Below are 57,671 nucleotides of genomic sequence, written 5' to 3' on the forward strand. Positions count from 1 at the left end.
GGCGCAGGTGGCGGAGTGGGCAGGGAACAGCGTGCCGATCCTGCTGGCCATCTACGCCCGGTGTGTGTCCGGTCAGCTCTCCGAGCTCAAGAAGCGGATGGAAGCGGGGGAGGACATCCCCGAGCTGCCCTGACACGGGCTGACGGGGCGCGGAAAACTTCTCCGTGCATTTTCCGTGGCCACCCGCAGAAACCCGGTGACAGCCGGACAGCGCCGGACCGTCCTCAGAGCCTCCAGAGGCCGGTCCGGCGCTTACGCGGCCTCTACGAGCCACCCTCTAGGGTGCGTCTGACCAGCGAAAAGGCCCTCCGGGGTGGAGGGCCTCATAGTGGTGCGCGATGTGCGCCCCCGGCAGGACTCGAACCTGCGGCCAAGCGCTTAGAAGGCGCCTGCTCTATCCACTGAGCTACGGGGGCCGGGTGTGGGCCTCGGTGGCCTGGAGCCCTGGACCCCGGGCGGTCCGCGACCTTGCCGGGACAAGGATAGGGCTCCGATTGACTCGGTCCGGTTGCTTCACCTGCGTGGCACCATGTGGAGGTTCCGTGAAGCGAGACGATAATCGCAGGTGGGTGCGATTCACGCATCGCTTTTGACGCCTCCCGCCCCGGGTGTTGTGCACTCGTTATGCCTGCGCCCCACTCGTCCCCTCTGTCCGGACGAAGGAACCGCCGCGCAGACGTGGCTATACGCTTCAAAAAGGCGCCAAAATTGGGCATTCTTCGCATGTGGTGACCTTGGACGTACGGCCTCAGCTCATCGACGCACTTTCCGCCCTGCGCGACCGTGTCGCTGCCGTGCGTCTTCCACTCCCGATTCCAGGAGCTCCACGCGCCCGGCAGACCAGGATCGAACTGCTCGCCCAGCTCGACGACTACCTGCTGCCCCGGCTCAAGGACCCCGAGGCCCCCCTGCTCGCGGTTATCGGCGGATCCACCGGCGCGGGCAAGTCGACCCTCGTCAACTCCCTCGTCGGACGCCGCGTCAGCGAGGCCGGCGTGCTGCGCCCGACCACGCGTACGCCGGTGCTCGTCTGCCACCCGGACGATCACCACTGGTTCGCAGACATCCGCGTGCTGCCGCAGCTCACCCGCGTATGGCTGCCACCCGAGGAGTCCGCCGACCCCGGCCAGTGCGACGACCTCGACGGACTCGACGGGAACGCGGCCGAGGAAGGGACGGCCCTGCGCGTCGAGACCGCCGCCGGGCTGCCGCGCGGCCTCGCCCTGCTGGACGCTCCCGACATCGACTCGCTCGTCGTACGCAACCGCGTCCTGGCCGCCGAACTCATCTGCGCGGCGGACGTCTGGGTCATGGTGACCACCGCCTCCCGCTACGCCGACGCCGTGCCCTGGCACCTGCTGCGTACGGCGAAGGAGTACGACGCCTCCCTCGTTACCGTCCTAGACCGGGTCCCGCACCAGGTCATCGCCGAGGTGTCACGGCAGTACGGCGCGCTCCTCACCAAGGCCGGGCTCGGCGAGGTGCCGCGCTTCACCATCCCCGAACTGCCCGAGTCCGCCGGCGGCGGCAGCGGGCTGCTCCCCACCACCGCCGTCGCCCCGCTGCGCGCCTGGCTCACCCACCGTGCGCAGGACCCGGCGGCCCGTCAGCAGGCGGTCGGGCGGACGGCGGCAGGGGTCATCGACTCCCTCGACGTCCGGATGCCCGCCCTGGCCGCGGCCGTCGCGGCGCAGTACGCGGCCGCCGTACGGCTGACCGGCGTGGTGGAGGACGCGTACGCCAAAGAGGGCGCCCGCGTCCGGCGGCGGATCCAGAACGGCGGGGCGCTCGCCGGCGACGCCCGGACCCGGTGGCGCGGCTACCCCCTCTACAGCACTTCCGAGGAGGTGCTCGACGCACTCGTGGAGTCCCTCGCCGCACTCCTGGAGTGCGCGGTGGCCGCCGCCGACGAAGCGATCCGCGCGACCTGGCGACGGGAGCCGGCGGCCGGGGCTTTCGCCTTCGAGACGGCCGGCCGGGAAGCCGGAGGATGGGGGCCGGCCGCGGACATCCGCGGCCGGATCGACATGACCGTACGGAGGTGGCGCCGGGTCCTGGAGGAACTGGCCGAGGAGGAAGTGCGCCTCATGGAACGCAACGCCGCACCCGACCCCGAGACCGTCGCCGCCCTCCTCGCCGCCGCCCTCCTCGGCGGTCGCCGGGCCCGTATCGCCGGAGAGCAACTGGCCGAACGCATCAGCGCACAGGGCGCCGTGCGGCTGCGCGACAAGGGCGGCGCGCTGCTCACCACCTACCTCGACCAGGTGCTCGGCGGTGAACGCGACCGCAGGCTCGCCCCGTTGGACGCGCTCGATGTCGCCCCCGAACCGCAGGCCGAACTGATCGCCGCGCTGTCCGTACTGCAGAAGGAGAGGTGGCAGCGATGACTGCCGTCACTGACGAAGGTCCGGGACAGAGCCGGGGCCGGGGCAGGTCCCCGGAGCCGGCTCCGGACGGCGAACCCCGCACCGCGCAGGACCCGGACGCGCAGCACGGCGGCTGGGACGACGGACTCATCGCCCGCCGGGCCGCCGCCGCCACCGAGGAGAGCGCGCCCGCCGAGACCCCCGCGGCGCTGCCGGAGGACGACGCACGGCCCCAGGTCGAGGCGTACGTGCCCTCCGGCAGCCCGCTCAGCCCCCGCCTGGACGCTCTGCGCGAACTCGTCGGCCTCTCCAGGGCCCGGCTGGGCAGGACCGCCCTCGCCGAGGCGGGCCGGGTCCTCGACGAGGCGGCGGCCCGGCAGCGGCTCTCCTCCCGCCACACCGTCGTCGCCATCGCCGGAGCGAGCGGCAGCGGCAAATCGACCCTCTTCAACTCCCTGGCCGGCGCCCAGATCTCCGAAACGGGACTGCGCAGGCCCACCACCTCCTCACCCATCGCCTGCTCCTGGACGGACGGCGCCGCGGGGCTGCTTGACCGGCTCGCGATCCCCGGGCGGCTCAGGCGCCGTCCGCAGTCCGGAGGCACGGCGGCCGACGAGGCGCTCCAGGGCCTCGTCCTGGTCGATCTGCCCGACCACGACTCGGCGGCGCGGGGACACCGGGACCAGGTTGACCGGGTGCTGGCGCTCGTCGACGCCGTGATCTGGGTGGTGGACCCGGAGAAGTACGCGGACGCGGCCCTGCACGAGCGCTATCTGCGGCCGCTCGCCGGGCACGCGGAGGTCACCTTCGTGGTCCTCAACCAGATCGACCGGCTGCCCGGCGAGGCCGCCGACCAGGTCCTGGACGACCTGCGCCGGCTCCTCGACGAGGACGGCATGGCGCTCGGCGAACACGGCGAACCCGGCGCCACCGTCCTGCCCCTGTCCGCCCTCACCGGCGAAGGGGTGGGTGAACTGCGGGAACTGCTCGGCCGGTTCGTCCAGGACCGCTCGGCGGCGACCCGCCGGCTCTCCGCGGACGTGGACGCGGCGGCGGCCAGGCTCCGCCCGGTGTACGTCGCCGAGGGGCGGCCGGGACTGGGGGAGCGGGCCCGGGAGGAGTTCGCCGACCGGCTCGCGGAGGCCGTCGGCGCCGCCGCCGCCGGGCAGGCCGCCGAACGCGAATGGCGCCGCAACGCCGGACGGGCGTGCGGGACCCCGTGGCTGCGGCTGTGGCGCTGGTACGAGTCCACCCGGCAGCCCGGCCGCCTGGACCACGGCGCACTCACCCCGCCGCCCGAGGAACAGCTCACCGCACGCCAGCGCGTCGAACAGGCGGTGCGCACGGTGGCCGACGACGCCGCCGACGGGCTGCCCGGGCCGTGGGCCCAGGCGGTGCGCGAGGCCGCGGTGCACGGGGCGCAGGGGCTGTCCGAGGCGCTCGACGAACTGGCCGGGCGGGCTACGGGGACGGAGGACCGGAGCACGGACACCGACCCGGCGGGCGTGACGGGCGCGGCAGCCGGGACCGGCGCTCAAAGCCGTACGGAACCGGAGCGGGGCGGACGCACAAGCGCGAGGCCGCCACGGCCGGCCTGGTGGCCCGCGGCCGTACTGGCGCAAGTGGCGATGACCCTGCTGCAGATCTTCGGCGGGCTGTGGCTGGCCGGCCAGATCATCGGCGTACTGCAGCCCGGGCTGCTGACGCCCGCTCTGGTGATGCTGGCGGGCATCATCGGCGGCCCGCTCGTGGAGTGGTCGTGCGCGGCGGCTGCCCGGGGGCCGGCGCGACGGTACGGCCAGGAGGCCGAACGAAGGCTGCGCGAGGCCGCTGCGGCCTGCGGGCGGGCCCGGGTGCTCGATCCGGTGTCGGCGGAGCTGGTGCGCTACCGGGAGGTGCGCGAGCGCTTCGTGGCGGTGACGGAGTTTTCCACAACGGGCCGTTAGTCCACAGGCCTCAGCAGGAATTCCGCCTCTCCTTCAGCATGGGATCAGCGACCGCACGCAGGAACGCGGTCACCGATATCCGGACCGAAGGGGAGGCGGAGTCATGAACGAGACCTTGGTGACGCTGGTGGGGAACGCGGCGACCGGCGTGGAGTTCCGGGAGACCGCGAGCGGGGGGATGGCGCGCTTCCGGTTCGCAGTGACGCCACGGCGGTGGGACCGGGAGAAACAGCTCTGGACGGATGGGCACACCAGCTTCTACACGGTGTGGGCCTGGCGCACCCTGGCGTCGAACCTGACGGGTTCGGTGGCCGTGGGGGAGCCCCTGGTGGTGCACGGCAGGCTGAAGGTGCGCGAGGAGGAACGGGAGGGACAGCGCCGGACGTTCGTGGACATCGAGGCTGTGGCGGTCGGACACGATCTGACCCGGGGGACGTCGGCCTTCCGGCGCGTGGTCAGGGGCGATTCAGGGCTGACGGCGCGGCCCGTCACCCGGGAGAACGACGAGCCGGACCAGTGGGCCGTACGGGACCGCCCGGCGGACCGCGAACAGCCCGCGGACCAGGCGGAACCACGGGACGCGGAGCGTCGGACGGCCGCGTCCGACCGGGTGGACCGCCCCGTGAGCCGGCAGCGGACGGCACGTCAGAAGGGCGAGGCAGAACTGGTGTCGGCGCCCTGACGGATTCGCCGGGGGAGGGGTGCGGGGGCCGCGTTCGCGCGCGCGTCCTCACCCTCCGCCGGGACCTTGGCCGGGATAACGATTCCGATTCGGAATGGTTGTCGGACCGTATGACGGGGGACTGTGCTTCGCTCGTTCCTTAGGATTCCTCAGTACTCATAAGGCACTTGAGTCGGCTGGCGGGACATGCCCCACACGCGTAACGGACGCGAGCGTCTCGCCCGGAGGGGAATTCTGTGTTTTCTGCTTCTTCAGCGACCGCCTCGTCATCCACGACGACGACCCACCCCCGACGGACCCGGGGCATGGCCCGGCTGGCCGCTTCCGTGGTGGCATCAGGCCTGGTCGTGGCCGGAGTCCTCACCGGCGCCGGCGGCGCGGTCGCTGACGAGGTGCCTCCGCACCAGGGCGGCGCGACCGCGACCCTGGACGGGTTGAAGACGTACGACGGTGCGGTCATCCACACCGACGGCAAGAACCAGAAGGTGCCCGCAGGGCTCTTCGAGATGACCGTCGACGGTGGCGGCAAGTTCAAGACGTACTGCATCGACATCCACAACCCCACCCAGGACCAGGCGAAGTACCTGGAGACCCCCTGGAACCAGACCTCGCTCGGCACGAACGAGAACGCCGGAAAGATCCGCTGGATCCTGGAGCACTCCTACCCGAAGATCGACGACCTCCAGGCGCTCGCCAAGGCGGCCGGCACGGGCGCGCTCACCGAGCAGACGGCAGCGGCGGGCACGCAGGTCGCCATCTGGCGCTACTCGGACGACGCCGACGTCACCGCGTCCGACGCCCAGGCGGAGAAGCTCGCCGACTGGCTGGAGGACAAGGCCACCGACACCGCGGAGCCCCAGGCGTCCCTCGCCCTGGACCCGGTCGCGGTGTCCGGCCGCTCCGGTCAGCGCGTCGGCCCCGTCACCGTCCGCACCAACGCCGGGCAGGTCTCCGTGACCCCGCCCGCAGACTCCGCCAGCGGCGTGAGGGTTACGGACGATAAGGGCAAAGCCGTCACCACGGCCGCCAACGGCTCCCAGCTCTGGTTCGACATCCCGGCAGACGCCGCCGACGGCTCGGCCTCGCTGACCGTCCAGGCCACCACCTCGGTCCCCGTCGGCCGCGCCTTCGCCGGTGCCGGCAAGAGCCAGACCCAGATCCTGGCCGGCTCCAGCGAGTCCACGGTCTCCGCGAGCGCCACCGCGACCTGGGCCGGCAAGGGCGCGATCCCGGCGGTCACCGCGAAGAAGAACTGCGCCAAGGGCGGCGTGGACGTCACCACGAGCAACAAGGGCGACGAGCCCTTCACGTACGAACTGGCAGGGGTGCAGCACACCGTCGCACCCGGCAAGTCCGAGACGGTGACCGTGCCGGTCGCCGAGGACCAGGCGTACGACGTCACGGTCACCGGACCCGCCGGGTTCACCCGGACGTTCAAGGGCGTCCTGGACTGCCTGACCACGGGCAGCAGCACCGACGGCGGCGTCACCACCCAGACGGCTGAGCAGCCCACCACGACCACCGCCACGGCCGGCGGCAGCACGGCCGGCGCCGAGGGCAACCTGGCCGAGACCGGCAGCTCCAACGCCACCCCGGTCATCGGGGGCATCGCGATCGCCCTGGTCGTCATCGGCGGCGGCGCGGTCTTCCTCCTCCGCCGCCGCAAGGGCCAGGCCACCGCGGAGTAACGCGCGCACGGGCCCTCAAGCCCCGGTACGGCTTCGGCCGGCCGGGGCTGCGGCGTACCGGATCCTCCTCGTCCGTCGGCGGGGCGGGGAGGGCTGGACGAGGTCGCTGGGAGCCGGCCGGAGAGACGACCGAACCGGGCGGTTCTCCAGACCGCTGATGGGCCGGCTCACCCATGGACACTTCGTCCGCCCTCACCGGCGTTGGCCGAGCACCGTCCGCGAGTGGGAGCTCATGGACGCTCGAAATACTGGAGCACTCCGCCGGCGGAGAAGCACAGGGCTCCCGTGAGGGTGCCCCAGTTGGCGATGTCGACGTTCACGACGCTTGCCGTGGCGGGGCGGGTGAAGTCCGCCAGCGCCGCGACCATGAAGAGCACGGACCCGAGTTGGTTGACCGCGACGATCCACCAGCCGAGATCGGCGGGGCGGATTCCCGGCCGGCCATGGCAGACCTCCACCAGAGCCAGATGCCCCGAGATGAGGAACAGGGTGCACCCGACCATGTCGGGGGCCCAGATCAGCCGGTTCACCTGCTGCACCGAAAGTCCCTGCAACAAGGAACTCAGCAAGTTGATGCCGAACACAAGCGTGCCCACGAACAGCAGGAAGGTACTCAGCCAGTCGATCCGGCCGGGCTCGTAGCTCCACCAGCTCCAGCGCCGAGCGGCAAGGGCACCGATTCCGTCGTCCTGGCGAGGAGCGTTGATCGATTGGAGAAGCGACACGTAGCCGCCCGTGTTGAAGCACAGGCCGCCGACGAAGTAGATCCAGGCCCCGGTCGCGTCACCCGCGCCGAACTGTGCCATCGCGGCTCCGGAGGCGAACAGGCACCCACCCACCGCGAACGCACTCGCCGCGATGGCATTCAGCCTGCGGAGACGACCGACCGACGCGTTGTCCGCCCTACGGAAGCGGGGTTCGGGATCGCCGGCCGCCCGCACGGTGAGCAGTCCGCGTTTGCGCGCCCGCCGCGACTCCCAGATCGCAGTGCCCCCATCGCCGAGGCGCCAGGTCAGCCGCGTCGTGAATGGCCCCGAACCCTCGGCGATCCTCTCGATTCGGTTCACCGCTCGACCCTAGTCCTGTCGTGGGCAAATGCCCGCATATGGCTCGATCCTCGTTGGTGTGAGTAGGCGGCCGGCGCCGGTCACCGAGCGGGTTCCTGCGGGTGATGCGGGGCAGCCAGGCGGGTGACAGCGACCGCTTCGGGTGACTGCCGGGTCGGGCGGTGATCCAGGATCGGTGCCGCCGCCGGATCCGGCGGATGTGCATCGACCGGGTCCGTGCCGCGCGAGCGGGGCGGTCACGGCTGTTCGAGGAGTCCGATTCCATGCGTTCACGCGTCATCGCTGTCATGGCCGCCGCGGCCGCGGCCACCGCGGTACTCGCCCAGCCGGCCCACGCCGCCCCGCTCGTCGACGGGGTCTACCGGTTCGCGGCTCTCCAGGACGGCAAGTGCCTGATCTATCCGAAACCGGGCGGGTACCGGGGCGCGGTGTCGCTGGGTGACTGCACGGACAACGCGAACACCTCGGCGAGCTGGCAGGTCCAGCAGCGCGCCGACGGAACGATGGAGGTCTCCACGGTCGGCTCAAATCCCCGCACGTGTCTGAGCCTGAATGACGACTACAGGGTGGCGGCCAACACCTGTGCCGGCAGGTACGCCGAGTGGACCGTCTCCATCGGCTCCGCCGGACCGGGCAGTGTGGTGTGGGCCGACATCGAGCACACCCCCAGCGACGGATCCGGCTCGTGGGGGAAGCTGGTGGACGATGCCGGCGTCACCGGTCGCATCGTGGTGAGGCGGGCCCCCATCGAGCCGCACTTCTGGACACCGCAGCAGGTCGGCTGAGGACGCGGCGGATCTCAGCATCGGGCGCCCCGCCCGCGTCCTGTGGTCCATCGGCGGGGTGATCCCGGTATGCGTGGCGGCGGACTGCGTGAGTGCCTCCGGGGATCGGCGCGGGGGACAGTCAGTGACCGAACGCATACAGCCGCAGCCAGGCGTAGTCCCAGGTCAGGCCCACCCACCGATACGGGTTTCCGTCAAGGGGTAGCAGTCAGGCAAGATGGGGTGTATCTGCCCACTCATCGATTGCCGGACGGTTTCTCTTGGCTGAGTACATCTACACGATGCGCAAGACACGCAAGGCGCACGGCGACAAGGTCATCCTTGACGACGTGACGCTGAGCTTCCTGCCCGGCGCGAAGATCGGTGTGGTGGGTCCCAACGGTGCCGGTAAGTCCACGGTGCTGAAGATCATGGCGGGCCTGGAGCAGCCGTCCAACGGTGATGCCTTCCTGTCGCCCGGGTTCAGTGTCGGCATCCTCATGCAGGAGCCGCACCTCGACGAGTCCAAGACCGTTCTGGAGAACGTGCAGGACGGCGCCGCCGAGATCATGGGCAAGCTCAAGCGCTTCAACGAGGTCGCCGAGCTCATGGCGACCGACTACTCCGACGCGCTCATGGACGAGATGGGTAAGCTGCAGGAGGACCTGGACCACGCCAACGCGTGGGACCTGGACGCGCAGCTGGAGCAGGCCATGGACGCGCTGGGCTGCCCGCCCGGCGACTGGCCCGTGACCAACCTGTCCGGTGGCGAGAAGCGCCGCGTCGCGCTCTGCAAGCTCCTCATCGAGGCGCCCGACCTGCTGCTGCTCGACGAGCCCACCAACCACCTCGACGCCGAGTCGGTGAACTGGCTGGAGCAGCACCTCTCGAAGTACGCGGGCGCCGTGGTCGCCGTCACCCACGACCGGTACTTCCTGAACAACGTCGCCGAGTGGATCCTCGAGCTCGACCGCGGCCGCGCCATTCCGTACGAGGGCAACTACTCCACGTACCTGGAGAAGAAGGCCACCCGCCTCAAGGTCGAGGGCCGCAAGGACGAGAAGCGGCAGAAGCGGCTCAAGGAAGAGCTGGAGTGGGTGCGGTCCAACGCCAAGGGGCGGCAGACCAAGTCCAAGGCGCGTCTGGCCCGGTACGAGGAGATGGCGGCCGAGGCGGACAAGATGCGGAAGCTGGACTTCGAGGAGATCCAGATCCCGCCGGGCCCGCGGCTCGGTTCCATCGTCGTCGAGGTCGAGAACCTCTCGAAGGCCTTCGGCGACAAGGTCCTCATCGACGACCTGTCGTTCACGCTTCCGCGCAACGGCATCGTCGGCATCATCGGTCCGAACGGCGCCGGCAAGACCACGCTGTTCAAGATGATCCAGGGCCTGGAGACGCCGGACTCCGGCGCCATCAAGGTCGGCGACACGGTCAAGATCAGTTACGTCGACCAGTCCCGCGCCAACATCGACCCGAAGAAGACGCTGTGGGCCGTCGTCTCCGACGAGCTGGACTACATCAACGTCGGCCAGGTCGAGATGCCCTCGCGGGCGTACGTCTCCGCGTTCGGCTTCAAGGGCCCGGACCAGCAGAAGCCGGCCGGGGTGCTCTCCGGTGGTGAGCGCAACCGCCTCAACCTGGCGCTGACGCTGAAGGAGGGCGGCAACCTGCTGCTCCTCGACGAGCCCACCAACGACCTCGACGTCGAGACCCTGTCCTCGCTCGAGAACGCGCTGCTGGAGTTCCCCGGTGCGGCCGTGGTCATCTCCCACGACCGCTGGTTCCTGGACCGCGTCGCCACGCACATCCTGGCGTACGAGGGCGACTCCAAGTGGTACTGGTTCGAGGGCAACTTCGAGTCGTACGAGAAGAACAAGGTCGAGCGTCTCGGCGCGGACGCGGCACGCCCGCACCGTGCCACGTACAAGAAGCTCACGCGAGGCTGATCGTCTTGGCTCGTCACATCTACAGCTGCCCGCTGCGCTGGTCGGACATGGATGCCTTCGGGCACGTCAACAACGTGGTCTTCCTCCGCTACCTGGAGGAGGCGCGCATCGACTTCATGTTCCGGCTGGCGCCGGGGGACGGCTCGCCGTCCTTCGCGGGCGGCTCCGTCGTGGCCCGGCACGAGATCGACTACGTGCGGCCGCTGGTCCACCGGCACGCGCCGGTGACCGTCGAGTCCTGGGTCACGAAGATAGGTGCCGCCTCGCTCACGATCGCGTACGAGATCAAGGACCCGGAGCAGGTGTACGTACGGGCGTCGACCATCGTCGTCCCGTACAACCTGGCCGAGGAGCGGCCCCGGCGGATCTCCGCCGAGGAGAAGCTCTTCCTCCAGGAGTACCTGGCCGAGGAGCCGGCGGCGGTATGACCGCGCCCGTGCAGACGCTTCGGTTCGCCGACGCGAGGGAGGCCGCGGATCTCGCGGCCTTCCTCGGCCGGCTGCTCCACTACGACCGTGCCGCGGCCGTACGGCTGCAGGCGGGCGGCGGCGCGCTGGCCGTGTTCGGCCGGCCGCCGTCGTTCGACGTCCTGGCGATCCGGGCGGTGCGGCTGGCGGATCCGTACGACTTCGATGTCACGGTGTCCGCCGGTGAGCTGCTCGAATCACTGGAGGAGTCGACCGGCTCCGGGGCCGTTCCCACGCCCGTCACCGGGCCTCCCTGGACCGGTGTGCTGCCGCCGCGCGGCGGCTGGCAGGAGCGGCCGGGGCTGCCCGGGCCCGTTGACCTGCGCACGGCGCTGACCGCTGCCGTCGAGGAGTTCCGCACGCGCGACGCGGCACTGCCCGAGGAGCGGCGTACCCGCGCGGAGCGGGACCGGATCGGGCGGGACGTCTGGTCGCGGACCGCCGGCGCCACGGAGCTACCGCTGCGGGCCGTGCACGCGGCGCAGGCCCTCGGCTTCCTGCGGGCCGACCCCGACTTCCCCGTGGCCCTGCTGGCGACGGGGGCCTGGCTGCGGCTGCGTACCCCTTACGGATCCATCGCATTGCGGCGGGCCGGCGCTGCCGGGGGCCTGGGGGCGCTCGCGGTCTCCGTGGGCGGGTAGGCGCGTCGTCCCCGGGGCCGCGCCCCTCGTCTATTCGGGCTTGGGCCCGGGGCCGTCCGGCCATACGCCGATGTGGTCCTGCTCCAGTTCCAGCATCACGCGGTGCTCCATGCCCAGCACCTGCGTGTAGTCCGCGGGCAGTTGCAGCCGGCCCGCGCGGTCGAGCATCGCGTACTCGCGCGCCACCTGGGACTCCTGGCCCGTCGCCGCGTCGACCTCCGTGCGGCGCAGCACCTCGAAGGACGTGCGGCCGTCCCGGATGGCCACCGTGCGGCGGACCTCGTTCGCGACCGCCTGATCGTGGGTGACGATCACGATGGTCGTGCCGAGCTCCTCGTTCGCGCGGCGGAAGGCGGCGAAGATCTGCTCGCCGGTGGCCGAGTCCAGCTCTCCGGTCGGCTCGTCGGCGAGGAGTACGGAAGGGGAGTTGGCCAGCGAGACGGCGATCGCCACACGCTGCTGCTGCCCACCGGACATCTGCTGCGGGCGCCGGTCGCGGCAGTCGGCCACTTCCAGCATCTTCAGCAACGACTCGGCGCGCGCGGCCCGTTCGCGACCGCGGCCGCGGCCGCGCAGCTGCATCGGCAGCGTGACGTTCTGGATGGCCGTCAGATAGGGCAGGAGGTTGCGGGAGGTCTGCTGCCAGACGAATCCGACGACGTCCCGGCGGTAGCGGAGCCGTTCCTTCTGCCCCATGGCCAGCAGATCGCAGCCCGCCACCTTCGCCGCCCCCGCCGTGGGTTCGTCGAGGCCGGCCAGGATGTTCATCAGGGTTGACTTGCCGCTGCCCGACGCGCCGACCAGGGCCAGCAACTCGCCCTCGGCGACCAGCAGATCCAGGCCCTGCAGGGCCTGCACCTCCACGCCGTCCGTGGCGAAGATGCGGACCAGCCGGTCGCAGGCGATCAGCGCGTCGTGGCCGTAGGAGGGCCGGTCGCGGTGGGCGGCTGCCCGCTGTTCGAGCTCCGCCAGTGTGGAATCGGTCGACGGCGTCATCGGGAGTCTCCTGCCCTGAGTTCGGTGATCGGTCCGCGGCGGCCGGTCCACCATGCCTGCGCGCCGGCCACCGCCGCGGCGAGGACGATCACGCCCAGGGCCGGGAGGACCAGCGACCACGGATCGGTCCGCAGAGGCGCGGTGTCCAGCAGGCCGGAGCCGGGACCGGCCGCGAGTGCGAGGCGCACCAGATCGATGCCCGGTGACAGCAGCGCGATGGTCGCCCAGCCGACGAGGAGTCCGCCCCCGGCGGCCAGCAGCGCCTGGGGCATGGCCTCGAAGCCGAGGAGACGGCCGCCCTGCCGGGTGGTGAGGCCCATGGTCCGCAGCCGCGCCAGCAGCGCCGTGCGTTCCGGGGCGGTCTGCAGCAGCGAGAGGAGGACGGCGAGCAGGGCGTAGCCCGCGCCGGCCGCGATCGCGGCCAGGTAGATCCCCTCGGCCCCCGTCTGCATCGGGGTGTCGACGTACGTAGCACGTTCCTCGGCGCGCATCTGCACGGCGAGGCCCTTGCCCGCGTGCCGGGCAGTCGTGCGGAGAGCCCCGGCGTCGATCCGGTCGCCGGTGAGGAGCAGCGCGGTGGCCTGCCGGTGGGTGAGCGAGGCGGCGTTCACGATGAGGAACGAGGTGTCGTTGACGGCGGGCGTGCGCGCCACCATGCCCGCGACCCGCACCTTGAAGTCCCCGGCCAGCGACTGGAGATCGCGCGGCCGGTCACCGAGCCGCCCGGCGACGGACGGGGAGGCGAGGACCGGCAGCACCCGGTCCTTCGAGGGCATCGTGCCCTTGGGCACCGCCGGTCCGGTCGCCTTCAGCCGGTCGGCGGGGAAGGCGCCGAGGCCGGTGGCGCGGGCCAGCCGGGCGTACGTGACCGGGTCCACGCCGATCAGGGTGGTCCCCTTGGCGTCCTCGAAGCCGCTCTCGGGCGGCGGCAGCGCCACCCCGTACTCGATCTGGACCGGAGCCACGTCCCGTACGCCGTCCGTCTTCCGTACCGCACGGATCAGACCGTCCGGCACGGGTACGGAGTCGGCCTGGCCGCTGACCCGGGCGTCGGCGCCGACCGAGCGCACCGCCGCGCCGTCCCGCGCGTCCCCGACCCCGGCGAGGACCGAGCCGCCGAATGCCGCTGTCGACAGCGCGACCAGCAGCGCGAGCAGCGGCAGCGTCCCGGCGGCCGAGGTGCGCCCGGCGCGGGCCAGGGACAGGAAGCCGACCGCCCCACGGAGCCGGGACACGGAGCGCAGGGCGAGCCGCAGCGGCAGCGGGTAGAGCCGGACGAGTACCACGGCCGCGATCAGACCGACCAGCACCGGGGCCGCGCTGATCAGCAGGTCCGTGCCGCCGGCGCCGTCCGTACCGCGCCGGCGCAGCGCGGTGACGGCGCCGGCGGCCAGCACCAGCAGGGTCAGTTCGGCGACGGTACGCCGCCGGGACGGACGGGCGGCGACGAGGTCGTCGCGGGCGCCGTGCAGTTGTGGCGTGCGGTGGCGCAGTGCCGTGCGCAGGGGGAGGGCGGCGCAGACCAGGACGACGACCGAGGCGGCGCCGGCCACCGCGGGCCACAGCCTTCCCTCGCCGACAGCCAGGACCGCGAGCAGCAGGCCCAGCGCTCCGGCGGGCACGGCCGTCACCGCGGTCTCGGCCAGCAGCCGGCCGCCGATGCCGGGCAGCGAACCGCCGCGGGCCCGGAGCAGGGCCAGTTCGGCGTGGCGGCGGCCGGCCGTCAGAGCGCCCGTCATCAGCAGGACGACGGCGGCGACGGCACCGATGCCGACGGCGGCGACCGTGACGACCGGCTTGATCGAGGCACGCATCCCGTCGTACGCCGTGAGGAGTTCGTCCAGGCCGGTCGTCACCGTGACCGTGTCACCGGCCACCCCGCGCACCTTCAGCAGCCCCGGACCGCGCTCCAGGGAAGCCACCGCCGTCCGCAGCCGCGGCACGTCGCGCGCGGTCAGCCGCGAACCGTCCGGCGCGATCCGCCAGTACAGCTCGGGCTGCCCCGTGGTGGAGAGCAGGGCCGGCCCGGCGTCCGGCGGGAGGAACAGCGCGGCGATCCAGTAGTAGCGCGGCGACTCCCTGCCGGGCTGGGGGACCAGGGACGGTGTACGGAGCAGTGGTTCGGCCGACCAGTAGGAGGCCTCGGGATTCCGCGGGGCGACGATGCCGGTGATCCGTACGGTCAGCGCCTCACCGCCGCGCGTCGGGACGGCGACCGTCGCGCCGACGCTGATGCGGAGCGCCTTCGCGGTCTGCTCGGTGACGGCGGCCTCCGCCTCCGTGGTGGTGAGCGACACCTTGCCGCGGGTGGCCGGCCACTTCCCCGCTCGCAGCGTGGCGTGCTCGGGCAGCGCGGACTGGGTGACGTACGTCAGGGCGGGGTCGAGGCCGTAGGGGCGGGGGAACCACGGCTCTTTCGCCAGGATCGGATCCGAGGTGCGCACGCCGTACGCGGACTGGGAGGCGTCGGCCCGCACGGGGTCGGGCAGTCCGGCCAGGACCCTGCGCTGCACGGACGCCAGCGCGGCCTCGCGCACGACGGCCTCGCGCGCCGCGTCGGGCAGTTCCAGGCCGGGCTGGGGCCCGCTCAGTTCCAGGACGCTGCGCGTGGGGTCGACCTCGGCGAGGTCGTGACGCAGCCCCCTGTCCTCGTAGCTGTCGACGGCCCGCGGGAAGGCCGCGGCGAGGAAGGCCGTCACCATGACCAGCAGGGCGAAGGCGCAGGCGGCACCAGGAGCAGTCCGCAGCCGGGTGCGCACCCAGGGGGCGCAGGCGGCCGCGGTCCGCGGGGTTCTCGGTCGCGCGCTCATGTCAGTGATCCCCCTGGGTGCGCAACGATGTCGCCGGGTCGGCGCTGCGCAGCGTGAGAACGGCGACGACGATCAGCGGCAGCGCAGCCACTCCCGCCATCAGCACGGCCACCTGGCCGGCCGGCAGCTGCACCAGCATGGGGGGCACCGGCGCGGAGGCCTGCCCGGTCAGCACGATCAGCGGCACGACCGCGCGCGTCAGCAGGGCGCCGAGCAGGGTGCCGGCCAGCAGTGCGATCGTGATCAGTACGCCCTGCTCGGCGGCCGTCATCCGGGCCAGCTGCCGGCGCGGCGCGCCCAGGGCACGCAGCACGGCGAACTCGGCGGAACGCTCCCGCTGCGAGCCGACCGAGGCCACCGCGAAGCCGACCGCGGCCAGCGCGGCGGCGATGACCGCCACCGCGAGGAGCGCGGACTGCGGACCGGCTCCCAGCGGATCGCCGAGCAGGTCCTGGGCGACCTCGTCGCGCACCTGCACCTGTACGGGGTCGGTGTCGGGCTGCTTGCGGAGCGCGGCCGCGACGTCCGCGGTCCGGCCCGGTTCAGTGCTCAGCCACCACTCCGTGGCGGTGAGCCGGGCGTTGGGGCGCTCGGCGAAGACCCGGCCCAGGGCCCGCAGGTCGAGGAGGAGGGCACCGCCGTCCCGGGCCCGCTGCGATTCCCCGGTGGCGATGGAGGAACCCGGGCCGGGTCCGGTGGTGGGCAGCCGGTGCACGGTCCGCGCGATTCTCACCCGGACCGTTTCCCCGGCCAGGGTGACGTCGACGTTCTGCCCCTGCTGGGCCCCCGTCGCCTTCAGATAGGCGTCCGTGGCCACGGCGTTCAGGGCCGGGGCCTTGGGACGGACCGCGGTGATCCGCACATTCAGGGCCGGTACCGCGTATGCGGCGTCCTCGGGCGTGACGGAACCCGTGGCGTAGTCGAGGCTCAGCGGGGCCGTGGCCGAGGCGGCCGGGTGGACGGCCTCGCCGGGCCGCACCTCACCGAACGCGTCGGCGGTGATCGCCGCCTGCCAGCCGAAGCCGTCGGGGACCGGGACCGGGTGCTCGACGCCGTCCGGGCCGACGCCGCGCAGGGCGCTCACGGTGAGCCGGTGCGACTGCCCGACGCCGACGGGCTGCTGGTCATCCAGCTCGATCCCCGTGAGGGCCAGCTCGCCGGCGGCGGCCACGTCGACCGAGATCGGATGCGCCCGGCCGTCGACGGGTATGGAGCCGACGATCACCTGGTAGGGGAGGCCGTAGCGGTCCTCCAGCTCCAAGGTCACCCGCGGCGCCATGCCGGACGGCGAGACGTGACCGGGCGCGGTCACGTCGGAGATCCGCAGGTCGAAGCGGAGCCGCGTGCTCTTCTTCGGCAGCAGCAGTCCCGGCCGGGCCGCCTTCGGCGGGGTGAGCGTGTCGAACAGCCGGTCCACGGGCCCGTTGCCGAGGTCGCCGCGCATCAGCATCCGCTCGTCGGCGTGCGCGGTGTCCAGCGCGAGGACCTCGGCGGTGCGCTCGTCGGAGAGCTCCACCGACGCGCGGAAGGCGGGTGCGGCGTCGCGTATGCCCGGCAGCCTCGCGTACGCACCGGACTTCGCCGGGTCCGCGTTGACCCCGCCGGTCGCGCGCACCGACGCACCGGACCTGAAGTCCGCCTGGTCGCTCTGGGAACGGTTCCAGGACGCGCTCTGCCCGATCGCCAGCATCCCCATCGCCATGGCGAGCACCAGCAGCAGGACCGGCCCGGCCCCCCGCAGGGGGCGGCGGCTGAACTGCCAGCCCGCCAGCGCCGTCGCCAGTCCCCGGCCGCCGGCCGCCCGGCGCTCCGCGAGCCTGGCGGCCGGCGGCAGCAGGCGCAGCGTCAGCACGGTGCCGGCCAGCAGCGCCAGGGCGGGAGCGGCGACCAGCAGCGGATCTATGCCGAGCCGGCCCTCGCGGTCGCCGCTGAGCGCGCCACCACCCGCATCGCCGGTCTGCCGGTCCAGCTGCCAGTACGCGACCGCCGCGATCACCAGCAGGGCGATGTCCGCACCCGCCCGCACCGGCGCCGGCAGCGCCGCGGAACGCGTGGAGCGCCGGCCTCCGGCACTGGCGGCCAGCGCCGGGCCGACGACAGCGAGCGCGCACGCCAGCGCGGTGGCGGCCGCGACCAGCCACACCTGGCCGGTGACGCCCCCGTCGAGCCGCAGGCCGATCCGGGAGAGCTCGCTGCGGTCCGCCAGGAGCCGGGTCAGCGGTCCGGCGAGCAGCGGGGCGACCACGGCGGCCGGCAACGCGAGCAGCAGCGCCTCGACCGCGGCGAGCGACGTGATCCGGAGCCGCGACCCACCGCGGGCCCGCAGCAGTTCGGTCTCGCCGGCGCGCTCGCTGCTGAGCAGGCGCGCCACCAGCAGCAGGGCGTACCCGGCGAGCAGGACCAGCTGCACCGCCACGATCATCAGCGTCGAGCGGGAGACCAGCAGCGCCCGGTCGATCTGGTCGAGGACGGTGGGCAGCGAGGTCTGCGCACTCGCGCCGTCCCTGAACTCCGGAGTGGCGAGCAGAGCCTTGGGGGCGGTGGTCGCCGATCGGTGCAGCGCGGCCATCCGGCCGGTGGTGACGGTCCGGAAGTCGGCGGAGGCCAGCCAGGACATCTCACCCGGACTGAGCCGGCCGGAACCGAGCACGGCGGGGTCGGTGAGCAGCGGGCCGTACGTCGTGAAGACGAGCTTGCGGCTGCCGCGTCCCCCGAGCGCGTCGAGCTTCCAGTACGGGTCGGACGGGTCCGCGGCCTTGTAGAGACCGGTGATCAGGAGCTGGACCGGCTTCCCGCCGAGCCGGTCGGTGACCTTCAGCCGGGCGCCGGGCTTCAGGCCGAGGACGTCGGCGGCGGTCGCGGGGAGCGCGACCTGAACGGGAGTGCCGGCCGCCGCGGCCTCGGGCATCCTGCCCGCGGTGAGCCGGACCCGGCCGCGGTCGAGGGAGGCGAAGTGTGTGAGGTCGGGGTCGCCGCCCCGGGCGGCGGGGTCCTGCAGGCTGCGCGGCAGCGCGTACGGCCCCGAGGACTCCAGCTTCCGTACGGTCACCGGGAGCCCGTCGAACGTGTCCCGGGCGGCCCGGCGCACGGACGCCTCGGCGGCGTCCCGCTGGTCGCGTTCCACCTGCACGGACACCACGAGAGCGGCGGGCGCGGCCGACCGGTGGGTGAGGGTGTGGCGCAGCGCGGCGTCACCGATGGAACCGGAGAACGCGGTGAGGGCGGCCAGGACCGAGGTGGTGAGAAGGACGGCCAGGACGGCCGCGGCGAGCAGGAGCCGATGGGCCCGCACCCGCAGTAGGACGAACCCCGTCACCTGGCCCCCTGATCACCGCTCACGCGCACTCGTTCACCCCCCGGTGCGTTCGTCACGGATGCTTTCAGACTGCAGCCCCTGCTGGAAACCGCTTACAGGCATACCTTGATGCGATTGTGATCGATATGCGAAACCGGCGTTCCGGATTTCGCACACATCCGACCGGGGAATCAGCCCTCGGTGTTCATCATCGAGGCGGCCGCGTAGGTGAGGTAGTCCCACAGCTGCCGGTGGTGCTCCGGGTCCAGCCCGAGCTCGTCCAGGGCCTCGCGCATGTGGTGCAGCCAGGCGTCGTGCGCGGCGCGGTCCACCCGGAACGGCGCGTGCCGCATCCGCAGCCGGGGGTGTCCGCGCGCCTCGCTGTAGGTGCGGGGGCCGCCCCAGTACTGCATCAGGAAGAGAGCGAACCGCTCCTCGGCCGGGCCGAGATCCCCTTCCGGGTACATCGGCCGCAGCAGCGGGTCCCCGGCCACGCCCTGGTAGAAGCGGTGTACCAGGCGCCGGAAGGTGTCCTCGCCGCCGACCAGCTCGTAGAAGGTCAGCTCCTGCAGCGTGTCGCGCGGGTTCTCAGTCACCCGTCCATGGTCGCAGACGCGCCGGCCGGGCACGGGGGCCGAGGGAAAGACGGCCGGCGAGGGAGCGTGCCCCTCGCCGGCCGTCGCGCTGTCCGCAGCCGTCAGTCCCTGCGGATCGTGATCGTCGTCCACGCCCCGACGTGCACCTGGTCACCGTCCTGGAGCGGCACGGGGACGTAGGGCTGGATCGGCTCCTCGGCGCCGTTGAGCGTGGTGCCGTTCGTCGAGTTCTGGTCGACCACGGCCCAGCTGCTGTCCGGCTGCTGCACCAGCACCGCGTGCTGGTGCGAGACGCCCGGGTCCTCCGGGGGCACCGACAGGTCGATGTCCGGGGACTCGCCCGTGCTGTGCCGGCGGCGGCCGATGGTGATCTGGTTGCCGGTGAGCGGCAGCTGCTGTTCCGGGGAGTACGCCGGGAGGTTGAGCCCGGTGGCCTCGGGGCCGCTGCGCTGCATCATCGCCAGGAAGTACTCACGGTCGGGCGCGATGACCGCCGTCCAGTTCATGGACTGCGGAGCCTGGTGCTGGCCCTGACCCTGCTCGGGACCCTGGCTCTGGCCGTGGCCGTGGCCGTGGCCGTGGCCCTGGTTCTGGCCGGGGTACGGCTGCTGCTGCATCGGCGCCTGCGGGCCCTGGGCCTGCGAGGGCGGCGACAGCAGCCAGTCGTCACCGCCGGTCTGCGGCGCCTGCGGCTGCGGCGGGGCCGGCGGGCCGGGCTGCTCGAAGACCGGGGGAGCCGTCTGCTGGAACGCGGGCGGCGCGCTCTGCTGCTGCTGGAAGGGCGGCGGGTTCTGCTGCTGGAACGGCGGGGGCGGTCCCTGCGGCGCGTTCTGCTGCTGGAAGGGCGACGGAGGCGAGCCCTGCGGCGAATTCTGCTGCTGGGCGTGCTGCTGACCCTGGGGGAAGCCCTGCGGGCCGCCCTGCTGATTCGGCTGCTGTCCCTGCTGCTGGAACGGCGGGGGCGGCGGCGGTCCCTGCTGGCCCTGCGGCGGGAACGGGTGAGGCGGCTGCTGACCCGGTCCCGGCGGGCCGGGCCGGTCAGGGCCCGAGGAGAGCGGCTCGGCAGACCGGTTCACCTGCGAGGGGCGCGAGCTCTGGTACTCGAACGGATCGCGGGGCTCGCGCTGCTGCGGCGGGCCGGGCGGCTGCTGGGCCTGGAAGCCCGGCGGCAGATTGAGTCCGGGGACCGGACCGCCCGGGGCGCCGTGCTGCGGAGCCAGCGGCGTGTACGAGGTGGCGGTGTTCGTGAGGAAGTTCCAGCGGCACTCCTCGCAGAACGGCGCCATGGCCTCCCGCGGGGTGCGGCACTGGGGGCAGAGCTCGGCCTGCTGGGTCGCATCGGGGCCCGAGCCCTGCGGGTATCCGTAGCCGCGTGCGGGGGGCGGGGGAGGCGGCGGGGGAACGGCGCCCGCAGGCGCGCCCGCCCCGGCCATGCGGTGGCCGCAGACCTCGCACCAGTCCTCGGAACCCGACTGGTGTCCGTTCGGGCAGGTCGGCATGTCGGCGCTTCCCCCTTTCCTCGTCCGGCCCCGGGGGCCGTCGTTTTTTTCTTGCGTCGCCGCCCGGCGGACCTGGCCGGTCGGGCGGCTCATCAGTGCGGATATGTGGTTACTTCTTGACGCGAACTGTCTTCGTGGAGCGCGTTTCGAGTGTCATCTCGTCCGCTTCCGCGACTTTCGCCTTCAGTCGCACAGTACCGGTCGCCGCGTCGACGACGTCTACCACCTTCGAAAGCAGTTTCGCAGTGTCCTCGTTCCCGGACGCCGATGCCAACTGCACCGCACGGCCGAGCTTGGCCGTCGCGCCGTCGAAATCACCTGACTTGCGCGCATCGAGGCCCTGCTGGATGACTTGTGCCAGTTCCGCCTGGCCCGTGTAGTGCGCGACCTGGGGATTGATCGAGGTCGACGCCACCATGTCGTCCGTCCACACCGCCCGTACCAGACCCTGCGAGAGCGTCTGCGGCGTCCCGCCCGCAGGGTCGGGCAGGATCAGCGACACGCGGGCCGCCAGCATCTCCTGCCCGATGCCGGCCTCAGGCACCTGTACGCACACGTGGTAGTCGCGGGACTCGTTGCCCCAGGAACCGGTGGGGTAGTCGCCCGCGCGGGGCCCGGCCTCGGTGCGGCGGCCGGTCAGCTCGGCCACCGTCGGCGCGACCTGCTTCACGAACTTGATCTCCACGCCGACCGGGGTCCAGAGCCGCAGTGCCACGTCCGCGACCTCCTTGCCCATCGCGTTCTCCATCATCTGCGTGAAGTCGGCGGCCAGCCCCGACGGATCGGCGACGATGTCGGCCGTCCCGAGCAGCGCGGAGGCGATCGCTGTGACCTCTTTCACTTCCCAGTCGGTGCCGACGCCGCGGGCGTCACACGTGAACCGGCCCGCACACGCGTCGAGCGCCGCCCGCAGATCCTCGGGCGCCTCGTGCTCGTTGCGCCCGTCCGTCAGCAGGATCCCGTGCCGGATTTCCACGTCTGCGGCGCCGAGCAGCCGGTCGGCCAGCCGCAGCCAGGTCCCGATCGCCGTCCCGCCGCCCGCGCCGAGCCGGCGCAGCGCCTCCTTCGCCTGGGCCTTGGTCTGCGCATCGGCGACGGCGAGCCGCCCGTTGCCGGGATAGACGTCCTTGGCCACGTGCGTGCCGCTCACCACGGCGAAGGAGGTGCCGTCGCGCAGGGTGTCGATGGCCGCCGCCGTCGCGTCGCGGGCGTTGCGCATCTTCGTCGGCGGGTAGTCCATCGAACCCGAGCAGTCCACCATGATCACCACCGCCGCGTCGGCGGCCCCGCCCGGCGGGCGGGAGAGCGTCGCACCCGTCAGCGGCACGCCGCCCGTGGTGCCGCCGCCGGTCGAGGTGACCGTGATGATGCCGTTGACCTCACGGCCGCCCTCGGGCAGATATTCGTTCTGATACACCTCGACGGAGAACTGCGGCACGTTGGACTTGGAGAAGTTGGCCATCTGATCGGCTCCTTGAGGCTCCACGTGTCAGATGAAGACAGATGTGCGGACAACGGCATCGGAAGGACAAGGGGCGGACGGACGGGGCGGTCCCTTCTGCCTGCGGCTTCAGGCGGATCCTGCCCCTTGCGGTGGTACGGCGAACGGGACCAGGGCCACTGTTACGTTGTCGTGGCCCCCGCCGTCGAGTGCGTGACCGACCAGCACCTGGGCGCCGTGCAGCGGCCGTTCGTACGCGTCCTCGGGCACGGCGGCGGCCATCTCGGACGCGGACTCCGCGTAGTTCCACAGGCCGTCCGTGCAGACCACCACGAGTCCCGGCCGGTCGGGTTTGAACGACGCGGTGTGCGGCTCCAGTTCGTAGGCGTCCGCACCGAGCCAGCCCGTGATGGCGTGGGCACGCTCGTCGGCGTACGCCTCCGCCTCGTTCATCAGGCCGGCCGCGACCATCTGCGCGGCCCACGAGTCGTCCTCGGTGAGCCGGGCCGGCGCACCGGCGCGGTCCTCGGGCACCCAGTACACGCGGCTGTCGCCGACCCAGCCGACGACCAGCAGTCCGCTCACCATGATCGCGCCGACCAGGGTGCAGGCCGGGGCGTTCTGATGGCGGTGCGGATCCTGCTCCTGGGCCTGACCGGCGTCGCTCGCCAGCAGGTTGACCGACTCGGCGGCGGCGACGATCGCCTCGTGCATCGCCTGCTGCGGGTGCGTGCCGCGCGGGAGTGACTCCAGCAGCGCCTCGTTGGCGGCGTACGCGGCGGCCGCCGAGGCCTCGTCGGGCCGGCTGGCCGACGACACCCCGTCGCAGACGATCGCGACGACGGCCGGCGAACCGTCCGGCAACGCGGTGGTCGAGACGGCGAACGAGTCCTCGTTGCGGTGATGACGCAGTCCCCGGTCGCTGACCGCGGCGACCGAACCGAGCTCCTGCTCCATGTGGTCGCGCTCGCGGGGCTGGGCGTGGCCGCAGTTCTCGCAGTAGCCGTCGTCGTCGACCCGGCCGGCCCGGCAGGCCACGCACACCTTGCCGCCGGCCGACGGGGCCGGGGCCTGGGCGGGGTCGGGGCCGTGGCCGGGGGAGGTACGGGGATCGGGCGCCGCTCCCGCGGCCGCGGGAGCGGCCAGCTCGAAGTCGCCCGACGCGGCGGGGCCGTAGCCCGCGCCCGGCACAGGATCGCCGGCCGGGGCAGGGGTCTGCCCGAAGCCCGAACCCGGCACCGGCTCCCCGGCCGGGGCCTGCCCGAAGCCCGCACCCGCACCCGGCGCGGTGGGCGCCTGCCCGAAGCCCGCACCCGCCGCCGGTTTTGCGGCCGGGGTGGTGACGATGGGGATCGTCGGGCGGTCCTGCGGCGGCTCGGGCACGGCCGACAGGTCGTACCCGCACGCACCGCAGAACAGGTCGCCCGGCTCCAGCGGCTCCTCGCAGCCCGGACACCTCGGCAAGGCAGTCTCCTGGTGATTCTGCGACATGTTCACACCCACGTTCGGGGGCGGAAACGGTTGGCCCGCTCCACCAGTTCGATCCTCTCGTCACCGGGCTCCGCAAGCCGGGCGAGCATCCGGTACGACCGCTCCAGCCCGAAACGCAGGCCGCGCTCGTCCAGCTCACTGCCGAGCAGCGTCTTCGGCTCCTGCGTCCCGGCGTACGGGACCGCGTGCGGGTCCGATGGCCGAGCCGTGGGACTACCGGAGAGTACCCAGTCGAGCGCCGTCCCCAGCACCTCGGTCGACAACCGCTCGCGGCGCACCGCGTCCAGACCGAGCGCGGCCAGCCCCGAGACCTGCGCCGAGGCGGCCATCAGATCGGTGATCAGCGGGTCGTCCGGGGCCCGTTCGCGCAGCCGGGCCCGTACCGCCGCGACCCGGGCCGCCGTGAAGTGGATCGAGGCCTCCGGGACCGACTCCAGGGTCCTGACGGCGCCGGCCCGGTCCCCGGCCGCGAGCTGCACCCGGGCCAGGCCGAACGCCGCGCTGACGAAACTCGGGTCGGTCATCCAGACCAGGCGGTAGTACTCCGCGGCGTTGTCCAGCTGGCCCAGGACCTCCGCGCAGATGCCGAGGGCCAGTTTCGGCGCGGGCTCCCCGGGAAACGCGTCGTAGACCGCGTCGAAGGACAGCGCGGCGTTCTCCTTGTCGCCGGCCACCAGGGAGGTGAGCCCGCGGTACCAGACCACGCGCCAGTCGTCCGGGTGCTGCGCCTCCAGCGCGGTCAGGGTCGCCGTCGCGCCGGCGAGGTCGTTCATCTCCAGGGCGGCCCGCAGCTCCCGCAGCCGCGTCTCCAGCGAGGCGGTTGGAACGGCCTGCAGCGCGGCGATCAGTTCGGCGGGTGCCGAGGCCATCACCCCGGCCAGGAAACCCGCGTTGGGGTCGCTGGCGTCGACCCGGGGCACCGGCAGCGCGAGTGAGGTCCCGCGCACATCGAGCCCGGCCAGCCGGGGGCCGTTCGCGCTGTGCGGCCCCGGCACGCTGCCCGGACCCGTGACCGGGACCCGGGGGGCCGGAATGACCGCCTGCGGCTGCGTGTACGGGGGCCGGGCGCCGTTCCCCCCACCGCGGACGTGCGTGGTCGTGGAGGGCAGCGGCCCGGCACCTGCCGGAGAAGGAGGCGGGCCCGCGGGCAGGGCGCCCGGGACACCGCCGGGCGGCGCCACCGCGGCCGGCGGGGACACGGCCGGCGCCACCGGCGCTCTGCCGCCCCGCCGCCGCCCGAAGAGTCCGGGCCGGCCGGGCTCCGGCGCTCTGGCCCCCAGCCGCGAGACCTCATCCGCCCGGGTGGTGAAGAGTTCCGTGTCGGTGACGCGCAGCTCCGCACCGAACAGCGTCGACAGCGCCGGACGCGGACGCCCCGTCTGCAGCGACACCACCTCGCGCAACACGCCCGTCAGCTGCTCCGCCATCTCCGCGGCGGAGGCGAACCGCCGTGCCGGATCGGGGTCGGTCGCCCGCACGAGCAGCCGGTAGAACGACTCGTAGCTCCGGAACACCTCGATGTTGTCCGGGTCCGGGAGCGAGTCGACGAAGACGTTCGTGTACCCCTGGAAGTCGAAGGTCAGCACCGCGAGCGTGCGCGCGACCGTGTACAGGTCGGAGGCCACCGAAGGGCCCGCCTCCGCGACCTCGGGCGCCTGGTAGCCCACCGTGCCGTAGATGGCCGACTCCTCGTCGTCCATCCTGCGCACCGCGCCCATGTCGATCAGCTTCAGCTGGTCCTCGGTCTGGATCGCGTTGTCGACCTTGAAGTCGCAGTACAGCAGGTTGCGGCTGTGCAGGTGGCCCAGCGCCTCCAGCGCCTCGATGCCGAACGCGCACGCCTGCTCCACCGGCAGCGGATCCCGCTTCCCGGCCGGGGTGCGGCGCTCGTTGGCGATCTCCTTGAGCGCCTTGCCGCCGACGTACTCCATGACGATGTAGCCGTCGAGCGAACCGGTCCGCTGGTCGAGGTGCTCGACGAAGTTGTAGATGCGGACGATGTTGGAGTGCTCGATCTCGGCGAGGAAGCGGCGCTCGGAGATGGCCGCCGCCATGGCGTCCTGGTCCCCGGTGTCGAGCAGGCCCTTGAGCACCACCCACCGGTCGGACACCGCACGGTCCACCGCGAGGTAGACCCAGCCGAGCCCGCCGTGCGCCAGACAGCCCGCGACCTCGTACTGGCCGTGGACGATGTCGCCCTCCTGGAGCTTGGGCACGAAGGAGTACGGGTGGCCGCACTTGGTGCAGAACCCCTCCGTACGCCCCGGCCGATCGCCCCGGGACCGGCCCACCGGCGCCCCGCAGTCCGACCTCGAGCAGAACCGCTTGCGTTCGGGGACCTCCGGGTTCTTCATCACCGCGGTGCGCGGATCGGGACGCGGCACGTCCGGTACGAGCACCAGGCCGGCGCCCAGCCGGTTACGGCCCGAGGTCCCGGTCGACTTGGCCGAGGAGCGCACCGAGACCGAACGCGACGTGCTGCTACCGGACAGCGCGCGCGAGAGCCGCCCCGACACCGAACGCCGCGACGTCGACGAGCGGGACGAGGACCGCGAGGAGGCCCTGGACGAGGCCTGCGAACCGGAGCGGGCCGAGGCGCTGTTACTGCCCCGGCTGCCCCGCCCGCCGCCCGCGATCCCGGTGGGCGGCGAACTCACCATGCCGTCCCCGAGTTCTCGGCTTCGCTCGAACAGGGGAGACCCCAATGGCGAGACCACCGGCGCCAGACCGCACGTGTCGCAGTACAGCTCGCCGCCGCCCATGTCCTCGTAACTGCCCTCGCATGCGGGGCGCTGGCACTGCGTACTCACGGTCGTTCCTCCTGTTCGCCCCGCCGCCGCGGCGGCCTCGATGTTCCGTCCCTGTCCGTCCCGCACACCCTCCGGACCGAGGGCCCCGTCACTCTCATGGGTTCCCCCGCCGGTCCTCGGGGCCCGAAGGCCCGCGCCCGCCCAGCAGGTCCAGCGCCGCGTCCTGATAGCGCTGCACCGCCAGCGCGGCGACCCGCAGATCGCACGGCGCGCTCCACAGCATCCGGCGCGCCGCGTCGTAACGCTCGATGAGGACCGGGTCCTCCGCCAGGCCGTGCCGGGCCACCTTCGCCTTGTACGCGTCGAGCCGGCCCCGCAGCTCGGCCCGGACCGCCAGCGGCGCGGTGACCGCCGTCAGCTGCTCACGGGCCCGCAGCAGCTCCTCGTCGGCCTGCCGCTCCAAGGAATCCAGCAGCGGGGACAGCCGGTGCCACTGGGCATGCCTGCGGTACTCGGACGCCGCGGCGAGCCGCTCCTGGAGAGCCGTCGGCGGGCCGTTGACCGCGGGCACCTCGGACGCGGCGATCTTCGCCAGCACCTCACCGCGGGCCGCCCTGGCCTCGGCCAGCGTGCGGTCGGCCCGGGACAGGACGTCGCGCAGCTGGACGAGGCGCTGCTCGGCGTCCTGCCGGACCGCGAGCACCGCCTCGACCTCGCGCCGCACCTCGTCCAGCGCCCGGGCCGCCCGGTCGTAGCGCGTGGTGTCCGGGCGTCCGCCGCCGGGCGCCGAACTCCCGGGCCCCGGCAGCCAGAACGCGAGCGGGTCGGAGATCACCTGCGCCCGCAGCGTGGTCAGCTCCTGGACGATCGCCTGCAGTTCGTCGCCCGCCGGGTGCTCGCCGGGCCGGACGCCGACCGAGTGCGCCAGCGAATGGGTGCGGCGCAGTTCGGCGGCGAGCAGGTCTATCCGGGCGGGCATCGCCGACCACACGGAGTCGGAGGCGACGACCATGTCGAGCGAGCGCGCGTACAGCTCGTTCATCCGGTGGACCAGTTCCTCCAGCGAGAAGCGCTCGGAGAGCCGGGCCGGGCCGGTGACCGACGGATCGTGGCCGGCGGCGGCGTGCGCCACCGTGACCCCCTGGCCGCGCAGCAGCTCGGTGAGCGCCACCAGGTCCTCGCGGTTGGGCTGACGGCGCCGGGCGCGCACCTCGCGTGCCCGGTTCAGCGCACCCGCGTACGCGTCGAAGTAGGTCCACAGCAGGGCGATCGACTGCTCGGTGGTGCTCCAGCGCTCCTTGGTGACACCGGTGAGGTCGGCGCCCTCCAGCAGCCGGCGTCCGGCGTGGTCCTGGAGAGCGAGGAGCGAGGTCTCGATCGCCTCGTGCTCCGCGCCGAGCCGGGCCAGCGCACGGTCGGCCTCGTCCCGGTCCATGACCGGGCCCGGAGGCCGGGCCGCGTAGCTGGGGAAGGGGCCCGCGACGCCCATCGATCACCTCTCCGCTCTTCCTGCCGGGCGGGGGCCCGGCAGGATCAGTGCTGCCAACCCGCCGTCCGGGTGTCGGTCTCCCCGGTCCGGCCGTGATCCGAACGCAACGCGCTGGTGTCGGGACCGCCAAGCTCTGCCCGGTGGGGCAGACGTTGACGGTCACGGCACTACTCGTTCCGGTACTTGGGTGCCGGCGGCGCCGATATCCCGGGCAGCCCGTCCTCCAGCCAGGCGTGGTACGACGTCATCCAGGGGCTGTCGCCGCCCCCGGCGCGGTAGTCGACGAGGACCTTGTTGATCCGGGACACCAGGTCGTCCGCGCCCTTCTTGGTGGCCACGCCGTAGTACTCGGTGGTGAAGGGGGCGCCCTTGAGCTCCACGGCCGGGTCCTGGGCCGCCTGGCCCGCCGCGAGGGCGTTGTCCGTGACGACCGCGTCCACCTCGCCCAGCTGGAGCCGCACCAGGCAGTCCAGCTGGTTGGGGACGGTGAGCTTGTCCTCGTCGGCGGCGGTGCCGTCGTGCTCGTCCTTGAACACGGAGCCGAACGACTCCTTCTCCAGCGCCTCGTAGGCGGTGGACCCCTCGGCGGTGCAGACCCGCTTGCCGTCCAGTGAGGAGTTGAAGCCGGTGATCGCCTCGTCCTTGTCCGCGTCCTTGGCCTGCTTCGGTGCGAGGACCTGCTGACCGGCCTGGAAGTAGGCCGTGGAGAACGACACCTGGTCCAGCCGGGCGCAGTTGATCGTCATTGTCCGGACGACGACGTCGACCTTGTCGTTCTCCAGCGCGGCGATGCGCTGGTTGGTGGGGATGGCCCGGAAGATCACCTTGTCCTCGCTGCCGAGGATGTCCTTGGCGATGGCCCGCACCAGGTCGATGTCGAAGCCTTCGAGATTCCCGGACTCCGGATTACGGAATCCCCACTGGAAGCTGTTCTGGTCGACGCCGGCGATCAGCTTGCCCCGCTTCTTGATCCGCCCGATCGCGTCACCCTCCGGCATTCCGGGCAGCAGGCTGGCCTCGGGGTCCTTGCAGTCGCCGGCCCGTGCCTGAAGGGCATGCGCGGTCCCGGCCCCCGCCCGGTCGGCGCCGGAGGCGGTCTTGGCGCTGTGGGAGAGCGGCAGCAGGGTCAGCGATGCCGTCACCGCACAGGCCGCGGCCATGGCGGTCACCCCGCCCCAGCCGCGCAGGCGGCCCCCGCGGGCCGTCCCCGGGCCCGTCCTCGGGTCCTTCGCTGTCATCGCTCCCCCTGTCACCGGAACTCCGAGAGCCTGCGGTTGACTCCGACGATCGCCGTCACCGCGCCGAGCACGGCGAGGGCCGCGGCCCCGATCGGCAGCCCGCCCAGGGCCCCGCGCCCGTCCTCGGCGGCCCGGGTGAACTGGGCCTGCTCATGGGCGAGCGCCTTCCGCAGGGCGTTGTCCACCCGGCTGAAGGACTCACCCGTCGAGTTCTCCGACCCGATGATCTGCTCCAGCGCGGTGTCGTAGTCGCCGCTGTCGTCGGTCTTGCGGGCGGTCCGGTGACGGCTCTGCCACTCGGTGACAGCCGCCATGGCGTCCGCCACGGGCTTGCCACCCTCGGCGTCGCCCGTGTCCTTCGCGAGCTTCGCGGCCTTGCTCAGCTCCGCGCCGAGCGCCTTCATGCCCGTGCCGTAGTCGGTCTCGTACTTGTCCTTCTTGCCGTCCGCGGTGAGCACCGCGCCGCGGGCGACCACGGTGAGGTTCTCGTTGGAGCGCGCCTTCAGCGAGTCGATGCGCGCGCGGTTGAGCACGTCCAGGGACTGCTGCCCGTGCGTGTCCGACTCGGCCAGATCGGACCGGGCCACCGTGTGTCCCACCGCGAGCCACAGCAGCACCACGGTCGCCGCCGCGGTCGCCGCGAGCAGACCGTGGTTGAACACCCGGTTCGTCCTGCGGTAGTTGCGCCGCTGGGCCCAGAACAGCACGGCCAGCGCGATGACGCCGACGCCGAGGGAGAAGAACGGCCACGTCCGGGCGGAGTGGTAGTCCTGGTCGAGCCGGTCCGTCTCCGCCGTGTACAGCCGCTCCGCGGCCGGCAGCAGCTCGTTCGCCATCGTCTGGTTCGCGTACCGCAGATAGGCGCCACCCAGCGGCAGCCCCTGCCGGTTGGCCGCGCGGGCGCGCTCGATCAGCCCGGTGTAGCGCGGGAGTTCCTTGCTGAGCGTGGTGATCTCGTGGCCGGACTCCGTCGACGCGTCCGTGTTGGCCGCGGCCTTCACGAGCAGCCGGGAGGCCTCCTCGATGTCCTTCACGTACTGCTCGTGGACCGGGCGCGGTTCCTGCGGCCCGGCCAGGAAGCCGCTGGCGGCGGCCGCGTCGGCGTCGGCGAGCGAGCGGTAGATGCCCGCCGCGTCCGCGCTGAGCGGCTGACTGCGCTCCACGACGTCGTTGGCCGCAGCGGCGCGGTCACTGATCTCGAACGCCGTCACCGCCCCGAACGCCACGACGAGCAGCGCCAGAACGGCCCCGATGATCTGGAGCCGGCCCGGCTCCGTGGTCGCCGCGGCACGCAGCCGCTGCGTCGCGACCGCCCGGACGCTGGTCGGCGGCGGTGGCAGGTGCGGTGCGGGTACGGCCGTCGGCGCAGGCTGCTGCTCCGGCGCGCGGTGCGGCGCCGGAGGAACATTCGGCGGGTATGTCACTTGACCTCCCCCTCGGTCACTGACGGTGGCCCGCCCCCCGGCCGATCGGGGGACTGGTACCCGGCCAGAAGTATGGCCGCAGGGACCGGCGCCCATATGGCGAACGCCCGGATCCTGCACCGGTCCACGAAGCGGCCGACTGTCGTCAGCCGCGGTCACACAGCATTCGATCAAGGCCGGCGCCACCGATCAAGATGATCGGCGGCGCAATCCCCGAAGCGGATCGATCTCCCCACCCATGAACACGCCCGGGACAACTGATCGGTTCCCGTACGCAGCAGGCGTCCCGTAACCCGAAGGTTACGGGACGCCTCTGACACCCACGGTGTGCGTCCGTCAGCTGAACTGCGCCCGGAGCCTGGCGTGCACCTGCGGTGCGGCCCCCGTGTGGTCCAGGCCCAGCAGCCCGGCCCCCAGTACCGGCGACTCCTGCACCACCCGCACCACCGCCTTGGGGGCGCGTACGGCGAGGAGTTCGCCGATGCGCTCGTCCAACTGCGGGTGGCGGGCGGCCAGCACGCTGCCGCCCAGCACGACCGGAGCCACCTCGTCGAGCAGGCCGAGGCGCGACAGTGCGACCGAGGACAGCGCCACGACCTCCTCGGCCAGCCGGTCCACCAGCCCGCGCGCCACCGCGTCGCCGGAGGCCGCGGTCGCGAACAGCACCGGCGACAGCTCATGCCGTCGCGCGGAGTCGATCCGGCCCAGATGCACCGCCTCGATCAGCGCGTACATCGATGCGAGCCCGAAGTGCGCGGGCAGCGTAAGGGCCAGCTCCGTCGGCTCACCGCGGCCGTCCTCGGCCCGCGCGGCGAACCACATCGCCTCCTCGGAGAGTCCCGAACCGCCGCCCCAGTCACCCGAGATCCGGCCGATCGCGGGGAAGCGCGCGGTCCGCCCGTCCGGCACCATGCCGACGCAGTTGATCCCCGCACCGCACACGACGGCCACCCCGCGCGGCTCGTCCGCCCCGGCGCGCAGGATCGCGAAGGTGTCGTTGCGCACCTCCACCGTGCCCCCCCACGCGCGGGCGTGCAGCGCCTCGGTCAACTGCGCCTCCTCGACCGGAAAATCGGCGTTCGCGAGGCAGGCGGACACATGGGCGACGGACCCGGCGTCCACGCCGGCCGAGGCCAGCGCCTGCTCCACGGCCGCGCCGAGCACGTCCACGGCCGCGCCGATACCGGCCACCGGGGGCTGGAAGCCACCGCCCCGGGCCGTGGACAGCACGCTGCCGTCCTCACCGATGAGTGCCACATCGGTCTTGCTGTTCCCCGCGTCGATCGCGAGGACGCATCCGTTCACGCCCACGCGAGGTGCTCCCGGTTGTGCGCGACCAGCTTGTCGGTGAGCGCTTCCGCGTACTCGAACTGGCCGATCAGGGGATGTGCGAGCAGCGCCTTGAACACCCGGTCGCGACCGCCGTGCAACGCCGCCTGCAGCGCCAGGTCCTCGTACGCGGTCACGTTGGCGATGAGGCCGGCGTACAGCGGGTCCAGTTGTGGCACGGCGAGCGGCGTGGCGCCCGCCTTGTCGACCCTGGCCTGCACCTCGATCACCGCGTCGTCCGGCAGGAACGGCAGGGTTCCCTTGTTGTACGTGTTGACCACCTGCACCGCGGAGCCGCCGCCGCCGAGCAGCGAGGCCGCCAGGTCCACGGCCGCCTCCGAGTAGAACGCGCCGCCGCGTTTGGCGAGCAGCGCGGGCTTCTCGTCCAGCGCGGGGTCCCCGTACAGGGCGAGGAGCTCCTTCTCCATCGCGGCGACCTCGGCCGCCCGCGAGGGTTTGGTGCCGAGCTCCCGCACGACCTCGTCGTGCGCGTAGAAGTAACGAAGGTAGTACGAGGGCACGACGCCGAGGCGGTCCACGATCGCCCGCGGCATGTGCAGATCCTTCGCGATCGCGTCGCCGTGCTCGGCGATCAGCCGCGGCAGCACGTTCTCGCCCTCGGGGCCGCCGAGACGCACCCCGAGCTCCCAGCTCAGGTGGTTCAGCCCCACGTGGTCGAGGTGTACCTCGCCGGGGGTCACGTCGAGCAACGCCGCGAACTTGCGCTGAAAACCGATCGCCACGTTGCACAGGCCGACGGCCTTGTGCCCGGCCTGGAGCAGCGCCCGGGTGACGATGCCGACCGGGTTGGTGAAGTCGATGATCCAGGCATCCGGATTGGCGCGCCGGACCCGCTCGGCGATGTCGAGGACGACCGGGACGGTGCGCAGGGCCTTGGCGAGGCCGCCGGCCCCGGTGGTCTCCTGGCCGACGCAGCCGCACTCCAGCGGCCACGTCTCGTCCTGGTTGCGGGCGGCCTGGCCGCCCACGCGCAGCTGGAGCAGGACCGCGTCCGCGCCGGCGACGCCCGCGTCGATGTCCGAGGTGGTGACGATCCTCCCAGGGTGGTCCTGCCGGGCGAAGATCCGCCGGGCGAGGCCGCCGACGAGCTCGAGCCGGTCGGCCGCCGGGTCGATGAGCACGAGCTCCTCGACCGGCAGCGTGTCCCGCAGCCGGGCGAATCCGTCGATCAGTTCAGGTGTGTAGGTGGACCCGCCACCCACTACTGCGAGCTTCATGAATCAGCCCTTTACTCCGGTCAGTGTGACGCCCTCGACAAAGGCCTTCTGTGCGAAGAAGAAGACGACGATCACAGGGGCCATGACCAGAACGGTCGCGGCCATGGTCAGGTTCCAGTCGGTGTGGTGTGCGCCCTTGAAGGACTCCAGTCCGTAACTCAGCGTCCAGGCCGCCGGGTTCTCGGAGGCGTAGATCTGCGGTCCGAAGTAGTCGTTCCAGGCGTAGAAGAACTGGAAGAGGGCGACGGCGGCGATGCCCGGCTTCGCCATCGGGATCACGACGCGCAGCAGGGTGCGGAATTCGCCGCAGCCGTCGACCTTCGCCGCGTCCAGGTACTCGTTCGGAATGGTCAGCAGGAACTGCCGCAGCAGGAAGATGGAGAACGCGTCGCCGAAGGCCATCGGGATGATGAGCGGCCACAGCGTGCCGGACATGTCGAGCTGCTTGGCCCAGAACAGGTACATCGGGATCACGACGACCTGCGGCGGCAGCATCATCATCGAGATGACGAGCATCAGCGACAGATGCCGGCCGCGGAAGCGGAACTTGGCGAGGGCGTACGCCACGGGCAGCGAGGACACGACCGTGAGGACGGTGCCCAGACCCGCGTACAGGAGGGTGTTCTTCCACCAGGTCAGAAAGCCCTCGGTCGCGAACACCTCCTTGTAGTTGCTCCACTCGAAGGGGTGCGGCCACAGGTCACGGGTCAGCGCCTGCTGGTCGCTCATCAGCGAGGTGAGGAAGAGGAAGACGAACGGCAGCACGAAGAAGAGCGCGGCCGCGACGCCGAGCGCGTGCACGGCGATCCAGTGCAGCAGCGTCCTGCGGCGGGCGGTGCGTTCGGCCGGGGTGACGGGGTCACTCACCGGACCGGCGGACTTGGGGGTGTCGAGAACCTGCGCCACGTCACTCACCTGCCTGGATCAGCCCGCCGCGGCGCCGCATCAGCAGTGCGGTGAACGCCATGGCGAGGACGAAGAGAACGAGCGCGACCACACAGGCGGAGCCGTAGTCGAAGCGCTGGAAGCCGAGGTTGTAGACCAGCTGCGGAAGCGTCAGTGTCGACTTGTCGGGATAGCCCGGTTCGAACTGCTGCCCGGAGCCGCCCATGACCCCCGAAGCGACCTTCCCGGCCACCAGCGGCTGGGTGTAGTACTGCATCGTCTGGATGATGCCGGTGACCACGGCGAACATGATGATCGGCGAGATGTTCGGCAGGGTGACGAAGCGGAACCGCTGGTACGAGGACGCCCCGTCCAGCTCCGCCGCCTCGTACTGCTCCTTGGGGACGTCGAGGAGCGCCGCCATGAAGATCACCATCAGGTCGCCCACCCCCCACACCGCGAGGGCGGTCAGCGCCGGCTTGGACCAGGTGGCGTCGGTGAACCAGCCGGGGGTCCCCATGCCGAGGTCGCCGAGGATCGAGTTGACCGGTCCCGTGCCCGGGTTGAGCAGGAAGACGAAGCCCAGCGTGGCGGCGACCGGAGGCGCCAGATACGGCAGGTAGAACAGCGTCCGGAAGACCCCGGCCCCCGTCTTGATCTTGGTGATCAGCAGGCCGACGCCGAGTCCGAACACCACCCGGCAACTGACCATGACCACGACCAGCCAGAGGGTGTTGCGCAGGGCGGGCCAGAAGAGCGGGTAGTCGTTGAAGACGAACGACCAGTTCTGCAGCCCGCTGAACTCCGGGGCGGTGAAACCGTCGTAGCTGGTGAAGGAGAAGTACAGCGTGGAGATCAGCGGGTAGGCGAAGAAGACGCAGAACCCGATCAGCCACGGCGACATGAAGGCCGCCGTACGGAGCGCCGCGCGGCGGCGCTTCGAGCGGAGTGTGTACGTGCTCATCGTGTCGGCTCTACTTCGCCTGGGCGATCGCCGCGTCGATTTCCTTCGCGGTCTTCTCCAGGCCCGCCTTGATGTCCTTCTGGGTGCCCTTCTCGACGGCGAAACCGAGGTTCTGCAGGGACACCAGGTACGCGCCGCCGTTCACCGAGGGCGGGGTGGTGGTGGACTCGGGGTTCGCCGCGATGTCCAGGAAGGTCTTGAAGCGGGGGTCGACCTTCAGCTTCGGGGACTTCAGCGCGGCCAGCGTCGACGGCACGTTGTGGATGGCGTTCGCGAAGTTCACCACCGCGTCGGTGTCGGTCGTCATGAACTTCACCAGCTCCCACGCCGCGTTCTGCTTCTTCGAGGTGGCGGCGATCCCCGCGATCGTCCCGGTCAGATAGCCCTTGCCGTACGTGTCCGCCTCGTCGTCGGCGACGGGCATCGGGGCCACACCGATCTCGAACTCCGGCTTGGTGTCCTCGGCCATGCCGAGCCGCCACTCGCCGTCCAGCTGCATGGTCACCTGGCCGGTGTGGAACGGGTGCTTCGCGCCCCACTCGTCACCGAAGCCCGTACGGAACTTCTCCAGCTTCTGGTAGCCGCCCAGCGAGTCGACCAGCTTCTTCTGCTGAGTGAGCATCGCGGCGAACGCCGGGTCCTTGGCGATGTTCGACTTGCCGTCCGCGTCGAAGTACGTCGGGTTCCAGCCACCGAGGTAGTGCTCGGTCGTCGACTCGTAGCCGTGGTAGTTCGGCATGAAGCCGAGCTGCTCGTACGAGTCGCCCTCGGTCTTCGTCAGCTTCTTGGCGTCGGCGGCGAACTCGGACCAGGTCTTCGGCGGGGAGGCGATGCCGGCGTCCTTGAACGCGTCCTGGTTGTAGTACAGCCCGTACGCGTCACCCAGCAGCGGCACCGTGCAGCGCACCCCGTCGAACTGGGTGTACTCGTTCATCGCCTTCGGGAACGTCGCGTCCGCGTCGATCCCGTCCTTCTTCAGGAACGGGTTGAGGTCGACGAAGGCCTTCGACGAACAGAACTTGCCCACGTTGTTCGTGGTGAACGACGAGACGACGTCCGGCGCCTTGGAACCACCCGCCCGCAGCGCCTGGTTGATCTTGTCGTCGGTCATGTTGCCGACGACCTTCACATGGATGTTGGGGTGCGCCTTCTCGAACGCGGCGACCGTGGCCTCGATCCCCTTCACCTCGGTCGGGGCACTCCAGCCGTGCCAGAAGTTGATGGTCGTCTCCTTGGACGCGTCATCACTGGCGCCGGCACTGCTCTGCCCGGTACAGGCGGAGGCGAAGAGGGCGATCGCGGCGGTCGCGGTGAGCACGACGGCGGGCTTCCGGCGATTTCCGGACATGGTGATGTCTCCCGATGAGGGGTTGGGGCGGGTAAGGGGGCGTACGTATGTGAGGCGAAAGCTCAGCGCGAGGTGTCGAACACTTCGTCGCGGGTGGTGGCGAGCGCGCTTTCCAGCGCGCCGCGCAGGACGGGCCGGTGGGTCACCTCACCGCTGATCAGCCGGGGCCGGGAGGCAGCCAGTTCGGCGAGCTCGGCCGCCACCCGGCCGCGCAGCGGTTCCCCGCCGCGCGCGATCAGCTCACCCGACAGCACGACGACTTCGGGGTCCAGGACGGCGACCATGGAGGCGAGACCGGTCGCCAGACCGGTGGCGAACAGATCGAGCAGCCGGCCGTACGGCCCGCCCTCGCCCCGCTCCACCGCCGCGGCCGCCCGGCCCACCAGCCCGGCCGCGATCTCGTGATGGGTGCCGAGGCCGCGTACCGCCTCGTCGTCGATGCCGAGCTCGCGGGCCAGCCTGGCGAGCACCTGGGCGCCCGCCAGCTCCTGGAAGCCGCCCGCGTTCGCCTTGGTGACCTGGCGTACGAGCGGGGCGCCGGGCACCGGCAGGAAGCCGACCTCACCGGCGCCGCCGGTGAAGCCGCGGTGCAGCCGGCCGTTGATGACGAGAGCGGCGCCGAGGCCCTCCTCGTTCCACAGCAGCACGAAGTCGTCGTGCCCCCGCGCCGCGCCGAGCCGCTGCTCGGCCACCGCGACGAGGTTCACGTCGTTCTCGTACTCCACCGGCATCGGCAGGAAGGCCGCCAGCTCGTCCAGCAGAGTGGGGGAGTGCCAGCCGGGCAGGTGCGAGGCGTACCGCAGCCGGCCCGTGCCGGGGTCGAAGGCGCCCGGAGTGCCGATGACGACGCGGTGCACATCGGAGCGGGTCAGCCCCGCCTCCTTCACCGCCCCGTCCAGCGCCTCCGCGACCTGCCGGACCACGCTGTCGGCGCGCCGCCCCGGGGTCCGCAGCTCGAACTCGCCGACCGTCCCGCCCGTCACATCGGCGACGGCGGCGACGATCCGGTGGGCGTTCACATCGAGCCCCGCGACATGGGCGGCCGACGCGTTGACGGCGTACAGCTGGGCGTTGGGCCCGGGCCGCCCGGCCGCGGTCCCGGTCGCGACGACCAGCCCGGCCGCCTCCAGCCGGGCCAGCAACTGGGAGGCGGTGGGCTTGGAGAGCCCCGTCAGCTTCCCGATCCGGGTCCGCGACAGGGGGCCGTGCTCCAGCAGCAGATCGAGGGCGGCACGGTCGTTCATGGCGCGCAGAACCCGGGGGGTACCGGGCGTGGTTCCGGCCATGGTCACTGCACCTGCCCTCTGTTAGGAAAGTTTCCTGTTCGATGTGAGGACGGTAGGGCGCACGCCACCGGGGCGTCAATGGGCTGTCGGGCGGTGGCGGCCAAAGTGTTACCTGGCGGACGCCGGGGAAAGTCAGGGCCGGGCGGATGCGCCAACGGCCGAGGGGCACTCCGCAGACCTTGCGGAGTGCCCCTCGGCGTAGGGGAGCGCGCTACTTCGTGAGGTTCGGCGTCGCCGGAGGGATCGGGGTCGTCGCCAGGGACTGGGGTGAGGTGGCCGAGGCGTATGCCGAGGGGGCGGCCATCGCGGCCGTCGGGTCGGCGGCCGAGGGCTCGTCCGGCTGGGCCGGGATGCCGCCGACCATGCGGATGCCCGCTTCGTCGAAGGCGCGCTTGATGCGCCAGCGCAGCTCGCGCTCCACGCCCAGGGCCTTGCCCGGCATCGTCTTCGCGGTCACCCGGACCGTCATCGAGTCCAGCAGCACGCTGTCCAGGCCCAGGATCTCCACCGGGCCCCACAGACGCTCGGTCCACGGGTCGTCCTTGGCCATCAGCTGGGCGGCCTCGGTGATCACCGCACGGACCCGGTCGAGGTCCTCCGTGGGGCGTACCTGCACGTCGACGCCGGCGGTGGACCAGCCCTGGCTGAGGTTGCCGATGCGCTTCACCTCGCCGTTGCGCACGTACCAGATCTCGCCGTTGTCGCCGCGGAGCTTGGTGACCCGAAGGCCGACCTCGATGACCTCGCCGGAGGCGACGCCCGCGTCGATGGTGTCGCCCACCCCGTACTGGTCCTCCAGGATCATGAAGACGCCGGACAGGAAGTCGGTGACCAGGTTGCGCGCGCCGAAGCCGAGCGCCACCCCGGCGACCCCCGCGGAGGCCAGCAGGGGGGCCAGATTGATCTCGAACGCGCCAAGGATCATCAGGGCGGCCGTGCCGAGGATCAGGAACGAGGCCACCGAACGGAGTACGGAACCGATCGCCTCCGAGCGCTGCCGGCGCCGCTCCGCGTTGACCAGCAGGCCGCCGAGCGCGGTGCCCTCCACCGCCTGGGCGCTGCGGTTCATCCGCTCGATGAGCTTGGTCAGGGTGCGGCGGACGGCTATGCGCAACGCGATCGCGATGGCGGCGATGAGCACGATCCGCAGACCGGTGTTCAGCCAGGTGGACCAGTTCTGCTCGACCCAGCTCGCGGCGTTGCCGGCCTGCTTCGCGGCTTCGTCCAGCGAGCCACCTGGCTCGGGCGACGGTGCTGCGGCCAACAGGGCGGACAGGGACACGGCGATACCTCCGGTTGGGCGAACGCTGAACAACCACACTAACGGGGCATCCGGAATGCTCCGTTGCCGTGCGAGAGGGGAGAGACGCGTCTCACCCGGGGATACGGAAGACGTAAGGCATGCCGGTGGTCGCGGCGGTGTGTGCGGGGCTGTCTGTGGCCGATCGCACACCGGTCGCGATCGCGGTGGCAGGCCCCCGAAGCGCCTGCTCCGACGCGTGCCGGCGCACGGGCGGTGGGGTCCCGCCACAAAATCCTTCCGGCCCGTTACCCGCACGTGGTGGCGCTCCGACCAGGCAGGAGGGGAGACTGGGACCGGATCGTCCCGGCGCGAGCCACGCGCCGCCGGCGTACAAGGAGGCGTCCACGTGCCGCATGTCCTGGTTCTCAACGCGTCGTACGAGCCACTCGGCGTCGTACCGCTCCGCCGCGCGCTCGTCCTCGTCCTCGAGAACAAGGCCATTTGTCTCGAGGAGTCCGGGGGCTACGTCCACAGTGCCACGCGCGCCGTCCCGGCCCCCAGCGTCGTCCGCCTGAAGCGGTTCGTGCGCGTCCCCTACCGGGGGCCGGTCCCGCTGACCCGCCGGGCGCTCTTCGCCCGGGACGGCGGACGCTGCATGTACTGCGGCGCCGCCGCGACCAGCGTCGACCACGTCATTCCGCGCAGCCGCGGCGGGCAGCACGCCTGGGACAACGTGGTGGCGGCCTGCCGCCGCTGCAACCACGTCAAGGCCGACCGCCATCTGCCCGAGCTCGGCTGGCGGCTGCACCAGGAGCCCGCGCCGCCGACCGGGCTCGCCTGGCGGATCATCGGCACGGGCCACCGCGACCCGCGCTGGCTGCCCTACCTGCAGCCGTTCGGCGCGGACGACGCGATGGCCCGGATCGACGGCATCTCGGCCTGACGGTCCGGGCGTTTGCCGTACGGGCTTCGCCGGGGCCGGGCTACTCCTGAACGGCGTACGCCTGCACCGACCAGAGCGAGTAGCCGTACTCGGTCGCCCGCCCGTCGCCCTGGACCCGGATGAAACGGGTGTCCTTCGCGTCCATCCGGACCGACTCGCGCCCGCCCCCGCCGTCGCGGACGGTGGCCGCCGTGCGCCAGATGCTGCCGTCCGCGGAGACCTGTACGCGATAACGGGAGGCGTACGCGTCCTGCCAGTCCAGCACCACCTGGCCGACCCGGACCGGGGCGGGCAGTTCGGCCTGCCACCAGGCGCCGTCCTCGGCAGGCGAGGACCAGCGGGTCTCCGGGTCGCCGTCCGAGGCGGCGGCCGCCGGGAAGTCCGGGGTCTCGTCGCCGGACGAGGTGGCGGTGGCCGTACGCAGCAGATCCGGGCCCGCCGTGCGGGGGAAGGCCCGGACGGTCAGGGTCGTCTCCTCGGTGCCGAAGGAGAACGGCACCTGGTACTCACCCGCCGGAGTGCCCGCCGGGACGGTGATCTCCACGGGCACCTCCGTACGGGAGCCGCGCGGCACGGTCGTCTGCTTCGGCACCCGCACCTTGATGCCCTTGGGCGCCTTCGCGGTGAGCGCGCCGCGCACCTCGGCTGGGCGGCGCGCGGAGAGCTGCGCCCCGATCTTCAGCGGTCCGCCGCCGATCTCGGCGTCCGTCTCGCCGCGTGCGAGGGCGAGCCGAGCGGCGGGCTCGTCGCCGAACCACGGCACCAGCGAGCGCACCCGGGGGGCCGTTCCGTTGGAGGGGGCGGTGCCCGCGAGCGGGGGGATGATCAGGGGCGGTGCGCCGGTGAGCGCCGGGGTGGCGGTCGGCCAGCTGATCCGGACGGCGTCCGCGCGCACGCCCTGGCCCGGCGACTGGGTCCAGCCCCGCGCCGACAGGGTGCCGAGGCCCCGCCAGCCCTCACCGGGCACATGGGCCTGGACACTCGCGCCCGATACCGCCGCTTCGTCGCCGGGCACCGTCATCGCGGTGACGGTCTCCAACGGCCGCACCCGGTCGAACCTCACGGTGTAGCTGCCCGGAGCCTCGGTCACCGTGCCGTTGTCGCGGTCCGTCCCCGTCCAGGCGGCGGACTCCTTGCTCACCCGGTCGAGGAACGGGCCGAGCACCCCCTTGCCGACCGTCGCGCCGCCCGTCCTCACGGCCTTCAGCGCCGGTTCCAGAGCCAGTGAGGCCTCCCAGGCAGCCGCCCCGTCGTCGTGCGCCTGGGCCTGGAGCAGATCGACGGCCAGCTCGCCCGCCCGGCCGTAGCGGGCCAACTGCTCGCTCCACGGCCGCACTTCGTCGTCGAGCCGCCCGTCGGCCAGTGAGGCCAGCCGCTGCGGCGTCTCGCGCATCACCGTGAACGCGGCCCGCAGCCGGCGCGCCGCCTCGTCACGGGCCGACGCGCCACCGGCCGTACGGGACTTCCAGAAGGCGGCGAACAGTGGGCGCAGATACGCCGATTCGTCACCGCCGAGCACGGAGCCCGCGCTGTTGCCCGCCAGCGCGCGCAGCGCGTCCCGGCTGCGCGCGTCGCCGCCCGCGAGATCGTCCAGGGCCGCCTGCCAGGACTCCTGCGGCTGGTACCCCTTCGGGTTCCAGGCGAAGTCGGCGGCGGTGAACAGTGGGATCCGGGAGGCGGAGGGCTGCTCCATCGCGTTGGCCAGCAGCGCCGCCGAACCACTGGCGACCGCCGGGTCCCGGCCGGTGTAGGGGGCCAGGAAGATCCGGTCCTGCGCGTAGTCGTTGACCGGGTAGTTGTCCATCGTGACCAGCGGATGGCGGAACGTGGAGCGGGCGCCGGCCAGTTCGCCGCCGGTGATGGTCCTCGGTACGACCCCGACGCCGGTCCAGGCGACCTGCACCCGCTCGTCGAGCTCCTTCGCGAGGGCGGTGCGGTAGTCCGTCGCCCCGTCCTGGTAGAACTCCGTCGGCATCATGGACAGCGGCTCCGAGCCCGGATGGCGCTCCGCGAGATGCCGCGCGAGCGCACTCACGACCCGGGCCTGCGCCCGGGCCGCGGCCCGGGGGCCGCTGCCGAAGGTGTCGGTGTCCGCCGAGCAGTGCCACTCGCTGTAGCTGACGTCCTGGAACTGCACCTGGAAGACCCGGATCCCCAGTGCCCACATCGCGTCGATCTTCTTCGTCAGCGCCTTCACATCGCGGTCCGACGACAGGCACATGGACTGACCCGGAGCCACCGCCCAGCCGAGCGTCACATGCTCGGCGGCGGCGCGTTCGGCCAGCGCGCGGAATTCGGCACGCCGCTCGGCGGGGTACGGCTCGCGCCAGCGGGCCTGCCGGTACGGGTCGTCACCGGGCGCGTAGAGGTAGCGGTTCTGCTTGGTGCGCCCCATGAAGCCGAGCTGCGCGAGCCGTTCCTCCTGGGACCAGGGCCGGCCGTAGAAGCCCTCGGTCATCCCGCGTACGGCTCCGGCCGGCCAGTCCCGGACGGTGACGCCGGCGATCCGGCCGCCCCCGGTCAGCTGACGCAGCGTCTGCGCCGCGTGGAACAGGCCGTCCTCGCCGACTCCGTCCACCGCGACGGTGTCCCGGCCCGCGACCGGGCCGACCGCGATCCGGTAACCGCCGGACGGGAGATCGGCGCGGTCGGGCGCACGCAGCGTGCGGAGCGCGTCCACGGCCCCGTCCCCGCCGAACCGGATGACGGGGCCACCGCCGGGCAGCGCCTCGTGGACGGTTCGTACGCCCGCGTCGCGCAGCACCTGGCGGAGCGCCTCGACCGCGTAGGGGTCGGCCCCGTCGTCGGCGACGAGCGTCACCTCGCCGGAGAGCGGGACCGAGGACCCGGACACCTTGATGCTCTGCGGCCGCGGCCACACGGCGGGGGGCGCGGCGTCGTCGTTGCGGTCCGCTGTGGTGACGGCAGGGGTGCCAGGGGCTGAAGGGGCGGCGAAGGCGGCCGGGGCCCCCGCGGAGAGCAGGCCGCCGAGCACGGCCACGGCGACGGCCGTCGCGTGCTTCCTGCGCCTGAGCTGCATACCTGTCTCCCTCACTCCCGTCAGTGGGCTCCGAGCCCACCACCCGCGCGCGAGGGTGTCAATGCGCAGGGTCGCGGTGGGGTAAATGCCCGAAATGGCGGTCGTGGTGAGGGGTATGCCGAGATCGTCGGCACACGCGAAAGACGGCGTCGCATGGCCGAAATCGGCGGACGTCTTACGGATAATCGGCCTCCGGGGAACGGATTGTGACCCCGGGCACGTTCAACTCGTTGTGATAACGCCTACGTCTGCGGCCGCGTCCGCTGGGTAGGTCTGCTGTGTCCTGTTCTCCACGGCCAGGAGGCCACCATGCCCGCCGCAGCGCAGCTTCTGCTCTCCGCCCTGTCCAAACAGGTACCGGACCAGGTGCCGGGTCCTGCCTCGTTCATCAGCGCGCCCCCGGCCACCCTCAGCACGCCGGGCCCGCTCACGAGCGAGGGCCCGCTGGCCGACGCCATACCCCTGACCAGCGAGCCCCCGCTCGCCGACGCCACACCTCTGACCAGCGAACCCCCGCTCGCCGTCCTCGCCCCGCTGACCAGCGAGCCGGCTGTTTCCGGCAGCGCTCGGGGCATGGAGTCCCCAGGAGTCTGAATGGGTTTGACCCGGCTCGCCGCACTGCACGGCGTCGCCACCTCCTTCTCCCCGTCCGCCGGCGTCACGGTGCCCGTCCCCGAGGGCACGGTCGTCGCGGTGCTCGCCGCGCTCGGTGTCGACGCCGCCACGCCGGAAGCGGTACGGGAGGCGCTCGCTGCCGCCGAGTCCGCGGCCGGCTCCCGGCTGCTCCCGGCCACGGTGGTGGTGTGGACCGGAGAACCGCTGCCCCCGGCCCTGACCGCGCTGCCGCCCGGCACGGAGCTGACGGTCCGCCCGGAGGAGCCCGCGGCGGCCCCGCCGCCCCCGATGCGCGTCCCTCCCGGGGGTACGGTTCCGGCCGTTTCCGGGCCGGGGGGTGCCGTTCCCGGGCAGGAGGGCGGCGGAAGGGACGGCGGGGGCGCCGTTCCCGGGCAGGAGGGCGGCGGAAGGGACGGCGGGGGTGCCGTTCCCGGGCAGGAGGGCGGCGGAAGGGACGGCGGGGGCGCCGTTCCCGGGCAGGAGGGCGCCGGAAGGCACGGCGGGGCCGCCCCCGCGCCGCACGCCCCCGCCACGCCCGGCTGGTGGACCGAGCCGCCGCTGGGTGTGCACCGGCTGACCGTCCGGACACCGGGCGGCCCTGCCGCGACCTGCACGCTCGTGGTCGCCCCCGCCCGCGTGCCGCAGCCGCCCGTGCGTACCCACGGCTTCCTCGTCCAGCTCTACTCCCTGCTCTCCGCCCGCTCCTGGGGCATGGGCGACCTCGGCGACCTCGCCGACCTCGCCTCCTGGTCCGGGCGCTCGCTGGGAGCCGGTTTCGTCCAGATCAACCCGCTGCACGCCGCGGTCCTCGGCACCCCCACCGACCCCTCCCCCTACCGCCCGTCCTCGCGGCGCTTCCCCGACCCCGTGCACCTGCACATCGAGTCCGTCCCGGAGTACGGGCACGCGCCCGACCCGGCCGCCCTCGACGAGCTGCGCCACCGGGCCGCGGAGCTCAGTGACGCCGTGCTGAACAAGGGCGCCCTGATCGACCGGGACGCCGTCTGGGCGCTCAAACGGCAGGCCCTCGGCCTCCTCGTCGGCGTACCCCTTACGCCCGGACGCCGCGCCGCCTACTGCGATTTCCTCGCCGAGCAGGGACAGGCCCTGGAGGACCACGCCCTGTGGTGTGCCCTCGCCGAGGTGCACGGCTCCGACTGGCACACCTGGCCGGCCGGTCTGCGCGACCCCCGCTCCAAGGAGACCGCCCGCGCCCGCGCCGAACTGCTGGACCGGGTCGACTTCCACTGCCGGCTCGCCTGGCTGACCGACACCCAGCTCGCCGCCGCCCAGCGCGCCGCGAAGGACGCCGGGATGGCCGTCGGGATCGTCCACGACCTGGCCGTGGGCGTGCACCCCGGCGGGGCCGACACCTGGGCCCAGCAGGACGCCTTCGCGCACGGCATGTCCGTCGGCGCGCCCCCGGACGCCTTCAACGCCCGCGGCCAGGACTGGGGGTTGCCGCCCTGGAGACCCGACGCGCTCGCCGCGTCCGGCTACGCCCCGTACCGGGGACTGCTGCGCGGGCTCCTCGCCCACGCCGGGGCCCTGCGCATCGACCACGTCATGGGCCTGTTCCGGCTCTGGTGGGTGCCCGAGGGGCACCCGCCCACCGAGGGCACCTACGTCAGTCACGACGCGGAGGCGATGCTCGCCGTCCTCGTCCTGGAGGCCCACCGCGCCGGCGCCGTCGTCATAGGGGAGGACCTCGGCACCGTGGAGCCGGGCGTCCGCGAGGCGCTCGCCCGCCGCGGCGTCCTCGGCACCTCCGTGCTCTGGTTCGAGCGTGACTGGTCGGGCACCGGCCGCCCGCTCGCCCCCGAACAGTGGCGTGAGGACTGCCTCGCCACCGCCACCACCCACGACCTGCCGTCCACCGCCGCCCGGCTGACCGGCGACCATGTGACGCTGCGCCACCGCCTCGGCCTGCTCACCCGCCCGCTGGCCGAGGAGCGCACCGAGGACGGCGCCGACACCGCGGAGTGGCTCGGCCTGCTCTCCCGCCTCGGCCTGCTCCCCGAGGGCGGCGACGACGAGGAGGCCGCCGTCCGCGCCGTCCACCGCTTCCTGCTGCGCACCCCCGCCCGCATGGCCGGGGTCTGGCTCCCGGACACGATCGGCGACCGCCGCCCGCAGAACCTGCCGGGCACCTGGGACCAGTACCCCAACTGGCGGCTGCCCATCGCCGACGCCGAGGGCCGTCCGGTCACCCTGGAGGAACTCGCCGCCTCACCCCGGCTGCACCGGCTGATGGAAGTCCTCAGGCCCGCCCAGGAGCCGCCGGGGACCCGTACGGCACCCCCGGGCGAGCGGCGCTCCTAGGCGTTCGCTACGTTTGCACCGTGGACAAGAAGAACGCTATGCGCGCCGGCGCCGTCGCTGCCGGAACGACGCTGATGATGCTGCTGATGTCGTCCCCCGCGCTCGCGCTCACCCGCGACGACGGCGACGACCCGGGTTCAGGCCTGAGCGTGATCGACACGGTCGGGCTGTACGTCGTGGCCCCCATCGTCCTGTTCGCGGTCATCGCGGGCCTGGTCATGGTCCTCGACAAGTCCAAGAAGCAGGTCTAAAGCCTTCAGGGTGCGCCGCCGGTACCGAGGTACCGCGCGGCGCACTCGCATGTCCGGGTAGGTTCCGGCCATGACCGAGTGGGACGTCAAGAAGCTCCGCATCCTGCGGACCCTGCGCGACCGCGGCACCGTCACCGCCGCCGCCGAGGCGCTGCTGATGACCCCGTCGGCCGTCTCCCAGCAGCTCTCCAACCTCTCCAGACAGCTCGGCGTACCGCTGCTGGAGGCGCAGGGCCGGCGCGTCCGTCTGACCGACGCGGCCCATCTGGTGCTGCGCCACGCCGAGGCGGTCTTCGCTCAACTGGAGCGCGCCGACGCCGAACTGACCGGCTATCTGCACGGCGAGGCGGGCGAGGTGAGGATCGCGGCGTTCGCCACCGCCGTGCCCGCCCTGGTCGTGCCGGCCGTGCAGTCGCTGCGTGACGAGGACCGTCCGGAGCCGGATGTGCGGGTCCGGGAGGCCGAGGCGGCGCAGGCGTACGAACTCCTCCTCGCCGGCGAGGTGGACCTGGCCCTCTCCCTGGCCGCCCACGCCCCGACCGCCCATGACCCCCGGTTCGCCCTGCGGCCGCTGCTCGCCGACCCGCTGGACGTGGCCCTGCCGGCCGGCCACCGGCTCTCCGCCGCACCCGGACTGCGACTGGCGGACCTGTCCGCCGAGCCGTGGATCTTCGGCGGCTCGGGCCCCTGGTCGGAGATCACCACCGCCGCGTGCGAGGCCGCGGGCTTCGTTCCGGAGCAGGCGCACAGCGCCTCCGGCTGGACCGCGATCCTCGCCATGGTCGAGGCGGGCATGGGGATCGCGCTGATCCCGCGCATGGCGTCGGCGGAGCGGCAGGGCCGGGACGGTGTGGTGATGCGCGTCCTCGAAGCGGACCGGCCCCGCCGCCATGTGGTGGCCGCGGTCCGGCAGGGGGCGGAGGAGGGCCCGGCGGTGGCCCGGGTGCTCGCCGCCCTGCGCGAGGCGGCCAGACCATTCAGCAGTACTTAACGATCCATGCGGAAACATTCGATGGACCTAACACCTCGCCTCGTACGACAGTGACCGCATGACCTTCGAACAGAATGAGAACCACCACGAGGACCCCCACGCCAACGACGCGGCCCCGTACGGCGGCGGTGACCCGTACGCCGACTACCGCACCGCAGACCTCCCCTTCACCGAGCTCGTCGACCTCGCCGACCGCAGGCTGGGCGCGGGTGTGATCGCCGCCAACGACGAGTTCTTCGCCGAGCGCGAGAACCTCCTGGTCCGGGAGCGCGCCGTCTTCGACCCCGAGCACTTCGGTCACAAGGGCAAGATCATGGACGGCTGGGAGACCCGCCGCCGGCGCGGCGCGGACGCCGCCCACCCGTTCCCCGCCCCGGAGGAGCACGACTGGGCCCTGATCCGGCTCGGCGCCCCCGGCATCATCCGCGGCATCGTCGTCGACACCGCGCACTTCCGCGGCAACTACCCGCAGCGCGTCTCGGTACAGGCGACGTCCGTCGAGGGCTCGCCGGGCCCCGCCGAACTCCTCGCCGACGACGTGAAGTGGGAGGAGATCGTCCCGCCCACCCCCGTACGCGGCCACGCCGCCAACGGCTTCGAGATCACCGGCGGACGCCGCTACACGCACCTGCGCCTTAGCCAGCACCCCGACGGCGGCATCGCCCGCCTCCGCGTCCACGGCGAGGTGGTCCCCGACCCCTCGTGGCTCGCGACGCTCGGCACGTTCGACCTGATCTCGGTCCTGAACGGCGGCAGTTACGAGGACGCCTCGGACCGCTTCTACTCCTCGCCGACCCAGATCATCCTGCCCGGCACCTCCCGCAAGATGGACGACGGCTGGGAGAACCGCCGCCGCCGCGTCCGCGACACCAACGACTGGGTCCGCTTCCGGCTGCCCGCCCAGGGCGCGGTCCGCGCGGTCGAGATCGACACCGCCTACCTCAAGGGCAACGCCGCCGGCTGGATCGCCCTCCAGGGCCGCAACGGCGAGACCGGCGAGTGGTTCGAGATCATCCCGCGCACCCGGCTCCAGCCCGACACCCTGCACCGCTTCCCGCTCCGCGCCCAGGCCGTCGTCACCCACGTCCGCCTCGACGCCTTCCCCGACGGCGGGGTGGCCAGGATGCGCCTGCACGGCTCGCTGACGGAGTCCGGCGCGGCCGAACTGGCTCGCCGCTACGAGGAGTCCGGCGCGTAGCCGGCAACTCTCAGGCTCCCGCCCGGCGGACGGCTGCGCCACGCGCCCGCCCGCCGGGCGGATTCCACGTCCCAAGGCCCGACGCGAAGGGGCGCCCCCCGAAGGAGGCGCCCCTCAACCGTGTGTCGGTGCGGCAGCTACGCGGTAGCAGCCGCCGCGTCCGCAGCCCGGGCCTTCAGCGCCCGCTCCACGCCCGACCGGGACTCCGAGATCAGCCGGCGCAGCGCGGCGCCCGGCCCGGCCGAGGCCAGCCAGGCGTCCGTGGCGTCCAGGGTCTCCTGCGAGACCTGGAGCGCCGGGTAGAGCCCGATGGCGACCTGCTGCGCCATCTCGTGGCTCCGCGACTCCCAGACGTCGGCCACCGCGGCGAAGAACTTCTCCGTGTACGGAGCCAGCAGTTCGCGCTGGTCGGTCTGGACGAACCCGCCGATGACCGCCTCCTGGAGGGAGTTCGGCAGCTTGTCGGACTCGACGACCGAGGCCCACGCCTCCGCCTTCGCCTCCGCGGAGGGCCGCGCCGAACGGGCGGCCGCCGCGTGGCGCTCGCCCGCCGCCGTCCGGTCGCGTGCGTACTCGGCGTCGATCTCCTCGTCGTCCAGCAGCCCGGTGGCGGCCAGCCGCTCGACGAACGCCCAGCGCAGCTCGGTGTCGACGGCCAGGCCCTCGATCGCCTCGGTGCCGTCCAGCAGCGCCTGCAGCAGATCGAGCTGCTGCGGGTTGCGCGCCGTGGCCGCGAAGGCGCGGGCCCAGGCCAGCTGGTGGTCGCTGCCCGGCTCCGCGGCGCGCAGGTGCGCGAGCGTCGCATCGGTCCACTGGGTCAGACCCGTCTCACGCCACTCGGGCGCCGCGTACTGGTCCAGCGCCATCTTCACCTGACGGTGCAGTGACTGCACGACGCCGATGTCCGACTCCTTGCCCACGCCGGACAGGACGAGCGACAGGTAGTCCCGCGTGGCCAGTTCGCCGTCGCGGGTCATGTCCCAGGCGGAGGCCCAGCACAGGGCCCGCGGCAGCGACTCGGTGAAGTCGCCCAGGTGCTCCGTGACGACCCGCAGCGACTCCTCGTCGAGGCGGACCTTCGCGTAACTGAGGTCGTCGTCGTTGAGGAGGATCACGGCAGGACGTGCGGTACCGGCCGGGAAGGGCACGGTGGTGCGCTCACCGTCGACGTCCAGCTCGATCCGGTCCGTACGGACCAGCTTGCCGGACTCGTCGAGGTCGTAGCAGCCGATGGCGATCCGGTGCGGCCGCAGCGTCGGCTCGCCCTTCGCACCCGCAGGCAGTGCCGGGGCCTCCTGCAGGACGGTGAACGAGGTGACGCGTCCGTCCGCGTCCGTCTCGATCTCCGGGCGCAGGATGTTGATGCCGGCCGTCTCCAGCCACGCCTTCGACCAGGTCTTCAGGTCGCGTCCGGAGGTCTCCTCCAGCGCGCCCAGCAGGTCGGACAGGCGCGTGTTGCCGAACGCGTGCGCCTTGAAGTACGCCTGGACGCCCTGGAAGAACGCGTCCATGCCGACGTACGCCACCAGCTGCTTCAGGACCGAGGCGCCCTTGGCGTACGTGATGCCGTCGAAGTTGACCAGGACGTCGTCCAGGTCACGGATGTCCGCCATGATCGGGTGCGTCGAGGGCAGCTGGTCCTGGCGGTAGGCCCACGTCTTCATGGAGTTGGCGAACGTGGTCCAGGAGTGCGGCCACTGCGACCCGTCGGCGTACGCCAGGCAGGCGATCGACGTGTAGGTGGCGAACGACTCGTTCAGCCACAGGTCGTTCCACCACTCCATGGTGACGAGGTCGCCGAACCACATGTGGGCCAGCTCGTGCAGGACCGTCTCGGCCCGCGTCTCGTACGCCGCGTCCGTCACCTTGGAGCGGAAGACGTACTGGTCACGGATGGTGACCGCGCCCGCGTTCTCCATCGCGCCCGCGTTGAACTCCGGGACGAAGAGCTGGTCGTACTTGGCGAAGGGGTACGCGTAGTCGAACTTCTCCTGGAACCAGTCGAAGCCCAGCCGCGTCACGTCGAAGATCGCGTCCGCGTCGAGGTACTCGGCGAGCGAGGGACGGCAGTAGATGCCGAGCGGGACGGTCTGGCCGTCCTTCTCGTAGCTGCTGTGCACCGAGTGGTACGGACCGGCGATCAGCGCGGTGATGTACGTGGAGATGCGCGGCGTCGGCTCGAACGACCAGACGTCGTCCTGCGGCTCCGGCGTCGGCGAGTTGGAGATCACGGTCCAGCCCGACGGGGCCTTCACGGTGAACCGGAAGGTCGCCTTCAGGTCCGGCTGCTCGAAGCTCGCGAACACGCGGCGCGCGTCCGGGACCTCGAACTGGGTGTACAGGTATGCCTGCTCGTCGACCGGGTCGACGAAGCGGTGCAGGCCCTCACCGGTGTTGGTGTACGAGCAGTCGGCGACGACCTTCAGCTCGTTGGAGCCCGCCGCCAGGTGCGCCAGCGTGATCCGGGAGTCACGGAACACGGCCGCCACATCCAGGGCCTTGCCGTTCAGCTCGACCTCGTGCACCGCCGGGGCGACCAGGTCGATGAAGGTCTCCGCACCGGCCTCGGCGGAGTCGAAGCGCACGACGGTGACGGACCGGTAGGTCCCGCCCTCCTGCGCTCCGGAGAGGTCGAGATCGATCTCGTACGCGTCCACGGTCAGCAGGCGCGCCCGCTCCTGTGCCTCTTCGCGGGTCAGATTCGTGCCAGGCACGCGGTCATCTCCTTGATATGCGATGTTTCCGGTCATCCTTCCACGTGACCCGCATCCAGGGCGATGACCATTTTCCGCCGGACCGCGTCGCCGGGGCGGGCCATTCTCGTCGTATGACCCGTTACGAACCACGAGCGATCGACCCGGCCGCACTGAAGGAACTCCGTGAGACCGACGACGCGGGACGCGCCTGCTCGCCGTACACCGCCACGGACGCGGGCAGCCCGCTGCGCTGCTGCCTGCGGGGGAACGAGGTGGGAGAAAGGATCGCCCTCGTGTCGTACGCGCCCCTGCGTCGCTGGGCGGCCGCGACCTGGGCCCGCCCCGGGGCGTACGACGAGCAGGGCCCGGTCTTCATCCACGCCGAGGAATGCGAGGGGCCGGCGGCGGAGCGGCCCGGCTACCCGTTCTCGCGGGCGGGCGCGCTGCGGACGGTCCGGCGCTACAACGCGGAGGGCCACATCGTGGGAGGCCGGCTGATGGAGATCCCGCCGGACGAGGAGCGGGGTTACGACGAGGCACTCACGGAGGCGTTCGCCGATCCGGAGGTGGCGCTGGTGCACGTGCGGGCGGTGGAGTACGGCTGCTGGCACTTCGAGGTGCGGCGCCCGGTCTCAAGCCCGTCCGGCGATTGAGGACAACGGGGGCCCGGGGGCCTGCCCCCGGTTCCGGGAAGGGGCGGGTAGGGGAAGCCCCGCGCAGCGGCACCGCCCCACGGCACCCCGCCCCACCCCGCCGCGTCAGCCCTTCAGCTCCGCCGCCACCAGCTCCGCGATCTGCACCGCGTTCAGCGCGGCGCCCTTGCGCAGGTTGTCGCTGGAGACGAACAGTGCCAGACCGTGCTCCACGGTCTCGTCGGCCCTGATCCGCCCGACGAAGGACGCGTCCTGCCCCGCGGCCTGGAGCGGCGTGGGGATCTCGGAGAGCTCGACGCCCGGCGCGTCCTTCAGCAGCTCGTACGCGCGCTCCACGCTGATCGGACGGGCGAAGCGGGCGTTGACCTGGAGCGAGTGGCCGGAGAAGACCGGGACGCGGACGCAGGTGCCGGACACCTTCAGCTCCGGGATCTCCAGGATCTTGCGGGACTCGTTGCGGAGCTTCTGCTCCTCGTCCGTCTCGAAGGACCCGTCGTCGACGATCGAGCCGGCCAGCGGCAGCACGTTGAACGCGATGGGGCGCTTGTAGACGCCGGGCTCGGGGAAGTCGACGGCGGAGCCGTCGTGCGTGAGCTTGTCGGCCTCGGCGGCGACCTTGGTCGCCTGGCCGTGCAGCTCGGCCACGCCGGCCAGTCCGGAGCCGGACACCGCCTGGTACGTGGCGACGGTCAGTGTCTGGAGGCCGGCCTCGTCGTGCAGCGGGCGCAGCACGGGCATGGCGGCCATCGTGGTGCAGTTCGGGTTGGCGATGATGCCCTTGGGGCGGTTCGCGATCGCGTGGGCGTTGACCTCGGAGACGACCAGCGGGACCTCGGGGTCCTTGCGCCAGGCGGAGGAGTTGTCGATCACGACGGCGCCCTGCGAGGCCACCTTCTCGGCGAGGGCCTTCGAGGTGGCCCCGCCGGCCGAGAAGAGGACGATGTCCAGGCCCGTGTAGTCGGCCGTGGAGGCGTCCTCCACGGTGATGTCCCGGCCCTGCCACTCGATCGTGGAACCCGCCGAGCGGGCGGAGGCGAACAGCCGCAGCTCGTCGGCCGGGAACTTCCGCTCGGCCAGGATGCTGCGCATGACTGTGCCGACCTGACCGGTGGCGCCGACGATTCCGACCTTCACGGGAACTCCCTCAGACGTACGAACGGGCATGGTTGCCGCTTCATGATGCGTCTGTCCACGGCTTCCTTGTCCAATCCATTGTCCGGCCTGCGGACAGGTGGCGCGCAGCACAGTGGGGCGGGCGCCCGTCGGGCGCCCGCCCCACTGTCGTACGGATCACATGTCTACGGCGAAGCCGTTACGGCGTGACCTTCTGGATCACGACGCTTCCGGTGCCCGCGGCGGTGCCGCGGGAATTCACCAGCTGGACCTCACCGAAGAACTGCCGGCCCTCGGGGGCAGCCCCGGCGACCGCGACCTCGGCACCGACCTGGGCCGATGCGCCGTTGGCCAGGTCCACGGCCTTCGACTCGTCGACGTTGATCTTGCCGAGCGACGGCGCGTAGTACACGTCGCGGTAGTCGTACTCGGTGGTGCCGGCCGGGACGTCGTAGCCCTGGATGACGACCGTGTACGTGCCCGCGGCGGGCTTCACCAGACTGACGGTCTCCTCGGAACCGGCCGTGGTGGAGGCACCCATCTCGGTCGTGCCCTGGTAGACGTACAGGTCGAGGTCGGCGTTGGCGTCCGAGGTGCCGCCGATGGCGACGTCCAGCTTCTCGACGCCCGCACCGATGGTCACCTCCTTGACGTACTCGTCGCCCGTGGACATCGACGGACGCTCGACGTCGGCCGAGCCCAGCGATCCGCCCTTGAGCTTGCCCGCCAGGTCACCGGCGTTGTTGGTGACCGTCCAGCTCACCGCGGCCGGGGTGCCGATCTTCGCCTCGGCGATGGTCTGCACCGCCGGGTCGAAGGTCGCGCCGAGCAGCGAGACGTCCAGCTTGTACGGGTTGTCCAGCAGCGGCGACGTACGCCGGGCCTCGACCTCGATCTCCCAGACACCGGGCTGCGGGTCGGCGTACGAGCGCACGTCGGGGCGGCAGGTGTTGGCCGGGTTCTCGTAGTTCGGGTAGCAGAACGGCGTTCCGCTGTCCTCCACCGCGACCCCGTACGGGTGGATGGAGATGAAGCGGGTCTGGCTGCCCGAGCGCAGGGCGCTCATGGCGACCTCAAGGGTCTTGGAGCCCTCCGGCACGGTCACGAAGTACGACGTGGTGCCGTTGCGCTGCACCGAGCCGGACGCCGTGTACGCGTAGCCCGGCTTCACGAGCTCCTTGGAGACGACGACCGTGGCGAGGATCTGCTGGTCCACGCCGGAGGTCTTCGCGTCGTCGAGCTGCAGGATCGCGCTGTGCACGCCCGCGCTGCCCGGCTTCGCCTGGACCTTGACCGTCACCGGCTTGCCCAGCGGCAGCGAGACGGTGTCGGAGCCCGCGAGCTTGAACGTGCCGTCGTTGTACTTCCAGGACAGCTTGTGCCTGACGTCCTTGTCCGGGCCCGTGGTGCGGGTGACCGTGACGTCGTACGACTTCTTCTGGCCGGCCTTGAGGCCGCCCTCGCGGTCGTACAGGCCGGTGCCGAAGCCCGGGGTCTTCAGCGCGAAGTCGATCGCGGTGTCGACCGGGGCCTTGACCGTGTACTCGTGCGCCGGGGCGCCCTTCTTCTCGATCTGCTTCCAGGCGCCGATGATGTTGATCAGACCGGCGCCCTGGGCGTGCGCGGGCACTCCCTTGATCTGGGTGGCGGTGCTGGTCAGCGCGGTGCGCAGATCGGCCGGGGGCAGCTCGATGTGCTTCTGCTTCGCGGCGGAGAGCAGCAGCGCGGTCGCGCCGGCGGCCTGCGGGGAGGCCATTGACGTGCCCTGGAGCATGGAGTAGCCGGCCGGGAGGGAGTAGCCCGACTCCTTGACCGGTCCGCCGGGCAGCCAGGTCTGCGTCGAGTTGATCGCCGCGCCCGGAGCCGTCAGGGTCGGCGTGAAGCCGCCGTCCTCACGCGGGCCGCGCGAGGAGAACGGCATCATGTCGTACTTCTTGGTGACGCCGGAGCCGTAGTTCGCGGCCCAGGTCTCCTTGGAGATGGACGCGCCGACCGAGATGACGTGGTCGGCGAGACCGGGGTCTCCGATGGTGTTGACGCCCGGACCGTCGTTGCCGGCCGAGATGACCAGCTGGACGCCGTAGATGTCGACGAGCCGCTTGTACAGCTCCGAACGGGCGTTGTTGCCGTCGTTGAGCGGCGGCAGTCCGCCGATCGACATGTTGACGACGTCGACGCCGCGGTTCACGACGAGGTCGATCATGCCCTCGGTGAGCGCGATGTTGGTGCAGCCGCCGGACCAGGAGCAGGCACGCGAGGAGACGATCTTCGCCCCGGGCGCGGCACCGTTCATCTTGCCGCCGAACAGGCCGTTCGCGGAGGTGATGCCCGCGACGTGCGTGCCGTGCTCGGACTCGATGACGCCGATGCTGACGTAGTCGGAGGTGGCGCCCGCCGCGTTGTACACGACGTTCTTGCGGGTCTCCACGACGAACGGGATGCGCTCGACGACGTCGGTCCGCGGGTCGTCCTGACCGAAGTAGGAGACCTGGTGGTTCTCCTTGTACGGCTTCAGGACGGCGTCGTCGGAGAAGTCGGCGTTGCTGTTCAGGTCCACCCGGGTGGTGCCGGTGACCGGGTCGTAGAGGACGCCCCACGTGTCGGTGGTGTCACCGTCGCGGTTGAGGTCGCCCGCCATGTCGCCGCCCCTGGTGGCGGCCTCCTTGAACACGCTGATCCGGTACGAACCCGCCGGGGCCGAGTAGGTGAGGCCGCCGTAGGTGAACGTCGGGCCGGACACGGCGTCCGTCATCCGCAGCCAGGTGCCGTCGTTGTCGCTCACCGGGTCGGTGGCCGTCACCCAGTCGGTGATCTTGCGCTCACCGGTGGTGGTCTTCTGCAGCGCCGGGTGGCCGAGGTCGACACCCGAGTCGAGGATGCCGATGGTCACGCCCCGGCCGTCGGCCTTCGGGTGCTCCTTGACGAACTCGACCGCGCCCGTCTCGAAGGACGGGTTGTACGGGTTCTTCGCCGGGGTCGTCTTCCCGGGCGCCGGGTAGGTCCCCGTCGACTTCGCCGCGGCCTGGCTGCCGGCGGCCCGGTCGCCCGAGGGCGTCGGGTCGTCCAGCACGATCTCCTGCTTGAGATCGATGCCGTGGACGGAGGACAGCTTCGAGGCCGCCTTGATGGCGGCCTCGGCGGACGCGGTGGGCACGGTGGCCCGTACGTAGCCGAGCTTGTCGTACGCACGCCCGAGCACGGAGCCCTTGACGGCGTCCAGTTGCTCGGTGACCTGCTCGGTCGCGCCGGGAGCGGTGGCGACCATCATCGTGATGTTCTTCTCGCCCTTGGCCTCGGCCTTGGCGAGAACATCGGCGTCGGCTGTGCCGAGCTTGTCCGCCGGGCTGTCGGCGGCGGCCTTGACGGGGGTGGTGCCCGGGTCGTCGGCCGCGAAGACGGGAGCGACGCCGGTGGCGGCCAGCGCGGCCACCAGTCCGGCGGCGGCCGCGACGCGGGCCACGCGTCTCGCCCCGGGTATGGAGCTGGGGGATTCGGAGGTCATCAGCATCCCTGTATGTGAAAGAGAGAGTCCGGAAATCGGTACCGGATGACCGCTCACCCTTTCGTAAATGACAGGGGTTTGTGGAGACTTGTGAGAGGCGAGTTGCTGACATGGCGGACTTCCGCCAGTGGGGCCGAAGCGTCACACGGGACGAAACGGCGGATACGCGGCGGGGGGAGGCGGATCACCGGGGCAGGATCATCACGTACGCGGCAGGCTCGCGGTCGGCCGCCGCCATCAACGCCGTCCGGACCACGGCCGCCTGCTGCTCCCGGGTGTCCCGCAGCTTCCTCGGTGTGAGGTGGACGACGGTGACGCCCAACCGCTCCAGGTGCTCGCGCCGCGCGGCGTACGCGGACCACTCGGCCTCGTGCTCCTCCTGGCGGTGGTCGTCGTCGAGCCGGGTGTGGCGCGGGGACCTGGTGTCCAGCTCCACGGCGACCGCCTCCTCGGGCCAGTAGGCGTCGACGGCGCCCAGGTGCGGGCCGCCGGGCAGCCGCAGGTCCACGTTCCACAGCGGCTCCGGGAGCCCGTGGGTGCGCACCATGTCGTACAGCCGCTCCTCCGCCAGCGCCCGGCCCTCGGCGAGCAGCGAGTCCACGGCGTTCACCACCTGCGGGCGGTCGAGCACCTTGGCGCGGTTCAGCTCCCCGACGACGACGGCGGGTTCGCAGTGGCCGCCGCGGACCGCCTCGGTGAGCAGCCGGCGTACGGCGTGGGCGTCCGCCAGCCCCGCCACGGCGTCCGCCAGAGCGCGGGCCACGGGCGCCACCGGCATCCCGTCCAGCTGCTCCGGCCGCGGCAGCTCGGACGTGCGCACCAGGCGCACGTACCGGGCCGAGCGCAGCCGGCGGGTGCGTGGCACCAGTACATCGACGCGGTCCGCCGAGACGGCGGGCGGCGCGGCGGCGAAGCCGTGCAGCGCGAGCGCGGCCGGCCCGGTGATCATCGCCTCGCCGTACCCGGGGTCCGTGCCGCCGGGCTGCGCGGGAACGGCGCGCCGTGCGGAGGCCGGCCGCCGTCCCGCGTACAGCAGGGCGGAGCGCAGCCGTTCCCGGTCGCTGAGCGGCCCCGGATGCAGCACGAAGACGCCCGGCAACGGCTGCTGCCACGGCCCGCCGGTCCGGCACTGCTCGGCGGCCTGCGCGGGGGAGACCCCGCGATCCTTCAACTGCACGGTGGTCAGCACGCATTGACGGACATCGGAGGTGATGCGGAGGTCGCAGGGGGAGAGCGGGGTGTTCGGGTTCATGCTCCGGTGTATCCCGCTCGCGGCCGGGACCTTAACCCCTGTTACAGGCCCGTCGACAATCCAGGACAACGCCGTCCTAAAGTACGCACGTTCGACAACCGAAAAGGACGGACCCGCCGGGGATTACGACCCCCCACCGGGGGCGCACCATCCCTCCCCGAGCGCCGCCCATCAGCCTCGACGCGCCCGCCAAACCCGGCCCGCCC

General features: G+C 72.2%; 40 protein-coding genes and 1 tRNA gene (1 of these 41 running past the window's edge). 16 read left to right on the forward strand and 25 right to left on the reverse strand.

Going from position 1 to position 57,671, the window contains the following annotated elements:
• On the forward strand, positions 1–133 hold the 3' portion of the coding sequence (locus ABTX18_RS05070) for a hypothetical protein (protein WP_352121357.1). The gene continues 104 nt to the left of window position 1, outside the view; 133 of the gene's 237 nt are visible here — the last part of the coding sequence; its start codon lies off the left edge, out of view; it ends in the stop codon at positions 131–133.
• A gap of 210 nt (positions 134–343) precedes the next feature.
• Here the strand turns inward: ABTX18_RS05070 and ABTX18_RS05075 are convergent.
• Positions 344–416 (reverse strand) — tRNA-Arg (locus ABTX18_RS05075).
• Between the two features lie 318 nt (positions 417–734).
• On the opposite strand from ABTX18_RS05075, the gene ABTX18_RS05080 reads away from it, so the two are divergent.
• The 4 genes from ABTX18_RS05080 (at position 735) to ABTX18_RS05095 (ending at position 6,682) form a co-directional block, all read left to right on the forward strand.
• Entirely contained in the window at positions 735–2,387 is a 1,653-nt protein-coding gene (locus ABTX18_RS05080; protein ID WP_352121844.1) for a dynamin family protein, read from the forward strand.
• A complete protein-coding gene (locus ABTX18_RS05085; protein ID WP_352121358.1) occupies positions 2,384–4,312 on the forward strand; it encodes a GTPase in 1,929 nt (642 codons plus the stop codon). Before ABTX18_RS05080 ends, ABTX18_RS05085 begins: the two co-directional genes overlap by 4 nt.
• 103 nt (positions 4,313–4,415) lie before the next feature.
• Positions 4,416–4,994 carry a single-stranded DNA-binding protein gene (locus tag ABTX18_RS05090; protein WP_352121359.1) on the forward strand — a complete coding sequence of 193 codons (579 nt, stop codon included), beginning with the start codon at positions 4,416–4,418 and terminating at the stop codon, positions 4,992–4,994.
• A 236-nt stretch (positions 4,995–5,230) separates the two neighbouring features.
• Entirely contained in the window at positions 5,231–6,682 is a 1,452-nt protein-coding gene (locus ABTX18_RS05095) for a Cys-Gln thioester bond-forming surface protein (RefSeq protein ID WP_352121360.1), read from the forward strand.
• 230 nt (positions 6,683–6,912) lie between these two features.
• Here the strand turns inward: ABTX18_RS05095 and ABTX18_RS05100 are convergent, their stop codons facing one another.
• Positions 6,913–7,749 (reverse strand): hypothetical protein, encoded by an 837-nt coding sequence (locus tag ABTX18_RS05100; protein WP_352121361.1) that lies wholly within the window; start codon positions 7,747–7,749, stop codon positions 6,913–6,915.
• Between the two features lie 263 nt (positions 7,750–8,012).
• Between ABTX18_RS05100 and ABTX18_RS05105 the strand changes: the two genes are divergently transcribed.
• The 4 genes from ABTX18_RS05105 to ABTX18_RS05120 all read left to right on the forward strand — a co-directional run bounded on the left by ABTX18_RS05105 (position 8,013) and on the right by ABTX18_RS05120 (position 11,567).
• On the forward strand, positions 8,013–8,534 hold the full coding sequence (locus tag ABTX18_RS05105; RefSeq protein ID WP_352121362.1) for a ricin-type beta-trefoil lectin domain protein: 522 nt from the start codon (positions 8,013–8,015) through the stop codon (positions 8,532–8,534).
• Positions 8,535–8,794: 260 nt separating this feature from the next.
• The gene (gene ettA / locus ABTX18_RS05110; protein ID WP_136325286.1) at positions 8,795–10,459 is read left to right on the forward strand and encodes an energy-dependent translational throttle protein EttA; all 1,665 of its coding nucleotides are present in this window, start codon (positions 8,795–8,797) and stop codon (positions 10,457–10,459) included.
• 5 nt (positions 10,460–10,464) lie between these two features.
• Positions 10,465–10,887: an acyl-CoA thioesterase gene (locus ABTX18_RS05115; protein ID WP_352121363.1), complete on the forward strand. Its 423-nt coding sequence runs from the start codon at positions 10,465–10,467 to the stop codon at positions 10,885–10,887.
• Positions 10,884–11,567, forward strand: a complete 684-nt coding sequence (locus ABTX18_RS05120; RefSeq protein WP_352121364.1) for a DUF8010 domain-containing protein — start codon at positions 10,884–10,886, stop codon at positions 11,565–11,567. Before ABTX18_RS05115 ends, ABTX18_RS05120 begins: the two co-directional genes overlap by 4 nt.
• 30 nt (positions 11,568–11,597) lie before the next feature.
• Here the strand turns inward: ABTX18_RS05120 and ABTX18_RS05125 are convergent, their stop codons facing one another.
• From ABTX18_RS05125 to ABTX18_RS05210, 18 genes are all read right to left on the reverse strand, one after another.
• Positions 11,598–12,563 carry an ABC transporter ATP-binding protein gene (locus ABTX18_RS05125; RefSeq protein ID WP_352121365.1) on the reverse strand — a complete coding sequence of 322 codons (966 nt, stop codon included), beginning with the start codon at positions 12,561–12,563 and terminating at the stop codon, positions 11,598–11,600.
• Entirely contained in the window at positions 12,560–15,373 is a 2,814-nt protein-coding gene (locus ABTX18_RS05130) for an FtsX-like permease family protein (RefSeq protein WP_352121366.1), read from the reverse strand. The genes ABTX18_RS05125 and ABTX18_RS05130 overlap by 4 nt, the downstream gene beginning before the upstream one ends.
• 1 nt (position 15,374) lies before the next feature.
• Positions 15,375–18,689: an FtsX-like permease family protein gene (locus tag ABTX18_RS05135; protein ID WP_352121367.1), complete on the reverse strand. Its 3,315-nt coding sequence runs from the start codon at positions 18,687–18,689 to the stop codon at positions 15,375–15,377.
• A 170-nt stretch (positions 18,690–18,859) separates the two neighbouring features.
• Positions 18,860–19,264 carry a globin gene (locus ABTX18_RS05140; protein ID WP_352121368.1) on the reverse strand — a complete coding sequence of 135 codons (405 nt, stop codon included), beginning with the start codon at positions 19,262–19,264 and terminating at the stop codon, positions 18,860–18,862.
• Positions 19,265–19,365: 101 nt separating this feature from the next.
• On the reverse strand, positions 19,366–20,763 hold the full coding sequence (locus ABTX18_RS05145) for an FHA domain-containing protein (RefSeq protein WP_352121369.1): 1,398 nt from the start codon (positions 20,761–20,763) through the stop codon (positions 19,366–19,368).
• A gap of 109 nt (positions 20,764–20,872) precedes the next feature.
• Entirely contained in the window at positions 20,873–22,225 is a 1,353-nt protein-coding gene (locus ABTX18_RS05150) for a vWA domain-containing protein (RefSeq protein WP_352121370.1), read from the reverse strand.
• Between the two features lie 108 nt (positions 22,226–22,333).
• Entirely contained in the window at positions 22,334–23,701 is a 1,368-nt protein-coding gene (locus tag ABTX18_RS05155) for a PP2C family protein-serine/threonine phosphatase (RefSeq protein WP_503061095.1), read from the reverse strand.
• Positions 23,698–26,505, reverse strand: coding sequence for a serine/threonine-protein kinase (locus ABTX18_RS05160; RefSeq protein WP_352121372.1), 2,808 nt, complete (start codon positions 26,503–26,505; stop codon positions 23,698–23,700). Before ABTX18_RS05160 ends, ABTX18_RS05155 begins: the two co-directional genes overlap by 4 nt.
• Before the next feature lie 94 nt (positions 26,506–26,599).
• Positions 26,600–27,934 carry a coiled-coil domain-containing protein gene (locus ABTX18_RS05165; RefSeq protein ID WP_352121373.1) on the reverse strand — a complete coding sequence of 445 codons (1,335 nt, stop codon included), beginning with the start codon at positions 27,932–27,934 and terminating at the stop codon, positions 26,600–26,602.
• A 167-nt stretch (positions 27,935–28,101) separates the two neighbouring features.
• Entirely contained in the window at positions 28,102–29,172 is a 1,071-nt protein-coding gene (locus tag ABTX18_RS05170) for a glutamate ABC transporter substrate-binding protein (RefSeq protein ID WP_503061096.1), read from the reverse strand.
• Between the two features lie 11 nt (positions 29,173–29,183).
• Positions 29,184–30,596 carry a GlnX family signal transduction membrane protein gene (locus tag ABTX18_RS05175; RefSeq protein ID WP_503061097.1) on the reverse strand — a complete coding sequence of 471 codons (1,413 nt, stop codon included), beginning with the start codon at positions 30,594–30,596 and terminating at the stop codon, positions 29,184–29,186.
• A gap of 336 nt (positions 30,597–30,932) precedes the next feature.
• Positions 30,933–31,907 (reverse strand): N-acetylglucosamine kinase, encoded by a 975-nt coding sequence (locus tag ABTX18_RS05180; RefSeq protein WP_352121374.1) that lies wholly within the window; start codon positions 31,905–31,907, stop codon positions 30,933–30,935.
• Positions 31,898–33,163 carry a 6-phospho-beta-glucosidase gene (locus ABTX18_RS05185; RefSeq protein WP_352121375.1) on the reverse strand — a complete coding sequence of 422 codons (1,266 nt, stop codon included), beginning with the start codon at positions 33,161–33,163 and terminating at the stop codon, positions 31,898–31,900. The genes ABTX18_RS05180 and ABTX18_RS05185 overlap by 10 nt, the downstream gene beginning before the upstream one ends.
• Before the next feature lie 3 nt (positions 33,164–33,166).
• A complete protein-coding gene (locus tag ABTX18_RS05190) occupies positions 33,167–34,069 on the reverse strand; it encodes a carbohydrate ABC transporter permease (RefSeq protein WP_352121376.1) in 903 nt (300 codons plus the stop codon).
• Between the two features lies 1 nt (position 34,070).
• Complete coding sequence (locus ABTX18_RS05195; RefSeq protein WP_352121377.1) at positions 34,071–35,012, reverse strand: carbohydrate ABC transporter permease; 942 nt, start codon at positions 35,010–35,012, stop codon at positions 34,071–34,073.
• Between the two features lie 10 nt (positions 35,013–35,022).
• On the reverse strand, positions 35,023–36,360 hold the full coding sequence (locus tag ABTX18_RS05200) for an ABC transporter substrate-binding protein (protein WP_352121378.1): 1,338 nt from the start codon (positions 36,358–36,360) through the stop codon (positions 35,023–35,025).
• A 62-nt stretch (positions 36,361–36,422) separates the two neighbouring features.
• Complete coding sequence (locus ABTX18_RS05205; protein ID WP_352121379.1) at positions 36,423–37,646, reverse strand: ROK family transcriptional regulator; 1,224 nt, start codon at positions 37,644–37,646, stop codon at positions 36,423–36,425.
• 211 nt (positions 37,647–37,857) lie between these two features.
• On the reverse strand, positions 37,858–38,928 hold the full coding sequence (locus tag ABTX18_RS05210) for a mechanosensitive ion channel family protein (RefSeq protein WP_352121380.1): 1,071 nt from the start codon (positions 38,926–38,928) through the stop codon (positions 37,858–37,860).
• A 367-nt stretch (positions 38,929–39,295) separates the two neighbouring features.
• Between ABTX18_RS05210 and ABTX18_RS05215 the strand changes: the two genes are divergently transcribed.
• Positions 39,296–39,832 carry an HNH endonuclease gene (locus tag ABTX18_RS05215; RefSeq protein WP_352121381.1) on the forward strand — a complete coding sequence of 179 codons (537 nt, stop codon included), beginning with the start codon at positions 39,296–39,298 and terminating at the stop codon, positions 39,830–39,832.
• Between the two features lie 40 nt (positions 39,833–39,872).
• Here ABTX18_RS05215 and ABTX18_RS05220 read toward each other — a convergent pair whose 3' ends face one another.
• Positions 39,873–42,872: a beta-N-acetylglucosaminidase domain-containing protein gene (locus ABTX18_RS05220; protein WP_352121382.1), complete on the reverse strand. Its 3,000-nt coding sequence runs from the start codon at positions 42,870–42,872 to the stop codon at positions 39,873–39,875.
• 309 nt (positions 42,873–43,181) lie between these two features.
• On the opposite strand from ABTX18_RS05220, the gene ABTX18_RS05225 reads away from it, so the two are divergent.
• The 5 genes from ABTX18_RS05225 to alc all read left to right on the forward strand — a co-directional run bounded on the left by ABTX18_RS05225 (position 43,182) and on the right by alc (position 48,249).
• A complete protein-coding gene (locus ABTX18_RS05225; protein ID WP_352121383.1) occupies positions 43,182–43,466 on the forward strand; it encodes a hypothetical protein in 285 nt (94 codons plus the stop codon).
• Positions 43,467–45,809 (forward strand): 4-alpha-glucanotransferase, encoded by a 2,343-nt coding sequence (malQ, locus tag ABTX18_RS05230; protein WP_352121384.1) that lies wholly within the window; start codon positions 43,467–43,469, stop codon positions 45,807–45,809.
• A gap of 20 nt (positions 45,810–45,829) precedes the next feature.
• Positions 45,830–46,060 (forward strand): hypothetical protein, encoded by a 231-nt coding sequence (locus ABTX18_RS05235; RefSeq protein WP_503061098.1) that lies wholly within the window; start codon positions 45,830–45,832, stop codon positions 46,058–46,060.
• 70 nt (positions 46,061–46,130) lie between these two features.
• Complete coding sequence (locus ABTX18_RS05240; protein ID WP_352121385.1) at positions 46,131–47,051, forward strand: LysR family transcriptional regulator; 921 nt, start codon at positions 46,131–46,133, stop codon at positions 47,049–47,051.
• A gap of 58 nt (positions 47,052–47,109) precedes the next feature.
• Entirely contained in the window at positions 47,110–48,249 is a 1,140-nt protein-coding gene (gene alc, locus ABTX18_RS05245) for an allantoicase (RefSeq protein WP_352121386.1), read from the forward strand.
• Positions 48,250–48,386: 137 nt separating this feature from the next.
• Here alc and pepN read toward each other — a convergent pair whose 3' ends face one another.
• On the reverse strand, positions 48,387–50,963 hold the full coding sequence (gene pepN, locus ABTX18_RS05250; protein WP_352121387.1) for an aminopeptidase N: 2,577 nt from the start codon (positions 50,961–50,963) through the stop codon (positions 48,387–48,389).
• A 113-nt stretch (positions 50,964–51,076) separates the two neighbouring features.
• On the opposite strand from pepN, the gene ABTX18_RS05255 reads away from it, so the two are divergent.
• On the forward strand, positions 51,077–51,598 hold the full coding sequence (locus ABTX18_RS05255; RefSeq protein ID WP_352121388.1) for a DUF1203 domain-containing protein: 522 nt from the start codon (positions 51,077–51,079) through the stop codon (positions 51,596–51,598).
• A 105-nt stretch (positions 51,599–51,703) separates the two neighbouring features.
• Here ABTX18_RS05255 and ABTX18_RS05260 read toward each other — a convergent pair whose 3' ends face one another.
• The 3 genes from ABTX18_RS05260 to ABTX18_RS05270 all read right to left on the reverse strand — a co-directional run bounded on the left by ABTX18_RS05260 (position 51,704) and on the right by ABTX18_RS05270 (position 57,465).
• Positions 51,704–52,732: an aspartate-semialdehyde dehydrogenase gene (locus ABTX18_RS05260; RefSeq protein ID WP_352121389.1), complete on the reverse strand. Its 1,029-nt coding sequence runs from the start codon at positions 52,730–52,732 to the stop codon at positions 51,704–51,706.
• A gap of 178 nt (positions 52,733–52,910) precedes the next feature.
• On the reverse strand, positions 52,911–56,219 hold the full coding sequence (locus ABTX18_RS05265) for a S8 family serine peptidase (RefSeq protein WP_352121390.1): 3,309 nt from the start codon (positions 56,217–56,219) through the stop codon (positions 52,911–52,913).
• A 178-nt stretch (positions 56,220–56,397) separates the two neighbouring features.
• The gene (locus tag ABTX18_RS05270) at positions 56,398–57,465 is read right to left on the reverse strand and encodes a hypothetical protein (protein WP_352121391.1); all 1,068 of its coding nucleotides are present in this window, start codon (positions 57,463–57,465) and stop codon (positions 56,398–56,400) included.
• Between the last annotated feature and the right edge of the window lie 206 nt (positions 57,466–57,671).

The organism is Streptomyces sp. NPDC096323 (assembly GCF_040302845.1).
Taxonomy (GTDB): domain Bacteria; phylum Actinomycetota; class Actinomycetes; order Streptomycetales; family Streptomycetaceae; genus Streptomyces.

Coding starts and splice junctions, on each gene's coding strand:
- ABTX18_RS05085 (WP_352121358.1), top strand. CDS start 2,384: ATGACTGCCGTCACTGACGAAGGTCCGGGACAGAGCCGGGGCCGGGGC.
- ABTX18_RS05090 (WP_352121359.1), top strand. CDS start 4,416: ATGAACGAGACCTTGGTGACGCTGGTGGGGAACGCGGCGACCGGCGTG.
- ABTX18_RS05105 (WP_352121362.1), top strand. CDS start 8,013: ATGCGTTCACGCGTCATCGCTGTCATGGCCGCCGCGGCCGCGGCCACC.
- ABTX18_RS05120 (WP_352121364.1), top strand. CDS start 10,884: ATGACCGCGCCCGTGCAGACGCTTCGGTTCGCCGACGCGAGGGAGGCC.
- ABTX18_RS05125 (WP_352121365.1), bottom strand. CDS start 12,563: ATGACGCCGTCGACCGATTCCACACTGGCGGAGCTCGAACAGCGGGCA.
- ABTX18_RS05130 (WP_352121366.1), bottom strand. CDS start 15,373: ATGAGCGCGCGACCGAGAACCCCGCGGACCGCGGCCGCCTGCGCCCCC.
- ABTX18_RS05145 (WP_352121369.1), bottom strand. CDS start 20,763: ATGCCGACCTGCCCGAACGGACACCAGTCGGGTTCCGAGGACTGGTGC.
- ABTX18_RS05150 (WP_352121370.1), bottom strand. CDS start 22,225: ATGGCCAACTTCTCCAAGTCCAACGTGCCGCAGTTCTCCGTCGAGGTG.
- ABTX18_RS05165 (WP_352121373.1), bottom strand. CDS start 27,934: ATGGGCGTCGCGGGCCCCTTCCCCAGCTACGCGGCCCGGCCTCCGGGC.
- ABTX18_RS05170 (WP_503061096.1), bottom strand. CDS start 29,172: ATGACAGCGAAGGACCCGAGGACGGGCCCGGGGACGGCCCGCGGGGGC.
- ABTX18_RS05185 (WP_352121375.1), bottom strand. CDS start 33,163: ATGAAGCTCGCAGTAGTGGGTGGCGGGTCCACCTACACACCTGAACTG.
- ABTX18_RS05195 (WP_352121377.1), bottom strand. CDS start 35,012: ATGAGCACGTACACACTCCGCTCGAAGCGCCGCCGCGCGGCGCTCCGT.
- ABTX18_RS05200 (WP_352121378.1), bottom strand. CDS start 36,360: ATGTCCGGAAATCGCCGGAAGCCCGCCGTCGTGCTCACCGCGACCGCC.
- ABTX18_RS05205 (WP_352121379.1), bottom strand. CDS start 37,646: ATGGCCGGAACCACGCCCGGTACCCCCCGGGTTCTGCGCGCCATGAAC.
- ABTX18_RS05220 (WP_352121382.1), bottom strand. CDS start 42,872: ATGCAGCTCAGGCGCAGGAAGCACGCGACGGCCGTCGCCGTGGCCGTG.
- ABTX18_RS05225 (WP_352121383.1), top strand. CDS start 43,182: ATGCCCGCCGCAGCGCAGCTTCTGCTCTCCGCCCTGTCCAAACAGGTA.
- malQ (WP_352121384.1), top strand. CDS start 43,467: ATGGGTTTGACCCGGCTCGCCGCACTGCACGGCGTCGCCACCTCCTTC.
- ABTX18_RS05240 (WP_352121385.1), top strand. CDS start 46,131: ATGACCGAGTGGGACGTCAAGAAGCTCCGCATCCTGCGGACCCTGCGC.
- alc (WP_352121386.1), top strand. CDS start 47,110: ATGACCTTCGAACAGAATGAGAACCACCACGAGGACCCCCACGCCAAC.
- ABTX18_RS05255 (WP_352121388.1), top strand. CDS start 51,077: ATGACCCGTTACGAACCACGAGCGATCGACCCGGCCGCACTGAAGGAA.
- ABTX18_RS05265 (WP_352121390.1), bottom strand. CDS start 56,219: ATGCTGATGACCTCCGAATCCCCCAGCTCCATACCCGGGGCGAGACGC.
- ABTX18_RS05270 (WP_352121391.1), bottom strand. CDS start 57,465: ATGAACCCGAACACCCCGCTCTCCCCCTGCGACCTCCGCATCACCTCC.